Consider the following 56,430-nt stretch of genomic DNA (forward strand, 5'->3'; position numbering starts at 1 on the left):
ATGGTCAGCAGCGACATGAGCCTGTGGAATAGCCGCAAGTCGCGTCTGCGCATGATTCACCAGGGTGATCCCGAGCCGCGCTCGGTACAGATCGCCGGTGGGGACGCGCAGATGCTTGCAGCGGCGGCCCGGGCCAATGTCGAGGCTGGCGCACAGATCATCGATATCAACATGGGCTGCCCGGCAAAAAAAGTCTGCAACAAAGCTGCAGGCTCTGCTTTATTGAAAGATGAAGCCTTGGTCAGCGAGATCCTCCACGCGGTGGTTGCCGCCGTGGATGTACCGGTCACGCTGAAAATCCGCACAGGATGGGACCGGGCGAACAAAAACGGCCTGACGGTGGCAAAGATTGCCGAACAGGCCGGGATCCAGGCACTGGCAGTACATGGACGCACCCGCGCCGATCTTTACACCGGCGACGCCGAGTACGACACCATCGCGGCAATCAAGCAGGCGGTGTCGATTCCGGTTTTTGCCAACGGCGATATCACTTCGCCAGAAAAGGCCCGGGCCGTGCTTCAGGCGACCGGGGCCGACGGCCTGTTGATTGGGCGGGCTGCCCAGGGGCGGCCGTGGATCTTTCGCGAGATCGAGCATTACCTGCGCACCGGCGAACACTTGCCGGCGCTGCAGCTGCAAGAAGTGGAACGCATTCTGCTGGAGCATCTGGCCGCGCTGCACGCCTTTTATGGCGATGTGATGGGTGTACGCATCGCCCGCAAGCACGTCGGCTGGTACCTGGCAACGCTTCCGGGCGCCAGGGAGTTTCGCGCCCAGTTCAATCGTTTGGAAGATACACAAGCGCAGTGCGCCGACGTTCGCGGTTTTTTCCGCGAGCGTGAACAGAGCCTTGAGACAGAGGACGGACAAGGGGTGGCCGCATGACGATGATGACCGAGACTTTAGTGAGTGGAACAACGCCCGTGAGCGACAACGTCAACCTGAAACAGCACCTGAATACACCGAGCGAAGAGGGTCAGACCCTTCGCGGCAGTGTGGAAAAGGCGCTGCACAACTATTTCGCCCATCTTGAGGGCGCGGCCGTCACGGACGTGTACAACCTGGTGCTCTCGGAAGTCGAAGCGCCGTTGCTTGAAAGCGTGATGAATTACGTCAAGGGCAACCAGACCAAGGCCAGTGAGCTGCTCGGTCTCAACCGCGGCACCCTGCGCAAAAAGCTGAAGCAGTACGATTTGTTGTAAGCAAGCATCCAAACCAGAAAAGGCGGCTCCCATTCGATGAGGTCGCCTTTTTTGCTGACTCCACCGCGTTATGGAATCTGAAATGACCGACCAGACTACCCGCCTGCCGATCCGCCGCGCCTTGATCAGTGTCTCCGACAAGACCGGGATCCTTGAATTCGCCCGTGAGCTGGAACAGCTCGGCGTCGAGATCCTGTCCACCGGCGGCACCTTCAAGCTGCTCCAGGACAACGGCGTTGCCGCGGTGGAAGTTGCCGACTACACCGGTTTTGCCGAAATGATGGACGGCCGGGTCAAGACCCTGCACCCGAAAATCCACGGCGGCATCCTCGGCCGTCGCGGCACCGACGACGCCATCATGGCCGAACACGGGATCAAGCCGATTGATCTGGTCGCGGTCAACCTCTACCCGTTCGAGGCCACCATCTCCAAGCCTGGCTGCGACCTGCCGACCGCCATCGAGAACATCGACATCGGCGGCCCGACCATGGTTCGCTCGGCGGCCAAGAACCACAAAGACGTCGCTATCGTGGTCAACGCCAGCGATTACGCTCAGGTGCTGGAAAGCCTCAAGGCCGGCGGCCTGACCTACGCCCAGCGTTTCGACCTGATGCTCAAGGCGTTCGAGCACACTGCCGCCTACGACGGCATGATCGCCAACTACATGGGCACCGTTAACCAGGCGGCTGAAACGCTGAGCACTGAAGGCCGCAGCGAGTTCCCGCGCACCTTCAACAGCCAGTTCGTCAAGGCCCAGGAAATGCGCTACGGCGAGAACCCGCACCAGAGCGCGGCGTTCTATGTCGAAGCCAAGCCTGCCGAAGCCGGCATCGCCACTGCCGTGCAGCTGCAGGGCAAAGAACTGTCGTACAACAACGTGGCCGATACCGACGCCGCGCTGGAATGCGTGAAGAGCTTCGTCAAGCCAGCCTGCGTCATCGTCAAGCACGCCAACCCGTGCGGCGTGGCGGTCAGCCCGGACGCCGAAGGCGGCATCCGCCAGGCCTATGAACTGGCCTACGCTACCGACACCGAGTCGGCCTTCGGCGGCATCATCGCCTTCAACCGCGAACTGGATGCCGAAACCGCCAAGGCCATCGTCGAGCGCCAGTTCGTCGAAGTCATCATCGCCCCGAGCGTCAGCGACGAAGCCCGCGCCGTGGTTGCAGCCAAGGCCAATGTGCGCCTGCTGGCCTGCGGCGAGTGGTCGGCTGAACGTGCCGCTGCCTGGGACTACAAGCGTGTTACCGGTGGTCTGCTGGTACAGAGCCGTGACATCGGCATGATCAGCGCTGCAGACCTGAAAGTGGTGACCAAGCGTGCACCGACCCAGCAAGAAATCGACGACCTGATCTTCGCCTGGAAAGTGGCCAAGTTCGTCAAATCCAACGCCATCGTCTACGCCAAGGGCCGTCAGACCATCGGTGTCGGCGCCGGCCAGATGAGCCGTGTGAACTCCGCTCGTATTGCTGCAATCAAGGCCGAGCACGCTGGCCTGCAGGTACAGGGTGCGGTCATGGCCTCGGATGCGTTCTTCCCGTTCCGTGACGGTATCGATAACGCAGCTAAAGTGGGTATCACTGCGGTGATCCAGCCAGGTGGTTCGATGCGTGACGCCGAAGTCATTGCTGCCGCTGATGAAGCCGGTATCGCTATGGTCTTCACCGGCATGCGCCACTTCCGTCACTAAGTCATGCAATGCCCCCTGTGGGAGCCGGCCTTGCCGGCGATGGCATCGATAGGGTGCCAGTTGCCAGCGCGGTGCCTGGATCGCTGGCAAGGCCAGCTCCCACAGAAGCGAACCTTGCAGGGTTCCCTTTCCGAATTAGCGTCATCGAGGTTTTGACATGAAAGTTTTGATTATCGGTAGCGGCGGTCGTGAACACGCCCTGGCCTGGAAAGTCGCTCAGGACCCACGGGTCGAGAAAGTCTTCGTTGCCCCGGGCAACGCCGGTACCGCCACCGAAGCCAAGTGCGAGAACGTCGACATCGACGTCACTGCCCTGGAACAACTGGCCGACTTCGCCGAAAAAAATGTTGCCCTGACCATCGTCGGCCCTGAAGGTCCGCTGGTTGCCGGTGTCGTCGACCTGTTCCGCAGCCGCGGTCTGGACTGCTTTGGCCCAACCAAGGGCGCAGCCCAGCTGGAAGGTTCCAAAGCTTTCACCAAGGACTTCCTGGCCCGCCACAAGATCCCTACCGCCGACTACCAGAACTTCACCGAGATCGAACCGGCCCTGGCCTACCTGCGCGAAAAAGGCGCACCGATCGTGATCAAGGCAGACGGCCTGGCCGCGGGTAAAGGCGTGATCGTCGCCATGACCCTGGCCGAAGCCGAAGACGCCGTGCGTGACATGCTCGCCGGCAACGCGTTCGGCGACGCCGGCTCGCGCGTGGTGATCGAAGAATTCCTCGATGGCGAAGAAGCCAGCTTCATCGTCATGGTCGATGGCCAGAATGTACTGCCAATGGCCACCAGCCAGGACCACAAGCGTGTTGGCGACGGCGACAGCGGCCCGAACACCGGTGGCATGGGCGCCTACTCGCCGGCACCTGTGGTCACTGCCGAAGTGCACCAGCGGGTCATGGATCTGGTGATCTGGCCGACCGTGCGCGGCATGGCTGAAGAAGGCAACGTCTACACCGGTTTCCTCTATGCCGGTCTGATGATCGACAAGGCCGGTAACCCGAAAGTCATCGAGTTCAACTGCCGCTTCGGCGACCCGGAAACCCAACCGGTCATGCTGCGCCTGGAATCGAGTCTGGTGCTGCTGATCGAGGCCGCCTTTGCCAAGGCGCTGGACAAGGTTGAAGCGCAATGGGACCCACGCCCAAGCCTGGGTGTGGTGCTGGCTGCCGGCGGCTACCCTGGCGACTACAGCAAAGGCGCGGCGATCAACGGCCTGGATGCTGCCGCCAAGCTGACCGGCAAGGTGTTCCATGCCGGTACCGCACTGAAGGACGGTCAGGTGGTTGCCACCGGCGGCCGCGTACTCTGCGCCACGGCCTTGGGCGAAACCGTTGAAGCTGCACAACAGCAGGCTTATCGCCTGGCTGCCGAGATCAACTGGGAAGGCAGCTTCTACCGCAAGGACATCGGCTATCGTGCCATTGCCCGCGAACGTGGTGAGCATCAGCAGTAAAACAGCGCCCGCAAGCAGTGACGCCCTCGGCGTCCTGCTTGCGGTTCGACGTCAAGGCCCATCATGGGCCTTGCCTTCGCCTTGGCGCGCCGCGCATAGTTATCATTCGGCTCTTTGCTAAGAAAGGATCTCGTCGTGCGTTGGCTCAGGATCGCCATTGGCCTCACCGTCAGCCTGCTGACCCTACTCTGCCTGTTTCCGGCCTCAGCCGAACAAAGCGGTGGCTGGGCGGTTTTGCTCGACGAACAAGCCAACCTGCAGCTCAGCGATATACGTTCCGATCGCTACCGTAATCAATTCAGCCCGATTGAGCTGAACCAACTCGATGCCGCATCGCCTGACCAGGCGCTGTGGTTGCACTATCGCCTGGAACCCGGGCAGCACGAACAATTGCTGCGGGTCTTCGCGCCGGACCTGTCCCGTCTTGATCTTTATGCCCTGGACGGCGACCAGTTGATCAAGCACATACACAACGGCCGCCCCTCCGAAAGCGGCGACACCACCGTGCGCAGCAGCGACCACCAGCTGGCCTTGCCGGGCAGTGCGCATACGCTGGATATTTACCTGCGCCTGGTTTCCGAGCATCAACTGCGTCCGAGCATCGGCCTGGAGCCTGCCACTCAGGTTGCCGCCGATCAGCGCCAGACCCTGCTGTTCGGCCTGCTGTTCGGCTGCCTGCTGATGTTGATGCTGCACAACCTCATCCGCTTTGCCTATTCGCGCTCCAGCACCAGCCTGAGCCTTGCCGTCTATCACGGCCTGATGTTGCTCAGCGCCCTGATCCTGCTCAACCTCAGCGGGCCCTGGTGGAGCCTCTGGCACTCGGCGCAAACACCAGCCGCCTACCTGACCGCCCTGCTTGCCAGCCTGGCCGGCCTGACCTTCACCTTGCGCTTCTTCAGCCCCTGTGAGCACCCACGCCTGAGCCGCCTGCTGCAGGCAGAAATGATCCTGATCGGGGTCTTTGGCTTGCTGCTGCTGTTCGTCGATACCCTGCCGCTCAACCTAATGACCTATGCGCTGTTCGCCCTGGGCACGCTGAGCATGCTGCTGGTTGCCAGCTACCACTGGCACACGGGCTATGCGCCAGCACGGCTGTTCGCCCTGTCGATGCTGGCCTTCAACATTGGCTGCCTGGTGGTGCTTCCGGCCCTCCTCGGCCTGACCCGGACGCCGACACAATGGCTGCTGTTCATACTTCTGGGCCTCACCAGTTTCAGCGGCCTGCTGCTCAATCTGTCGGTCAGCGAGCGCCTGCGCCGGATCAGTGAAGAACGCTTCAGCGCCAGTTGTGCGCTGGCGGCCAGCAACGCCGAGATCAACGCCAAGGCCGAGTTCCTGGCCAAGATCAGCCATGAGATCCGCACGCCGATGAACGGCGTACTGGGCATGACCGAACTGCTGCTGGGCACCCCGCTGTCGGTCAAGCAGCGCGACTACGTGCAGACCATCCACAGCGCCGGCAACGAACTGCTCACCCTGATCAACGAGATTCTCGACATTTCCAAGCTTGAGTCCGGGCAGATCGAGCTGGACGATGTGCAGTTCGATCTCAACGCGCTGATCGAGGATTGCCTGAGTATTTTCCGCGCCAAGGCCGAACAGCAGAACATCGAACTGATCAGCTTTACCCAGCCGCAAGTACCGCGGGTCATCAGCGGTGACCCGACACGTCTGCGCCAGGCGCTGCTCAGCCTGCTGGAAAACGCCCTGAAGAAAACCGAGCAAGGCGAAATCCTTCTGGTGGTGGCGCTCGATCAGCGCGGCAACGCGCCACGTCTGCGCATTGCCGTGCAGGACAGTGGCGAGGCCATTTCCCCAGGCGACCGCGAAGCCCTGTTGCAGGCCGAATTGCACAGCAAGCACTTTCTTTCCAGCAACAAGCTGGGCGGGCATCTGGGCCTGGTCATCGCCAAGCAGCTGATTACCCTGATGCAGGGTGAGTTCGGGATCAAGACCAGCCACGGCATGGGCAACACCTTGTGGCTGACCCTGCCGCTCGATCCGCAGCGCCTCGAACAGCCTCCCGCCGATCTCGACGGCCCGCTGCGCGGCGCCCGGGTACTGGTGGTGGACGACAACGACACCTGCCGCAAGGTCCTGGTACAACAGTGCAGTGCCTGGGGCATGAACGTCAGCGCCGTGCCTTCGGGCAAGGAAGCCCTGGCCTTGCTGCGCACCAAGGCGCACCTGCGCGATTATTTCGATGCGGTCCTGCTCGACCAGAACATGCCCGGCATGACCGGCATGCAGCTGGCAGCCAAGATCAAAGAAGACCCGAGCCTGAACCATGACATCCTGCTGATCATGCTCACCGGCATCAGCAATGCGCCGAGCAAGGTCATCGCGCGCAATGCCGGGGTCAAGCGGATCCTGGCCAAACCGGTCGCCGGTTACACCCTCAAGACCACCCTGGCCGAAGAACTGGCGCAACGCAGCAAAGGCCAGCCGAGTATTCCGGCTCCCGTCAGCCTGAGCCCGCCGCTGAACCTGCCCAGTGACTTCCGCATTCTGGTGGCCGAAGACAACAGCATTTCGACCAAAGTCATCCGCGGCATGCTTGGCAAACTCAATCTCGAACCCGATACCGCCAGCAACGGCGAAGAAGCCCTGCAGGCGATGAAAGCCCAGCGCTATGACCTGGTGTTGATGGACTGCGAAATGCCCGTGCTCGATGGCTTCTCAGCCACCCAGCAGCTGCGCATCTGGGAACTCAGCAACCAGCGCAAGCGCACTCCAGTGGTGGCCCTGACGGCGCACATTCTTGCCGAACACAAGGAACGCGCACGCCTGGCCGGCATGGACGGTCATATGGCCAAACCGGTCGAGCTGTCACAGTTGCGCGAATTGATCGAACACTGGGTCGCCCAGCGCGAAAGCGAATCCTCTCAGGTGCCGACCCCGTAAACCGTCAGACCCCTGATACACTTGCTTCTCGTCCCCTGTCCATCGCGAGCTCAGACCATGCTCCATGAGTTGTTCAGCGTCTACCTGAAAATGCTCGTGCTCTACAGCCCGTTCTTTGTGCTCTCCTGCTTTATCAGCCTGACACGCGGCTACTCCAGCAAGGAGCGCAAACAACTGGCCTGGCGGGTGGCATTCGCAGCGTTGATCGCCAGCGTGGTGCTGTATCTGTTCGGCAGACAAATCTTCGGGGTGTTCGGCATCACCCCCGATGCCTTCCGCATCGGTGCCGGCAGCGTGCTGTTCATCTCTGCGCTAGCCATGGCTCAGGGTAAGTCCGCCGTACAGACTGATAACGTTCAGCAGGACGTCACCATCGTCCCACTGACCATTCCCCTGACCGTCGGCCCCGGTACTATCGGCGCCCTGCTGGTCATGGGTGTCGGCCAGCCTGAGTGGGACGACAAGTTACTGGCCATTATCAGTATTGCCCTGGCCAGCTTCACCGTCGGCCTGGTGCTGTACCTTTCGCACCGGATCGAACGGCTTCTCGGCGATCAGGGTTTGCAGATCGTCAGCCGGTTGATGGGGCTGTTCGTCTGTGCACTGGCGGCGCAGATCATCTTCAGCGGGATCAAGGGTTACCTGGCCTTATAAGACACACCCGCTGCTAATGGCTCATTCATAGCCTATCCCCTGGCACCGAGCGGCATGACATATTGAGATCGAAGCAGCTCCAAGCGCTTTTCCAGCAGCGCTCTGACCCCTGAAAAAACACCGGGGAACAGTTCGCCAACAAAGCTTCTGGTCACCTGATGGTTAATTTCTTCAGCCTGCAATTCCTGTGTTAACCATTGCTCATCCATGGACTGGTTGGTTTCCAGGAACAGGCTGCTCGCCACCACCCGCAAGCCTGGCAGTACCACCCGCAGCTCAAAGGCAAGACGAGTGACCGGCTTGACGCATGGATCCTGTACCCGCTCCAGCGCTTCTGTGCTCAACACCTGCAAGACGGGATGCATAGCAGGCAACGCTTGCACCTTCGCCAGTGCGTCGTTCAAGGCAGCCAGCATCTGGGCGGGCAACAACGCGCTCAACTCCTGCCCGGCAATCGCCAGAGGCGTGCCGGGCACGGGCGCCTTCACTACCTTGGTCTTCTCGGCAGAGGCACTGATAACCCAGCCCAGCCCGGTATGCCTGTCCATATAGGTGCCGTGCCACTGCTTGTTTTCACCCAGCAACAGAAATTCGGCTGAAGCGTTAAGCCAGGCAAACAATTGAGAGTCGATGGCATCGTGGCGCTCACGCTCATCAAGATCAGTGGACAGCAGCAACAGACAGTTGCCGGACAGCACTAAAGAAAATGCTTGCGTATGCATTTCATACCTCCCTGTACCAAACAGAAGCACCGGCGACCGCAGTCGCCGGTGCCCGTCATCACGAACGTTTTTTCGGCTCGATTGACAGGGTGAGCACGTCCTTTTTGCTTTTATCGCCTACACGCTCAATCAGCGTGTCTTTGACCTGGTCATACAGACCGCGGTGGAAGGACAAGGCGGCAGCGCCGGTATAGGTATCTGAATGGCTGGAGCTCCATTCGAAGACCAACACATTGGTTTTGCCCGGAGGCGACTCAGTGCTCTGCATACAGCCGACGCTCAGCATCACCTCACCATTGGCGTCCTGGGTACACACCGCCATGCTCAGCGCTGTGCCTTCTTTCTCGGCACTGGTACGTTCAAACAGCGTGGTGGCCTCAGGGCTTTTCGCCAAAGTGTCAACCGCGTCGCGGGCAACGTTCACCAGTGTGGCGACAGTCGTGGCGCCTCCGGTAGCGTAACCCAGGCCAGCCTGCACGGCCTTGACCAACAGGTTCTTGACCGACAGGTTCTGAGAACTTGCGACTTCCTTGGTGTACGAATACTTGATTGGCAGCCAACCGCAGGATTGCATGGTCTGCAGGTAGGTCTGAAACCATTGCTGGCCTTCGGTTGTCGGAAAATACTGCGCCGAAGCGGCGAGGGTACTGAACAGATGGCTGTACTTGAGTGCGTCGCTGTTTTCCTTGGACAAACCCACGAACACCAGAAGGTCGCCGTTGTTCAACTGGACATTGTTGCCAGCGCTTTGAATTTCACTCATGAGTGCTCTTCCTTGATCATTGATGGGGATGGCTTGCTGACAAGCCACCCCATCACATTGATCCGTCAGAGACACAATGGGCACAGTGAAACATGCCCTCTGGGGAGTCAGGGTTTGTGACCGTACCACCGGGGCGTATAAACCCACGGCTGCTGCCCCGGACGATCGAAGGCAACGGTAGTAGAGGAGCCGATCAGCACCATGGTGCGCATGTCCACATCCTCAGGCACCAGCGCTTGCAACTGAAGGACACGCAGCGTCTGCCCCGGCCGCCCCACATCACGGCCAAGGACTACAGGCGTTGTTCCAAGGCGGTGCTGGCGCACGATCTCCAGTGCCCGCCCCAACTGCCAGGGCCGTGAGCGCGAGATCGGGTTGTAGAACGCCAACGCCAGATCGGCCTGACAGGCGAGGTCCAGGCGCTTCTCGATAATCGACCAGGGTTTGAGGTTGTCCGATAGCGACAGCACACAGAAGTCATGCCCCAGCGGCGCGCCGGCCTGGGCGGCAGTGGCCAGCGACGCGGAAACGCCGGGCAGCACCTCGAGGTCAACCGCATGCCAGTGCGGATCAGTGGACTCGTGCAACGCCTCAAGCACCGCAGCGGCCATCGCAAATACACCCGGGTCGCCAGAGGACACCACCACCACCGAGCGCCCTTGGGCGGCCAGCTCGAAGGCATGCCGGGCGCGCTGCATTTCTTCGCGGTTGTCGGTGCAGTGCATGACCTGGTCTGCCCGAAACGGGCCAGCCATGCGCACATAGGTTTCATAACCGAGGATATCGTTGGCCCGGGCCAGCTCGGCCTTGACTGCGGGCACCATGAGCTCGGCGGCGCCTGGGCCGAGACCGATCACCGCCAGACGACCGCGGGCGCGACCAATCTGCAACGGGTCAATGGGCTGGCTCGAAACCAGAATTGCCAGACCTTCGTTCACCGGCTGCGGTGGCAGCAACTGCGGCAACGCCTGTGCCGCCAGGGCACTGGCGCTTTCGGCAGCCGGTGCGAAACGCAGCGCAACACCCAGCTCGGCCGCTGCCGCATGCAGGTCCGGATCAGCCATCAGCGAATCGCTCACCAACAGACAAGCCAAGGCGGGCTCGGCGATGCGTGCACTACGCAATGCATCACGTACCACAGTGGCCAGTTCCGGCACGACAGCCGTGACCGCCAGCATCACGCAACGCGGATAGATCACCAGCTCATGGGCCGAAACTTCCCGCGCGTCGCAGCCAACATGAATGGCCAGTTGCGCCTGATCGCTCTGCGGCAACTGGGCATCGGCGAGCCAGGGCGCCTCCCCGTCGATACGCACCGATTCGCCAGCCAACAGGTCGCTGACAAAACGCTTGCCCAGCTCCAGGTCGGCCAGGGCATAGCCACTGGGCGGGTTGAGCAGGCAGGTGCCAAAACGCAGTTCGCCACTGGTGGTGATTGCCGCTGCAACACCCAGGCCCGCGGCTATTTCCCGGGCCATGAGGTTGACCCCGGCGAGACCACCGAGCAGCGGCACCACTGCACTGCCATCCTCGGCCACAGCCAGTACCGGTGGCTCGACGCCCTTCTCCAGCAGCAGGCTGGCCAGGGTGCGGATAACGATACCGGCCGCGCACAAGGCGATGATCGGTGTGTCCTGTAGATAGAGCTGACGCACAGTGGCACCGAACTCCTGATAGCTGCGATCGACGTCTTCGACCCGGCCCTGCAGGCCATGGATCAGCGCGTCCGGATACAGCTGCTGGATCTTGCGGGCAGTGGCGAGGCTGCCGGTGCCGAGAATGACAATCGCCGGTGCTTTGCGCGTCATCACCCCTGCCACCTTTCGCCCGGAACGATGATCAGCGAGAAATACGGCGACGACTGCGGATCGACCTCATCCAGGGCAACGATCTTCTGGTTGGCCATGGTTGCCCGCTCCACGTACAGAGCACGCTCGGCCAGACCGAGTTCAGCCAGTACTTCACGGACCTTGGGGAAGTTGCGCCCAAGCTTCATGATCACTGCGGCATCGGCATCGGCCAGTCGACGTTTGAGCTCATCGTGCGGCAACACACCGGACAGCACCGACAGACTCTGGTTGCGATAGACCAGCGGCGCACCCAATACCGAAGCACCGCCAAGCATCGAGCAGACCCCCGGAATCACCTCGGCATCGTAGCGTTCGGCAAGCCGGTCATGCAGGTACATGTAGGAGCCATAGAAGAACGGATCACCTTCGCAGATCACCGCGACATCGCGCCCGGCGTCCAGATGGGCAGCCACTTCCAGCGCGGCCTCATCATAAAAATCGCTGATCACCTGTTCGTACGACAACGGTGCGGGCAGCGCTTCGGTGGTCACCGGATACACCAGCGGCAGCAGCGTCTGGGCCTCCTGCAAGTGACCTTCGATGATGCCAAAGGCGTTGCCACGCTTGCCCTTGGCGACGAAGTAGGCCACCACTGGCGATTCGCGCAGCAGGCGCAAGGCCTTGAGGGTAATCAGTTCCGGATCGCCAGGGCCCACGCCCAGGCCAAGCAAACGTCCACGAGCCTGCATCATTCGACCTCCGTGGCCAGGGCATTGACCGCAGCCGCCGCCATGGCGCTGCCGCCCAGACGGCCCTGCATGATCACAAAAGGCACGCCACGGCTGTCGGCAGCGAGCATCGCCTTGGATTCGGCAGCCCCGACAAAGCCTACCGGGAAGCCGAGAATCAACGCCGGTTTCGGTGCACCGGCATCGAGCATTTCCAGCAGGTAGAACAACGCGGTCGGCGCGTTGCCAATGACCACCACGCTGCCTTCAAGGTGCGGGCGCCAGAGTTCCAGGGCCACCGCCGAGCGGGTATTGCCCAGCTCACGGGCCAGATCCGGCACCTGTTCGTCACGCAACGTACAGATCACCGGGTTGTTGGCTGGCAGACGAGCGCGGGTGATGCCTTCGGAGACCATCCGTGCATCGCAGAGGATCGGTGCGCCGGCGGCCAGGGCATCACGCCCGGCCTTGCCGGCGCCTGGCGAAAACTGCAGGCCATCAATGGCATCGACCATGCCGCACGCATGGATCACCCGAACCGCGAGTTTTTCCAGATCGGCAGGAATACGATCGAGCCGCGCTTCCTCCCGAATGATCGCGAAGGAATTGCGATAGATCTCCTGACCATCGCGGATGTAATCAATCATCAAGGGTGCTCCGTGGGCAGGCGTCTAGCAGTGCGCCGGCTTCTTTCAGTGTGAGGTTGCGTGCGCGCAGGCTGCCGAAACCCGGCTGGGCTGCGTCACGCAGATACAAGTCGTAGTGGCCCGGGCCTTGCGCCAGCAAGGTGGCCGGAGCGACGTGGGCCATGGCACAGGAACGTGGACAGCCGCTCAGGTGCACGCTGGCCGGGGCGCCGTTGGTGAGCAATGTGGCCAGCAGCCGGGCATCGCCCTTGGTCTCGGCCTGGGCCTTGGCGCAACCGGCAGAACCGGTGCAGGCAACCAGACGAGCCAGCTGTTCATCTGCCGAGCACAGCAGGCCGAGTTGGACCAGTCCGGTCTGAACGGCGTCCACGTGGCGGTGTGGGATATTGGGCAGCAACAGGCTCTGCCAAGGCGTCATGCGCAGACTGCCGTCACCCCGTTCACGCGCCAGTTGCGCAGCGCCGCGCAGCATCGACGGGGTCAGACGGCCCAACGGTGCAGCACCGCCGACCGCGCTCAGGTCAGCTTGGTGCTGTGGATAAATCCCCAGATAGCGGCTGCCAGCCGTTGCCGGACGGCGCCACTGCAAAACAGCCGGGTCGCGACGGATCGACAAACCGAGCCCCGCGACAAAATCGTCCGGCGAATGCTCGACCAGCAACTGACGCATCCGCGCTTGCTCTGGTGTGGCCAGGTCGAGAAAGCGATGGAGCACCGCCAGCACCAGCGCATGCCCCTGAGCCAGGGGCACAGCACCCAGGGGTGAATCCTGTGCCGGGCAACCTGCCAGGCCAAACGCCAGCCATAGAGCACCGTCCAGTTGCAGGGCGCTGAGCCACAGATCATGGGGGTGTTCGAGCATCGCCAACGCTTCGCCGCCATCCAGCTGCACGGCGAACTTGGCTGAAAGCTGATGAAAGCGCGCAGTGGTTTCCAGCGCCTGCAGCAGCTGCGCCGCCAAAGGACGGGTGTCGAACAGCATCTGCGGATCGACTCCGGCTACCGGACTGAGCATCAGGTTACGGACATCGTCCCCCGCAGCATCGCGCGGGCCCAGGCCGGCAGCCAACAACAGTTCGATCAGCCCGGCCTGTTCGTTGCCGATGCCGCGGATCTGCAGGTTGCCGCGGTTGGTGGCCTCAATCTCGCCAGTGGAAAACCGTTCGGCAGCGCTAGCGACCGCGTCAGCCTGGTCTGCCGTGAGCGCACCGCCGGCCAGCTTGATCCGGCAGATCCCACCGTCTTTGGCCTGGACGATGCGCAGCAACCCCGGACAGGCCGAGGGGCGCAACGAAGCGTGGGGCTGGTGGGCCGATACAGGCTGGTTCAAAAGGTCACCCGACAATCGTGAAAAGGCACTTCAGTGTAGAAGGCGCGGTATTATGCCTGCTTTGTCCGAAGGCATGAAAAGCCTGCCGGTCGGATTGCTGGGTATTGAGGAAAACGCATGTCGCCGTGGCTGACTGTAGTAGGTATCGGTGAAGACGGCTTCAGTGGCCTGGGCAAGAATGCCCGGCGTGCACTGTTGGCTGCTTCACGGGTGTTTGGCGGCCAGCGCCAGCTGGATTTGCTGCCGCGCTGCATCCGCGGCGAACGCCTGTTGTGGCCCAGTCCCTTCTCCCTGGCGCCAGTGCTGGCCCTGCGCGGCAAACCGGTGTGCGTGCTGGCCAGCGGTGACCCGATGTTCTTCGGGGTGGGCGCCAGCCTCGCCCGCCAGCTCGACGCCGATGAGATGAACGTGTTGCCGATGCCCTCCTCTTGCGCCCTGGCTGCCGCGCGTCTGGGCTGGCCATTGCAGGAGGTGACGACACTGTCGGTGGTGGCCCGGCCACTCAGTGCCCTCAATGCCCATCTGTACAGCGGTGTGCGCCTGTTGGTGCTGAGCAACGATGGCAGCAGCCCGGCGGCAATTGCCGCGTTGCTGCGTGAGCGCGGCTTCGGGCCGAGCCGTATACAGGTCTTCGAGCACCTTGGCGGCAGCGCCGAACGCTGTCTCGAAGGCACTGCCGGACACTGGCCGCACAGCGACATCGCCGACTTGAACCTGGTTGCCATCGAATGCCTGGCCGCGCCCGATGCACCGCGCCTGTCGCCCCTGGCAGGACTGCCTGACGCCGCCTTCGAGCACGACGGTCAACTGACCAAACGTGACGTACGCGCCATCACCCTCGCCCGCCTGGCGCCACAACCGGGTGAGTTGCTGTGGGATGTCGGCGCTGGCAGCGGCTCGATCGGCATCGAGTGGATGCGCGCCCATCCCAGTTGCCGGGCACTGGCGATTGAGTCCGATGAGGGTCGCCAACAACTGATCGAGCACAACCGCGATGCCCTTGGCGTCCCTGGCCTGCAATTGATCCGTGGCCGTGCTCCGCAGGCGCTGGAGGGGCTGGAACGCCCGGATGCGATCTTCATCGGTGGCGGCGTCACCCGTGAAGGCGTGCTGCAACATTGCTGGGCGCAACTGCGCCCGGGTGGCCGCCTGGTGGCCAATGCAGTGACCCTGCAAAGCGAGCTGACCCTGGTCAACTGGCGTGAACAACATGGCGGCGAACTGACCCGCATCCATATCGCCCAGGCACAACCCTTGGGCGAGTTCGACACCTGGCGCCAAGCCTTGCCGATCATCCTGCTAGAAGCGATCAAGCCCGTTGATGCGTGACGAGACCCAGGAACAACCCGCGCCCCTGCGCAGCGGCCTGACCACCGGCAGCTGCGCCACTGCCACCAGTCTTGCCGCAGCACGCCTGCTGCTGACCGGTGCCCAGAGCGACGCCGTGCAGATCACCTTGCCCAAGGGCAAGCAGGTGCAGATGCGCCTGGAGTTCTGTCGCCTGCATGCGGACGGTGCCGAAGCCGGCACCCTCAAGGATGCCGGTGACGACCCGGATGTCACCCATGGTGCCCTGCTCTACAGTCGCGTGCGCCTGCAGGCTGAACCCGGCGTGCGCTTTGTCGCCGGCACAGGCGTGGGTACCGTGACCCGTCCCGGTCTGGTCCTGGCGGTGGGCGAACCGGCAATCAACCCGGTGCCACGGCGGATGATGACCGAACACCTGCAGCAGCTTGCCGAAGCGTGTGCGTACAACGGCGGTTTTGAAGTCACGGTAAATGTGCAGGACGGCGAAAGCCTGGCGCTGAAAACCATGAACCCGCGCCTGGGCATTCTGGGTGGCCTGTCGATTCTTGGCACCAGTGGCATCGTTCGGCCGTTCTCCTGTTCGGCCTATATCGCCTCGATCCACCAAGGTATCGATGTGGCGAAAACCAATGGCTACCTGCACATCGCCGCCTGCACCGGCAACGCCAGCGAAGACACCATGCGCCGGGTCTACAACCTGCCGGAAATCGCCCTGATCGAAATGGGCGACTTCGTCGGCGCAGTACTCAAACACCTGCGTAAAGTGCCTGTGGATAAACTCAGTCTGTGCGGCGGCTTCGGCAAGATCAGCAAACTCGCCGCCGGGCACATGGACCTGCACAGCCGCCACTCCAGCATCGACTTGCCGCAACTGGCCGAGTGGGCCGCAGCCATAGGTGCCGACAGTGACTTGCAAGCGGCGATTCGCCAGGCCAACACCAGCCAGCAGGCCCTGGCCATGGCCAGCGCTGCGGGTATCGCCCTGGGTGATGCGGTGTGCGCCCACGCCCTGGCCTTTGCCCGCAGCGTAGTGCCTGCCCAGGTGCAGGTAGAAGTGTTTGCCATTGATCGGCAAGGCGGCATCGTCGGCCATGCGGGAGCCTTTGCATGAAACGGATTCTGCTACTTGGTGGCGTCACCGAGGCATTGGCCATTGCCCGTACCCTGGGCCCGGAGCATGTCTACAGCCTGGCTGGGATTGGCCGGGTACCCAGTGACTTGAATTGTCAGGTGCGGGTTGGCGGTTTTGGTGGGGCCGAGGGCTTGGCCGCTTATCTGCTCGCGGAAAACATCGGCCTGTTGATCGACGCCACCCATCCCTATGCTGCGCAGATCAGCGCCAACGCAGCCCGCGCCGCACAGCTAACCGGCATCCCCTGCTGGGCCCTGCGACGGCCGGCCTGGCAGGCGCAAGCCGGAGATGACTGGCGCGAAGTGGCTGACTGGACTGAGTTGATCAAAGCGCTGCGACCGTTCCGGCGTCCACTGTTCACCCTTGGCCGCGAGCCCTTGCAACATCTCGACGAAATCCCGGAGCAGCAGTTCTGGACCTTGCGTGCTCTGGAAGCCTGTCCGGGTAATGAGCGCTGCGAAGTGATCGGCGCACGCGGACCGTTTCACCTCGAAGACGAACGTGCGTTGTTCGAGCGTCGGCAGATTGATGTGCTGATCAGCAAGAACAGTGGCAGCGGTGCTACGGAGCCCAAACTCGAAGTTGCGCGGGAGCGTGGTTTGCCGGTGCTGGTTTTGAAGCGACCTGAGTTGCCGGTGGTGGATCGGGAGTTATTTGGTGTTGGTGAGATGATCGCTGCACTCAAACAGCAATGTATATCCCGTTGACATATACCTGACTCAGCATAAACTCGGACATACATTCAGACTTTCCAAGGAGGCCCTCCATGGATCAAGGTGCCGTCTTCAAAAGCAACCGCAGCCAGGCCATCCGCTTGCCTAAATCCGTCGCCTTACCTGAAGACATCACACGTGTGGATGTTGTCGCCATCGGTCGCACCCGAATCATCTCTCCTGCGGGTGAGGCGTGGGACAACTGGTTCGAGGGTGAGTGCGTCAGTCCGGATTTCATGGCCTCGCGAGAGCAGCCAGCTGATCAGGAACGCGAAGGGTTCTGATGCTCAAGTTCATGCTCGACACCAACATCTGCATCTTCACCCTCAAGAACAAGCCTGAGGAGATACGTGAAGCGTTCAATCGTCATCACGGCCAACTGTGCATCAGCACCATCACATTGATGGAGTTGATCTACGGGGCAGAGAAGTCAGCTGTGCCTGAACGCAATCTGTCCGTGATCGAAGGGTTTGCCGCACGCCTCGAAGTCCTCAATTACGATAGTCATGCCGCAGCTCACAGCGGCCAGCTGCGCGCAGAACTGGCCAGAGCCGGCACACCGGTCGGCCCCTATGACCAGATGATCGCCGGGCACGCACGTTCTCTCGGGCTTGTGCTGGTGAGCAATAATCTGCGCGAGTTTCAGCGGGTTCCGGGGTTGCGTGTGGAAGACTGGTTGACCCCGGTTAATTAGCGAGGCCGCAGGACAAGCCCGCGCCCACAGGCCCTGCATCGCTCCTCAGGGCATTCCTACGACCAAGCCTATTGCTGCTTCAGATTCATCCGATAGCCCACCATCACTCCCCTGCCTTACACTACGCCCTCCCCCTGGAAGAATTCGCCCATATGGAAATGCAATGGTGGATCTGGCTGGTGTTCGGTTTCGGCCTGGTTGTGCTCGAACTCGTGCTGCCGACCTTCTTCATTCTCTGGTTCGGCATCGGCGCTGTGCTGGTGTCGCTCATCGCCTACCTGGCCCCGAGCCTGCAGCTCGACATGCAGGTGCTGCTCTGGGTAGCGCTCTCGTCCATCACCACGCTGCTGTGGTTCAAGGTGTTTCGCAAGAAGAAGCCGGACACCCGCTGGACCGCCGACAACGTGATCGGCGAAGTCGGCCTGCTCACCGCCACGGTCTCCGAGTTCACCAAGGGTCGTGTGCGCTTCCAGAAGCCTATCCTCGGCAACGAGGAATGGATCTGCGTCGCCGATGCCGAGATCCCGTCGGGCGAGCGCGTACGTATCACTGCCATCGAAGGCAATACTGCCCGGGTTACCCGGGCCTGATCAGCAAAAGGAAAGCTTGATTCATGACCAGCCTTATCGTCGCCGCTACTATCGCCGCGTTCGTCATCATCACTTTGTTCAAAGGGGTGCGCATCGTGCCTCAGGGCGAGGAGTGGATCGTCGAGCGCCTGGGTCGCTACCACGCCACCCTCAAGCCCGGCCTGAACATCGTCATTCCCTACATGGACGTGGTCGCCTACCGCCTGCCGACCAAGGACATCATCCTCGACGTGCAGCAACAGGAAATCATCACCCGCGACAACGCCGTCATCGTCGCCAACGCACTGTGCTTCGCCAAGGTCGTCGATCCGCAGAAAGCCGCCTACGGGGTGCAGGATTTCACCTATGCCGTCACCAGCCTGACCATGACCTCGCTGCGTGCCATTGTCGGTGCGATGGATCTGGACGAAGCACTCTCCAGCCGCGAACAGATCAAGGCGCGCCTGCGCGAAGCGATGTCGGAGCAGACCGAAGACTGGGGTGTGACCGTCCGTTCGGTCGAGATCCAGGACATCAAACCCTCGGAAAACATGCAGTCGGCCATGGAACGCCAGGCCGCTGCCGAGCGTGAACGTAAAGCCGACGTCACCCGTGCCGAAGGTGCCAAGCAGGCCGCCATTCTCGAAGCTGAAGCCCGCCTGCAATCGGCCAAGCTCGATGCCGAAGCGCAGATCAACCTGGCCGAAGCCTCGGCCCGCTCGATCACCCTGGTCAGGGACGCGGTTGGCAGCGAGATCACCCCGGCGATGTACTTGCTGGGCGAGCGCTACATCGGTGCGATGGAAAACCTGGCCGGCAGCGACAACGCCAAAGTCGTGGTGCTCCCGGCCGACCTGCAGGAAACCGTGCGTGGCTTGATGGGCCGCAACAAGGCTGTTTGACCCTCAGCTACCCTCTAAAAGCCGGGCCCGTGCGACACTTCATCGCATGCCCGGCTTTTTTACATATACTTTCAACTCTGGCTAAATAGCCACCATTCGATTCCTGACCGGATCTCTCCATGCCATCACATCGGCTTGCCCATGCCTGGATCGCCTGCTTTGCAGTGCTGTTCAATCTGCTGGCCATGCCGTTGTCCGCTGCCGCGCCAAAAAGCCAGAGCGAACAATTGCTCTGGGGCGCGTTCTGCTCCACTGGCGGCACCAAGCTGATCGCCATTTCTCTAGGCTCGCCGGACGGCAGCCAACAGAACGATGACCACTCGACCATGCAGCATTGCTGGTGCTGTTCCGGGGCTGCGCCACTGTTGGCACTACCAGGGCATCCGCCACGCTTGCTGCTGCCTGTCCAGGACTTTGCACCTCCCAGGATCCTGCTCGCCGCCAATCAGCCGACCCCGCGTCAGCTGTGGCCGGCGCTGAATCCGCGCGCCTCCCCTCTGGCCTGATTTCACTACGCTCACTGCTGCGAACCTGAATCGACTGGAGAATCACCATGTTCAAGAACGCCCTGCTGCTGGCCGCCCTGTTGCTGCCGGCAACCTTTGCCACTGCCCACGAATACACCAAGGGTGATCTGCATATCGCCCATCCGTGGTCGCAGGAACTGCCGCCCAACGCCCCTAACGTCGCCGCCTACTTCGTCGTCCACAACAACGGTACTGCCGCCGATACGCTGCTCAGTGTCGACAGCCCGATCAGCGACGATGCCCAGCTGCATGAGCATGTGCACAAAGATGGCCTGATGAAAATGCAGCAGGTACAGAGCGTCGAAGTGGCCCCAGGCAAAGACCTGGTATTCGCCCCCGGTGCCTACCACGTGATGCTGATGCAACCCAAGGACCGCAGCCTGCTGACTGACGGCAAGCGCTTCCCGTTGACCCTGCATTTCAAGAATGCTGGCGACATCACCGTCGAAGTCGCGGTGCAGAAGCAAGCGCCCGAAGGCGAAGCACACAGCCACTGATCGCTGAACGCTGCTCGCCATGAGCATCGCCCGCAGCAGCCTCGCCCGTCCCGCGCGCCCTGACTCCAGAAAGGTTCGCGGCAGCTGGCTGAGCCTGTTCGCCATGTTGATGATCTTTATCGGCCCACTGGTTTCCCAGTCGATGCCGATGGATCACCGTGCCATGTCGAAAGACATGGGCATGAACATGGCCATGAGCATGGACAGCAGCGCTGATTGCCATGGCGACAGCCATCACAACAGCAGTCCATCGCTGCAGGTGATCTGGGAGAAGTGCGGCTACTGCAGCCTGTTCTTCCACTGCCCGGCACTGCCGCAGGCCCTGAGCCTGCTCAATACCGAAGCGGCGCCTGCCAGCAGCACCCTGATCGTCCAGCCCCGCCAGGGCCATGCCCGGCAGACTGTTTTCCCCGGGGCCCGAACCCGCGCGCCACCGTCCTTCATCGCCGTCTGAAAACACGTTCCGCACTCAAGGCTCCGGCACCTTGCCGCTGACCTTGCGCGCCTTCATGACTGATCGATGTTGGAATCACTATGTCCGGCTGTACTGCTGTCTTTCGTTTGTCCCTGCGCGGGACCCTCGCCGTGATCTGCGGCACCCTGCTCAGCCCGTTCGCCCTGGCCGCCAGCCAGCCGCTTGACGAGCACACTCACGACGCCCCCGAACTGAGCCCGACGGTAATCACCGCCGTCGCCCCCAGCTCGCCGCTGACCATCGTCACCAACCCCAAGGACCCACGCCAACCGGTGCCGGCCAGCGATGGCGCCGACTACCTGAAAACCATCCCCGGCTTTTCCGCGATCCGCGCCGGCGGCACCAATGGCGACCCGGTACTGCGCGGCATGTTCGGCTCGCGCCTGAACATCCTCACCAACGGCGGCGTGATGCTCGGCGCCTGCCCCAACCGGATGGACGCCCCCACCTCTTACATCTCGCCGGAAACCTATGACCGCCTGACCGTGATCAAAGGCCCGCAAAGCGTGATCTGGGGCCCAGGCGCATCGGCCGGAACCATCCTCTTTGACCGTGACCCGGAGAAATTCGGTGAGCTGGGCAGCCGGGTCAACGCCAGCCTGCTGGCCGGCTCCAACGGCCGCTTCGACAAAGTCGTCGACACCGCTGCGGGCAACGCGCTTGGCTACGTACGCTTTGTCGGCAACCAGTCGCACTCGGATGACTACGAAGACGGCAATGGCGACACCGTGCCTTCGCGCTGGGACAAGTGGAATGGCGATGTGGCCCTGGGCTGGACACCCGATGCCGACACCCTGGTGGAGCTCACGGCCGGCAAGGGCGACGGCGAAGCCCGTTACGCCGGGCGCGGCATGGACGGCTCGCAGTTCAAGCGTGAAAGCCTCGGCCTGCGCTTTGAGAAATCCAACATTGGCGAGGTCTGGGACAAGCTTGAAGCCCAGGTTTATTACAACTACGCCGACCACGTGATGGACAACTACACCCTGCGCACGCCCTCGGGCACGGGGATGATGGGTATGCCGATGGTCAGCAACGTCGACCGCCGCACCATGGGCGGCCGAATCAAGGGCACCTGGCGCTGGAGCGAGCTGCAATTGATCGCCGGCGTCGATGCGCAGACCAACGAACACCGCCAGCGCGGCGGCATGGGTATTGACGTGCACAAGGAGATGCCCTGGACCAAAGACGCCGACTTCCACAACTACGGCGCGTTCGGCGAACTGACCTGGTATGCCGCCGAGCAGGACCGCGTGATCACCGGCGCGCGCCTGGACCGTGCCTCGGCCAAGGACTACCGGGAAACCAGCGCGACCAACGGCGATACCCGCGCCGACACCCTGCCCAGCGGTTTTGTCCGCTACGAGCATGACCTCGTCGAGATCCCTGCCACCACCTACGTTGGCCTCGGCCACGCCGAGCGCTTCCCCGACTACTGGGAGCTGTTCTCGCCCAAATCGGGGCCGGCCGGTTCGGTCAATGCCTTCGACAGCATCAAACCGGAGAAAACCACCCAGCTGGACTTCGGCATCCAGTACCAGACTGAAGACCTGCAGGCCTGGGCCTCGGGTTATGTCGGGCAGATCCGCGACTACATCCTGTTCTACTACCCCACCGACATGATGGGCAAGTCCAGCTCCCAGGCGCAGAACATCGACGCGCGGATCATGGGTGGCGAACTCGGGGCTGCGTATATGTTGACCTCCAACTGGAAAGCCGACGCCACCCTGGCCTACGCTTGGGGCAAGAACAGCAGTGATGGCACAGCGCTGCCACAAATGCCACCACTGGAGAGTCGTCTGGGGCTGACCTACAGCCGCGACGACTGGAGCGCCGGGGCGTTGTGGCGGCTTGTCGCCGCGCAGAACCGCGTCGCCGAGGACTACGGCAACGTGGTCGGCAAGGACTATGAAAAAAGCGCGGGTTTCGGCGTGTTTTCGCTCAATGGCAGCTACAAGGTCAGCAAGCACCTGAAGCTCAGTGCGGGGGTCGACAACCTGTTCGACAAGGCTTACGCCGAACACCTGAACCTGGCGGGTAATGCCGGCTTTGGTTATCCCGCGAGCGACCCACAGGCCATCAATGAGCCGGGGCGCACGCTCTGGACCAAGGTCGACCTGAGTTTCTGATCCATCACCGGGGCGCGATCATTGATCGCGCCTTCTCTGCACAACATGGGAGCACACCATGAGCAAACCGCCGATTAGTTTTTACAACCTGGCCTGGCGTTGGCACTTTTATGCCGGGCTGTTCGTCGCCCCGTTCATGATCCTGCTGGCGATCACCGGGATCATCTATCTGTTCAAACCGCAACTTGATCCGTTGCTGTACCGCGACTTGATGGTGGTCGAGGCCGGGCACCACACACAAAGCGCCGACAGCTTGCTGCAGCAAGTGCACCAGGCTTACCCCAAGGGCCAGGTCAGCCAGTACCTGCCAGCGGTGGCCGCCGATCGTAGCGCGCAGTTTGTGCTTCAGGATACAGGTCGTGAACTGAACGTGTTCATCAACCCCTACGACGGCAACGTGCTGGGCGAGCAGGACGCGAAAAGCAACCTGCAAGCGGTCGCCCGTGCCCTGCATGGCGAGCTGATGATCGGCACCGTCGGCGATCGTCTGGTGGAGCTGGCCGCAGGCTGGGGCATCGTCCTGGTGGTGTCCGGTCTGTACCTCTGGTGGCCGCGCGGCAAGCGTAGCGCCGGCGTGCTCTGGCCACGCCTGAATGCCCGCGGACGCCTGCTATGGCGCGACCTGCACGCGGTCACCGGGTTCTGGGGGTCGGCCCTGCTGCTGTTGATGCTGCTCAGCGGCATGACCTGGACCGGATTCTGGGGCAAGCACTACGCCGATGTCTGGAACACCTTCCCGGCAGCGATGTGGAACGATGTGCCCAAGTCCGATCAACAGGCTCGCGAGCTCAACAGCGCAACGCGCCAGACCGTACCCTGGGCCATGGAAAACACACCCATGCCGCAATCCGGCGCCCATGCCGAACATGCCGGGCACAGCATGGGGGCAAGTGCACCGGCAGCCCCGCAGGTCAGCCTGCAGCAAGTCCAGGACCTGGCCAGCACCCGCGCGGTCGAACCTGGCTACAGCATCACCCTGCCCACCAGCGCCGACGGCGTATACACCATTGCGGTATTCGCCGACGACCCACGCAACGACGCCACCCTGCATGTCGACCAGTACACCGGCAAGGTCCTGGTGGATGTGCGCTGGCAGGATTACAACAACGTTGCCCGCGCCACCGAGCTTGGGGTGATGCTACATGAGGGCAAGATGTTCGGCCCGCTCAATCAGATCATCATTCTGCTGGTGTGCCTGATGATCCTGCTCGGTTCGGTCAGCGGACTGGTGATGTGGTGGAAGCGGCGTCCCGAGGGTGGTCTTGGCGTACCGCCACTGCGTCATGACCTGCCGCGCTGGAAGACTGCAACCGTGATCATGCTGTTGCTCGGCGCTGCGTTTCCGCTGGTGGGCGGCTCGATGTTGCTGGTGTGGCTGGTGGATCGCTATGCGCAACCGCTGGCCCGGACAAATCCGCTAACATAGGCGCCCGTTTTCGCAACGGATCTGCCGGCATTGGCCCGGGCAGGTCCGCAGGACCTTAATGAGTACCCTGAGTATCAGCGACCTGCACTGGTCGCCCCTGGGCCACGGCCATTGTCATCACCAGTTCCAGCTGCGCGCGGTCGATCTGCAGGTCAGGGCGGGAGAGTTCGTCGGCCTGATCGGGCCTAATGGCAGTGGCAAGACCAGCCTGCTGCGCTGTGCTTATCGCTTCAACAAGCCCGAGCGTGGCCAGGTGCGTCTGGATCAACACGACCTGTGGCGACAATCGCCGCGCTGGTGTGCGCAACGGATTGCCGTGGTCCTGCAGGAATTTCCCGATGCCTTCGGCCTCAACGTCGAGGAAGTCGTCGCCATGGGTCGCACGCCGCACAAGGGCCTGTTCGACGGCGACAACGACGAAGACCGCCGTTTGGTCAAATCCGCACTGCAGGCGGTCGGTCTGGAGGGTTTCGACGACCACAGTTTTGCCAGCCTGTCGGGCGGTGAAAAGCAGCGGGTAATCCTCGCCCGCGCGCTGGTTCAACAACCGCAGCTGTTGATTCTCGACGAGCCGACCAACCACCTCGATCCGCGTTATCAGCTGGAGCTGTTGCAACAGGTGCGGCGCCTGGGGATCGGTACCCTGGCGAGCATCCATGACCTGAACCTGGCCGCCGCTTTCTGTGATCGCCTGTATGTGCTGGACCACGGGCGCATCGTCGCCAGCGGCACGCCAAGCGAAGTGCTCACCACCGAGTTGCTGCACGAGGTCTTCGGGGTACAGGCACTGATCGACCGCCACCCCCTCGCCGACCACCCACGCCTTACCTGGATAACCCAGCGATGATTCGAACCACCCTGTTTCTGCTGCTGGGCCTTTTAGCCAGCACCAGCGCCTTCGCCCAGGCGACCCAGTACCCGTTGACCATCCAGAGCTGCAACCGCCAGGTGACCTTCAACAAGGCCCCGACGCATGCCCTGAGCCATGACATCAACATGACCCAGATGATGCTTGCCCTCGGCTTGCGCCAGCGCATGGTCGGCTACAGCGGTGTCAGCGGCTGGAAGGCAGTCACCCCTGAGCTGCGCAAAGAACTCGAGGGCCTGCCGGAGCTGGCCAGCAAGTACCCGTCGGTGGAAACCCTGCTCAACGCCAATGTCGACTTCTTCTTCGCCGGCTGGGACTACGGCATGCGCGTCGGCGGTGACCTGACCCCGCAGACCCTGGCGCCGCTGGACATCCCGGTGTATGAGTTGACCGAGTCCTGTGCCTTCGTCATGAAGCGCCCGGCGGCCAGCCTTGACGACACCTACAACGACCTGCGCAACCTGGGCCGGATCTTCGATGTGCAGGACCGCGCCGAGCAGTTGATCGGCCAGATGCAACAGCGCATCGCCGTCGTACAGCAACAACTGCCCGCGCAGCGCCCACGGGTGTTCCTGTATGACAGCGGTGAAGACCGGGCCATGACCTCCGGGCGCCTGGGCATGCCGCAAGCGCTGATCGACGCTGCCGGTGGCCGCAACGTACTGGACGATATCGAGGCCAGCTGGACGCGGGTGAACTGGGAGAGCGTGGTCGAGCGCAACCCTGAAGTGATTGTCATCGTCGACTATGGCGAAATCAGCGCCGCGCAGAAGCAGGCATTCCTCGAACAGCACCCGGCCCTGCAATCGGTGGCGGCAATCCGCAACAAGCGCTTCGTGGTGATTCCCTACGTCGGTGCCACGCCGAGCCTGGAAAACGTCGAGGCCATCGAAGCCATCGCCGCCGGCCTGCACGACACATGAGCCGCTATCGCCTGCTGTTGCTCGGGCTGATTGGCCTGCTGCTGGTGTCCTGCGTGGTGTCGCTGGGTTTTGGCGCCGCGCCGGTGCCGGTCGAGGTGGTATGGCGGGTGCTGCTGTTCAAGGTCTTCGGCATTGCCCCCGAAGCCCCCGCCTGGAGCACCGGCCAGGAACATATCGTCTGGCTTATCCGCGTACCGCGCATGCTCCTCGCGGCACTGGTCGGTGGTGGCCTGGCGATGATCGGTGCGGTGTTGCAGGCGACGACGCGCAACCCTTTGGCCGACCCGCACCTGCTCGGTGTGACCTCCGGCGCCACGCTCGGTGCGGTGCTGGTGGTGCTGCATATCGGTGAAGTACTCGGTGTGCTGACCTTGCCGCTGGCAGCCTTTGTCGGCGCCCTGTGCAGCATGCTGCTGGTGCTGGCGATTGCCAGCCGCCATGGCCGTCTGGACAGCGACCGCCTGCTGCTGTGCGGGGTGGCGGTGGCCTTTGTGATGATGGCCATCGCCAACCTGTTGCTGTTTCTCGGCGACCACCGCGCCAGCTCCGCGGTGATGTTCTGGATGCTCGGCGGCCTGGGCCTGGCGCGCTGGGAGCTGCTGCCGATCCCGGCCATCAGCGTGCTGCTGGGGCTGACCCTGTTGCTGGGCATGGCCCGCGCGCTGAATGCGCTGATGGCTGGCGAACAGACGGCGGTGACCCTCGGTTTGAATGCGCGCTCGGTGCGCCTGGTGGCGTTCCTGATCTGTTCGCTGCTGACCGGGGTGCTGGTGGCGATCAGTGGTTCCATCGGCTTTGTCGGCCTGATGGTGCCGCACATTGCCCGACGCCTGGTCGGTGCCGAACACACGCGCCTGCTGCCAGTGTGCCTGCTGCTCGGCAGCCTGTTCCTGATCTGGGTCGATGTGGCCGCGCGCACGCTGATTTCGCCGGAGGACCTGCCCATCGGTATCGCCACCGCAGCCATCGGCGGTCTGTTCTTCATTGGCTTGATGCGCAAGCGTTGATCACCGTCAACCACGCTTTGGTCTTGAGACGTATTGTCGCGGTTGCGCCAGGAAGGCGCGTGTTAGCCTAGCGCGCACAAGAGAACTGTACTGAACGGAATGCCGAGCCTATGACCGCGAACCTGTCCCCGCAACACCCCACGCCTGACGAACACGAACACCTCGAACGCAGCCTCTCCAACCGCCATATCCAGCTGATCGCCATCGGTGGCGCCATCGGTACCGGGCTGTTCATGGGCTCGGGCAAGACCATCAGCCTCGCCGGCCCGTCGATCATCTTCGTCTACATGATCATCGGCTTCATGCTGTTCTTCGTCATGCGCGCCATGGGCGAACTGCTGCTGTCGAACCTGGAATACAAGTCGTTCATCGACTTCTCCGCCGACCTGCTCGGTCCCTGGGCGGGCTATTTCACCGGCTGGACCTACTGGTTCTGCTGGATCATCACCGGTATCGCCGACGTCATTGCCATCTCCGCCTACTCACAGTTCTGGTTTCCCGACCTGCCCCAGTGGGCACCGGCGCTGGCCTGCGTCGGCCTGCTGCTGTCGCTGAACCTGATCACGGTGAAGATGTTCGGCGAGATCGAGTTCTGGTTCGCCATGATCAAGATCGTCGCGATTCTCGCCCTGGTCGGCACCGGCCTGTACATGGTCCTGGTTGGCTTCGAATCGCCCGCCGGACGTACCGCCAACCTGGCCAACCTGTGGAACGATGACGGCATGTTCCCCCATGGCCTGATGGGCTTCTTCGCCGGTTTCCAGATTGCCGTGTTTGCCTTCGTCGGTATCGAGCTGGTGGGTACCACTGCCGCCGAAGCGAAGAACCCCGAGCGCACCCTGCCGCGCGCGATCAACTCGATTCCGGTGCGGATCATCATCTTCTACGTGCTGGCGCTGATCACCATCATGGTGGTGACGCCATGGCGTGACGTGGTACCGGGCAAGAGCCCGTTCGTTGAACTGTTCGTGCTGGCGGGCCTGCCTGCGGCGGCGAGCATCATCAACTTCGTGGTGCTGACCTCGGCCGCCTCTTCGGCCAACAGCGGTGTGTTCTCCACCAGCCGCATGCTGTTCGGCCTGGCCCAGCAAGGCGATGCCCCACGCAGCTTCGAGCACCTGTCCAGCCGCAAGGTACCGGCCAACGGCCTGTACTTCTCCTGCACCTGCCTGTTGCTCGGCGCGGCGCTGATGTACGTGATTCCGGACCTGATCGAAGCCTTCACCCTGGTGACCACGGTGTCGGCGATCCTGTTCATGTTCGTCTGGACCCTGATCCTGCTGTCGTACCTGAGCTTCCGCAAAAACCGCCCGGCCCTGCATCAGGCGTCGAAGTACAAGATGCCCGGTGGACGCTTGATGTGCTACGTGTGCCTGACTTTCTTCGCCTTCATCCTGGTGCTGCTGAGCCTGGAGAGCGACACCCGTCAGGCATTGATCGTCACGCCGCTGTGGTTCCTGTTGCTGGCCGTGACCTATCAGTTCGTGCGGCGCAATCGCCAAGCGTTGGCGACCCAGCAGAACTGACCCCCAGCCGGTTGCGCACCAGCGCGGCGCAACCGGCTGCACCGCCTCCCCCGTTCAGCCCCAGGCCGGTGCAAGTATTCGTCTCCCCGCCCCTCAATGCCCGTGCCAGAGCCCTCGACGGTTCCGGCACAGCCCTTGCTAAAGCTCTCTCCCGAAGTCGCCATCTGCCTTACCCGCACATTCGAACTCAACGGAGAGAGCACTATGAAGCGTCGCAGTCTGATCAAGGCCTTCACCCTCAGCGCGTCCATCGCGGCGATGGGCCTTAGCTGGAGTATCCAGGCCGCCGAGACCATCAAGGTCGGCATCCTGCATTCGCTGTCCGGGACCATGGCGATTTCCGAGACCTCGCTCAAGGACATGGCCTTGATGACCATCGAGCAGATCAACGCCAAAGGCGGCGTCAACGGCAAACTGCTGGAGCCGGTAGTGGTCGATCCGGCGTCGAACTGGCCGCTGTTCGCCGAGAAAGGCCGCCAGCTGCTGACCCAGGACAAGGTCGCAGTGGTGTTCGGTTGCTGGACCTCGGTGTCACGCAAATCGGTGCTGCCGGTGTTCGAGGAGCTCAACGGCCTGCTGTTCTACCCGGTGCAGTACGAAGGCGAAGAAATGTCGCCGAACGTGTTCTACACCGGCGCCGCGCCGAACCAGCAGGCGATCCCGGCGGTGGAATACCTGATGAGCGAAGAAGGCGGCGCGGCCAGGCGATACTTCCTGCTCGGCACCGACTATGTCTATCCACGCACCACCAACAAGATCCTGCGCGCCTTCCTGCACAGCAAGGGCGTGGCCGACAAGGACATCGAGGAGGTCTACACGCCGTTTGGCCACAGCGACTATCAAACCATCGTCGCCAACATCAAGAAGTTCTCCGCAGGCGGCAAGACGGCGGTGATCTCCACGGTCAACGGCGACTCCAACGTGCCGTTCTACAAGGAACTGGCCAACCAGGGCCTGAAAGCCACCGACGTGCCGGTGGTGGCCTTCTCCGTGGGTGAAGAAGAGCTGCGCGGGATCGATACCAAGCCGTTGGTGGGGCACCTGGCAGCATGGAACTACTTCGAGTCGGTGGACAACCCGGTCAACAGCCAGTTCGTCACCGACTGGAAAGCCTACGCCAAAGCCAAGAACCTGCCGGGCGCCGACAAGGCGGTGACCAACGATCCGATGGAAGCCACCTACGTCGGTATCCATATGTGGGCCCAGGCAGTCGAGAAGGCTGGCACCACCGATGTCGACAAGGTCCGCGAAGCCCTGGCCGGGCAGACGTTCAAAGCACCCTCGGGCTACACCCTGACCATGGACAAGACCAACCACCACCTGCACAAGCCGGTGATGATCGGCGAGATCCAGGATGACGGGCAGTTCAATGTGGTCTGGGAGACCGAGCAGCCGCTGCGGGCACAGCCGTGGAGCCCGTTCATTCCGGGCAATGACAAGCGGCCGGATTATGCGGTGAAAGGTAACTGAGAAGCGGGGCCGCTGTGCGCCCCATCGCCGGCAAAGCCAGCTCCCACAATGTTCGGTGCATACAGTACCTGTGGGAGCTGGCATTGCCGGCGATGAGGCCAACAAGAACACCACAAGGAAACCCTCATGCCCAAGGCTCTCCTGCGCCTTTTCCTCGGCCTCCTGCTATTGCTGCCCCTGGCCGCCCAGTCCAGCGACGCCGACTACTTCATTGCCGCCAAGACCAACGAGCAGGCGCGCCTGCTTCAGGACTGGGCAGCACAACCCGACCCGGCCCGCCTCGAACTGCTGACTTCCCTGCAGCAAGGCCGCCTCAGCGCCAGCGACAACCGCAAACTGCGCCTGAACAATCGCTTACGCGGGCTTGTGGACAATGCCCTGGCCAGCCATCAGTTGCTCAGCGACGACACCAAGATGCGCCTGGCCGCTGCTCAGCAACTGCAAAAAAGCGCCCAGCCGGCGCAAGTCGCCTTCCTCGACCGGCGCTTCGCCAGCGAAACCGATGCCGCCGTGCATGCGGCCCTCGGCCTGGCTCTGGCCAACCTGCAACTGGCAGCCAGCGACCCGGCGGTACGCCTGGCCGCCGTACGTCTGCTCGGTGAAACCGGCGACCCGATGGCCCGCACCCGCCTCGAATCGCTGCTTGAACCCGGCGTGGAAACCGACGCCAGTGTCCGCACCGCCGCCGAAACCAGCCTGGCCCAAGTCAAGCGCAAGCTGCTGGTCGGTGAACTGCTCGGCCAGGCCTTCAGCGGCCTGTCGCTGGGCTCGATCCTGCTGTTGGCCGCCCTGGGCCTGGCGATCACCTTCGGCCTGCTCGGGGTGATCAACATGGCCCACGGCGAGATGCTGATGCTCGGCGCTTACGCCACCTATGTGGTGCAGGTGCTGATCCAGCGCTACGCACCAAGCGCCATCGAGTTCTATCCGCTGATTGCCCTGCCGGTGGCGTTCGCCGTCAGTGCCGGGGTCGGCATGCTGCTGGAACGCACGGTGATCCGTCACTTGTACGGCCGCCCGCTGGAAACCCTGCTGGCGACCTGGGGCATCAGCCTGATCCTGATCCAGGCCATCCGCTTGCTGTTTGGCGCGCAGAACGTTGAAGTGGCCAATCCCGGCTGGCTCTCCGGCGGCATTCAGGTGCTGCCGAACCTGGTCCTGCCCTACAGCCGCATAGTGATCATCGGCTTCGCCCTGTTCGTGGTGTTGCTGACCTGGCTACTGCTCAACCGCACACGCCTGGGCCTGAACGTGCGCGCCGTCACCCAGAACCGCAACATGGCCGCCTGCTGCGGCGTGCCCACCGGGCGCGTGGACATGCTCGCCTTTGGCCTCGGGTCGGGCATCGCCGGGCTCGGCGGCGTGGCCCTGAGCCAGATCGGCAACGTCGGCCCGGACCTGGGCCAGAGCTACATCATCGATTCCTTCCTGGTGGTGGTACTCGGTGGCGTCGGGCAACTGGCCGGCAGCCTCTGGGCCGCCTTCGGCTTAGGGATAGCCAACAAACTGCTGGAGCCGCAGATCGGTGCGGTGCTCGGCAAGATCCTCATCCTTGCGCTGATCATTCTGTTCATCCAGAAGCGCCCGCAAGGCCTCTTCGCCCTCAAGGGACGGGTAATCGACTGATGAACCAGCCTCTGCTTGTTACCGCCAGCCAGAAGGCCGGCCCGCGCTGGACTGTGGCCATTGCTGCTGTTGTCCTGCTGGTGCTGCTGGCCCTGCCCTTGCTGTCGTTGCTGCCCGACGGGCACGGCCTGCAGGTCTCGGCCTATACCCTGACCCTGGTCGGCAAGATCCTCTGCTACGCCATTGTCGCCCTGGCGCTGGATCTGGTCTGGGGCTATGCCGGATTGCTGTCGCTGGGCCACGGGCTATTCTTCGCCCTCGGCGGCTATGCCATGGGCATGTACCTGATGCGCGAGGCGGCGGGCGATGGCCTGCCGGCGTTCATGACCTTCCTGTCGTGGACCGATCTGCCCTGGTACTGGGCCGGCACCCAGCACTTCGCCTGGGCCCTGTGCCTGGTGGTGCTGGCGCCCGGATTGCTGGCCTTGGTGTTCGGCTTCTTCGCCTTCCGCTCACGGATCAAGGGCGTGTATTTCTCGATCATGACCCAGGCCCTGACCTTCGCCGGCATGCTCTTGTTCTTTCGCAACGAGACCGGGTTTGGCGGCAACAACGGCTTCACCAACTTTCGCAGCATCCTCGGTTTTCCGATCACTGCGCCAAGCACCCGCGCAGTGCTGTTCCTGCTGACCGTCGCGCTGCTGGTGGTCAGCCTGTACCTCGGCTGGCGCCTGGCCCGGAGCAAGTTCGGCCGGGTCCTGACCGCGCTGCGCGATGCCGAGAACCGGCTGATGTTCTGTGGCTACGACCCACGGGGTTTCAAGCTGTTCGTCTGGGTGCTCAGCGCCGTGCTCTGCGGCCTGGCTGGCGCGCTCTACGTACCGCAGGTGGGCATCATCAACCCCAGTGAAATGTCGCCGACCAACTCCATCGAAGCCGCCGTGTGGGTGGCCCTCGGCGGGCGCGGCACCCTGATCGGCCCGTTGCTCGGCGCCGGTCTGGTCAATGGCATGAAGAGCTGGTTCACCGTGGCGTTTCCCGAGTACTGGCTGTTCTGCCTGGGGGCGCTGTTCATTGTGGTCACCTTGTACCTGCCCAAAGGCGTGGTCGGCCTGCTGAAGAAAAAGGGGGAGCAATGAGAGCCATACCACTGCCACCGGTGCACCCGGAATTCATGCTCGAACCGATCCTCGACGCCGGCAGCGGCCGCGATGCCATCGGCCTTGGCCAGGTGCGCGGCGCAGGCCTGGATGCCCGTCACGGCACAGTCCTGACACTGGAGGACATCAGCGTCAGCTTCGACGGCTTCAAGGCACTCAATGCGTTGAATCTGTACATCGGCGTCGGCGAATTGCGCTGCATCATCGGCCCTAACGGCGCGGGTAAAACCACCCTCATGGATGTGATCACCGGCAAGACCCGCCCCAGCAGCGGCAAGGCCTGGTTCGGCGATACCCTCGACCTGACGCGCATGAGCGAAGTACAGATCGCCCAGGCCGGCATCGGGCGCAAGTTCCAGAAGCCGACGGTGTTCGAGGCCTTGAGTGTGTTCGAGAACCTGGAACTGGCGCAGAAGACCGACAAGTCGGTACTCGCCAGCCTGGTTGCACGTTTGAGTGGCGAACAAAGGGACCGTATCGACGAAATCCTCCAGACCATTCGCCTGACCGCCTCTGCTCAACGCCCGGCGGGGTTGCTCTCGCACGGCCAGAAGCAGTTCCTCGAGATCGGCATGCTGCTGATGCAAGACCCGCAATTGCTGCTGCTCGACGAGCCGGTGGCAGGCATGACCGACGCTGAAACCGAGTTCACCGCCGAACTGTTCAAGGGCCTGGCCGGCAAGCATTCGCTGATGGTCGTCGAGCACGACATGGGCTTTGTCGGCAGCATTGCCGACCATGTCACCGTGCTGCACCAGGGCAGCGTGTTGGCCGAAGGTTCGCTGGAGCAGGTGCAGGCTGACGATCGGGTCATTGAAGTTTACCTGGGGCGGTGACCGCATCGCCGGCAAGGCCGGCTCCCACAGGGGCCAGCTCTCCAATCTGTGGGAGCTGGCCTTGCCAGCGATGAGGCCAGTACAGACAACAAACGGACAACAGACATGCTGAAAATCGACTCACTGCACCAATACTACGGCGGCAGCCACATCCTGCGCGGTCTGTCTTTCGAGGCCAGGGTCGGCGAAGTGACCTGCCTGCTGGGCCGCAACGGCGTCGGCAAGACCACCCTGCTGCGCTGCCTGATGGGCCTGCTGCCCACCCGCGAAGGCAGCGTGCACTGGGAGGGCCAGGCCATCACCGCACTCAAGCCGCATCAACGGGTGCAAGCCGGTATCGCCTACGTACCCCAGGGCCGGGAGATCTTCCCGCGCCTGAGCGTCGAAGAAAACCTGCTGATGGGCCTGTCGCGCTTCAGCGCCAGCCAGGCCAGAAGCGTCCCGCCGTTCATCTACGAACTCTTCCCGGTACTGCTGCAGATGAAACACCGCCGTGGCGGTGACCTCTCCGGTGGCCAGCAACAGCAACTGGCGATCGGCCGCGCCCTGGCCAGCCAGCCACGCCTGCTGATCCTCGATGAGCCAACCGAAGGCATCCAGCCCTCGGTGATCAAGGAAATTGGCGCGGTCATCAGCAAACTGGCCGCCCGTGGCGACATGGCCATCCTTCTGGTCGAGCAGTTCTACGACTTTGCCGCCGAACTTGCCGACCAGTACCTGGTGATGTCGCGCGGCGAAATCGTCCAGGCCGGACGCGGTGGAAACATGGAAGCCGAAGGTGTGCGCGGGCTGGTAACCATTTAACCTGACAACACTTCGTAGACGTTCGAGAAGCTGCCATGACTTACCTGATTCGTGATGCCGTAACTGCCGATCTGCCGGGCATTCGCGACATCTACAACGACGCCGTGCTCAACACCACGGCGATCTGGAATGAACAACCCGTTGATCTAGCCAATCGCCAGGCCTGGTTCGACGCCCGCCAGGCCCAGCGCTACCCGATCCTGGTAGCCGTGGACGCAGCCGCAGGCGACGACGTGCTTGGCTATGCTTCATTCGGCGACTGGCGGCCCTTCGAAGGCTTTCGCCATACCGTCGAGCACTCGGTGTACATCCGCAGCGACCAGCGCGGCAACGGTCTGGGCCCGAAACTGATGGCGGCCTTGATCGAGCGCGCACGCGCCTGTGACAAGCATGTCCTGGTCGCTGCCATCGAAAGCGGCAATGCCGCCTCGATCCGTTTGCACGAGCGTCTGGGTTTCACCCTCAACGGGCAGATGCCCCAGGTCGGGGTGAAGTTCGGTCGCTGGCTCGACCTGACATTTATGCAGTTGATCCTCAACCCCGGCGCGCCCCCACGCTCAACGGAGTGAAGTTCCATGAATGCAGCGCAACTCAATCGTGTCACCGCTGAAGGCTTTGCCTACTACCGCGACGGCCTGATGGCGCTGTTGCTGGATGCCGTCGCGCACGACGCTTCGGTGGGCTTTCTGGCGGACCTCGATACACAGCAGGCCAACAGCTATCTCGATGAAGTGAAACAGCGCCTGGTCAGCGGCGAGCTGCTGCTGTGGGTGGTCGGCAAAGACAAGGAAGTGCTGGGCAGTGTGCAGTTGGGGCTGTGCCAGAAGCTCAACGGCTTGAAACGCGCCGAAGTGCAGAAACTGCTGGTGCACAGCGCAGCGCGCCACCGGGGTCTGGGGCTGCAACTGATGCAGGCCCTGGAAGCGGCGGCGCGGCAGAAACAGCGCAGTACCTTGTATCTGGATACCGAGGCGGGGTCGGGGGCAGAGGCGTTCTATCAGTCGCTGGGGTATATCAAGGCGGGAGAAATTCCGGAATACGCCTGTGGGCCGGATGGCACTTATCGGCCGACGGCGTTGTATTACAAATTGCTGTAAGGCTTGGGGGCCAATCGCCGGCAAGGCCGGCTCCCACAAGGAGGGTGCTTGCCCTGTGGGAGCTGGCCTTGCCAGCGATCGAGCTCGAAGCGCTCGCAGTGACTCAACCCTGCAAAAACCTGCCCAAGCGCTGCCTGAGCATACTGTTCTCACTACGCAGTTGCTGAACCTCCTCCAGCAACTCCAGGGCCAGCGCCACCCCTTCCCACTCCAGGTGCAAATCGTGATGCAGCTTGGCCGCGCGCTTGGCCAGCACCGGCGCCTGATCGTCAAACAGCCAGTCTTCCGGTGTTCGCCCGGAAGGCTCGACAATGCCGTGTTCGACGATTTCGATCACGTAGGCCGCCGGCAGATCGGCTTCCTGACAGAGGGTCTGCATGTCCAGTTGAACGATCAGGGTACTGCTCATGGTCAGCTACTCCATTGTGTCCTCGGATTGAACGCGGCCTGCTCCGACAGCTTGGTCCACAGCTCGCGGGCGGCGGCATCGGACTGGCTCGGCATCACCACTTTCAACTGTGCGTACAGGTCGCCACGCTGGCCCTGCTTGTTGCTCAGGCCCATGCCTTTGATGCGCAGGCGTTGGCCGTTCTGACTGTCCGGACGGATGGTCAGGTTGACCTTGCCGGTCAGGGTCGGCATCGCCACCTTGGTACCCAGCGCGGCTTCCCAGGGCGCCAGCGGCACGGTGATGATCAGGTCATGACCTTCGACATCGAACAGCGGATGCGGTGCCATGCGAATGGTCAGGAACAGGTCGCCGTTGGCGCCACCGCCGATCCCCGGTGCTCCCTGGCCCTTGAGGCGGATCTTCTCGCCATCGCTGACCCCGGCCGGGATCTTCACGTTCAGGGTTTTGGTGGTGAAGCCGGTACGCTGGCCATTGGCGTTGTGCTGCGGGACCTGGAAGCTGATCTGCTTCGATTCCGCAGACAGGGTTTCCTCAAGGAAAATCGCCAGTTCCATTTCCACGTCCTGCCCTCGCCGACCGCTGCTGCGTTGCTGGCCGCGGCCAAAAGGGTTGCCGTTGCCACCACGTGCACCGAAGATCGAGCTGAAGAAGTCGGAAAAATCGCCGCCTTCGAAACCGCCGGAACTGCGGCTTTCCCAGCCAGGCGGGCCCTGGAAGGGCCGGCCGTGCTGGCCGTATTTGCGCAGTTCGTCGTATTCAGCGCGTTTTTCCGGGCTGCTCAAGGCCTCGTAGGCTTCATTGGCCTCTTTGAATTTTTCCTCGGCGTCGCGCTCTTTGCTGACGTCGGGGTGATACTTGCGCGCAAGCTTGCGGTAGGCGGTCTTGATCGCCTTGTCGTCCGCAGTCGGCTCTACGCCCAGTATCTTGTAATAGTCTTTGAAGTCCATCTAAGGAATCACCGTAAAGTTGTTCAATGCTTCTGAAGATTGGGGTCAAGCATAGCCTTTCAAGGTGCCCTTGGGTTTGCTGTAAAGCAGATAATCGGTCTTGATTCTGCTGGCCACTGGCATAAACTGCGCGGCCGTTTTTCCCCCGGAAGTACAACCCATGAGTGACGCATCCCCGGCCCGTGCCTGCGGCATCGACTTCGGCACCTCCAACTCCACCGTCGGCTGGCATCGCCCGGGCGTGGAGTCGTTGATCGCCCTGGAAGACGGCAAGATCACCCTGCCGTCGGTGGTGTTCTTCAACATCGAGGAGCGCCGCCCGGTCTACGGCCGGCTGGCCCTGCACGAATACCTCGAAGGTTACGAAGGCCGGCTGATGCGCTCGCTCAAGAGCCTGCTGGGTTCCAAGCTGATCAAGCACGACACCAGCGTGCTCGGCACCGCCCTGCCGTTCAAGGACCTGCTGGGCATGTTCATCGGCGAGCTGAAGAAACGCGCCGAAGCCAATGCCGGCAGGGCCTTCGATGAAGTGGTGCTGGGTCGCCCGGTGCATTTCGTCGATGACGACCAGGCCGCCGACCAGGAAGCCGAAGACACCCTGGCCGAAGTGGCCCGCAAAATCGGCTTCAAGGAAGTCTCCTTCCAGTACGAGCCGATTGCCGCGGCCTTCGACTACGAGTCAAACATTCAGGGCGAAGAGCTGGTACTGATCGTCGACATCGGCGGCGGTACCTCGGACTTCTCCCTGGTACGCCTGGCGCCTGAACGGCACATGCTCGATGACCGCCATGCCGACATTCTCGCCACCGGCGGTGTGCACATCGGCGGTACCGACTTCGACAAGCAATTGAGCCTGCAGGGCGTGATGCCGCTGTTCGGCTATGGCAGCCGGATGAAAAGCGGCGCCTTCATGCCGACCAGCCACCACATGAACCTGGCCACCTGGCACACGATCAACTCGGTGTACTCGCAAAAATCCCAGCTGGCCCTGGGCAGCATGCGCTACGACATCGAAGACACCGACGGCATCGACCGTTTGTTCAAACTGATCGAACAGCGCGCCGGTCACTGGCTGGCGATGGAAGTGGAAGAAACCAAGATCGAACTGACCCACAACGAGCGTCGCCTGGTCGATCTCAAGCGGGTTGAGTCGGGGCTGAGCGTCGAGCTGACCCGGGCGCTGTTCGAAGAGTCGATCGACAACCTGCTCGAACGCGTGCGTGGCAGTGTCAGCGAGCTGTTGAACAAGGCCGGTGTCGGCGTTGCCCAGGTTGATACGGTGTTCTTTACCGGCGGTTCCAGCGGCATTCCGGCGCTGCGCCAGAGCGTGGCGGCGATGCTGCCGAATGCGCGGCATGTCGAAGGCAACATCTTCGGCAGTATCGGCAGTGGTTTGGCGATCGAAGCCCGCAAGCGTTACGGTTGAGGTTTCCGGGGTCGCGATGCGGCCCTTTCGCCGGCAACGCCGGCTCCCACAATAGACCTGTATCGACCAGACCTGTGGGAGCCGGCCTTGCCGGCGATAAGCCTCACACCAGCTCAGCCTGGCGCAGCTCGCTCTTCAGGTAGGCATAGTAGATCGGCCCCGCCACCACCCCCGGCAACCCGAACGCCGCCTCACACACCAGCATCGCCAACAACAGTTCCCAGGACTTGGCGCTGATCTGCCCGCCGACAATCCGCGCGTTGAGGAAGTACTCGACCTTGTGGATAACAATCAGATAGCCCAGCGCCGCCATCGCCACCCAGATCGACAGCGACAGCCCGACGATGGTGATCAGGGTGTTGGACATCAGGTTGCCGATCACCGGCAACAGGCCCAGCAGGAAGGTCAGCACGATCAGGGTCTTGGTCAGCGGCAGGTGCACGCCGAACATCGGCAACACCACGGCCAGGAAGATCCCGGTGAAAAAGGTGTTGAGCAGGGAAATCTTGATCTGCGCGAAGACGATGTTGCGAAATGCCTGGACCAGCAGTGCCAGGCGATTGAACAGCGCCGCGGCCAACGGCTTGCGCCGGGAAATATCCGGGATGCGCTGCAAGGCGACGATGGCCCCGAGGATCATCCCGATCAGCAGGGTGACGAACATGTGCGCCGCTCCCTTGCCGACCAGTTGCAGTTCACCCAGATGGGTCTTCAGCCACTCGCCAATGGCGACCTTGAACTCCGCCGCGCTGGCCGGCAGGTAGGCATCGACGAACGGCGGTAACTGGCCACGGGCCTGATCGACCAGGAGCATGAACTTGTCCAGCGAGGCGCCGGGATTCTCGGCTTCGTGCAGGAGAAAACTGATCGCACCGGCAAACAACAAGGTCAAGGTGCTGACCACCAGGGTGCCGAGCAATGCCACCGCCAGCCAGCGCGCGCGCTCGCCGGCGATCAGGTGCTGCAGTTTGGGGGTAAGCATGTTGACCAGTTCGAACACCAGCAGGCCTGCCAGCAGGCTCGGCAACAGCTTGAGCGGCAACGCCAGCAACAGGCCGGCGAAGACGATGATCCAACTGGCCATTTTGATCTGGCGCGGGGTAAAGGTCATACAACCTCAAGGGCAACTGCAGGAAAAAACGCAGTCTGCCAGCCTTCACCGGACAGGCATAGTGGCAGTGCGGGCCTGACGCCGATATTGCTCAGGCGTGCAGTGGGCATGACGCTGAAACATGGCGATAAACGCCGAGGGGCTGCTGTAGCCAAGGTCGAAGGCAATCTGCTGGATCGGCAGGTTCTGCTCCAGCGCATCGATGGCCCGCAGAAAGCGCAGGCGCAGGCGCCACTCACCAAAGCTGATGCCCAGCTCGCGCAGAAACTGCCGGGCCAGGGTGCGCTCACTGACATGCACGCTCGCCGCCCATTCGGCCAACGGCCGGTTGTCCCCGGGCTCAGCGTGCAAGGCCTGCAATACGCCATCCAGGCCGGCGCTGCGGGCATAGGGCAGAAAGCAGGTCTGGGTCGGGGCCAGGCGCAGCTGGTCGATCAGCACCTGAGCCAGGCGGCGGTCGGCTTCATCCTCGGGAACCTTCACGTCGCGCCGGGCAAAGTCGCCGAGGATGGCCTTGAGAATCTCACTGATCACCAGCGTGCAGGGTTGCGTCGGTAATCCCTGGCACAAGGCGCGGTCCAGATAGACCGAGCGGTAGACGATGGCCTGAGGGTTGTAGCAGCTGTGTTCGGTGTCCGGCGGCACCCACACCGCGTAGTGCGGCGGCGAGACAAAGCGCTGGCCGGCGATCTCCAGGTGCATGATGCCGTGGGCCGCATAGTTGAGCTGGCCCCAGGCATGGCTGTGCGCGGCACTGTGCGTGTCGGCCCCGAACTCGTCGTAACGAAAGTACACCGGCGCCGGCAAGGCTGCGAATTGCGGGATGTTGAGGTATTTGCGCTGCATGCTGTCTGGATCGATGGGCAGGTTGTCTGGATGCAAGTATAGCTAGCAAGACAGACAGTGGATAATAGTGCCCTGTACCTACACGAGTTCCTGCGTCATGAATTATGCGTTTCCTTTGCTGGCCATCCTGATCTGGGCCGGCAACACGGTAGTCACCAAGATGTCGGCCGGGGCGATTTTTCCCGCCGAGATCGGTTTCTACCGCTGGCTGCTGGCCGGTCTGTTGTTCACCCCGTTCCTGCTGCGGCCGATGCTGCGCAACTGGGCCGAAATCCGCCGCAACCTGGGCAAGATCTTCATCCTCGGCGTGCTGGGCATGGCGGTGTACCAGAGCCTGGCCTACTTCGCCGCCGCCATCACCAGCGCGACCAACATGGGCATCATTCTGTCGCTGATGCCGTTGATGTCGCTGGCTCTGGCGATCATCAGCCTGGGCCAGCGCCTGACCTTCGGCGCGCTGATCGGTGCCGTGGTGTCCTTTGTCGGGGTGCTGGTGGTGGTGTCGGCCGGCGACCTCGGTGCCTTGCTGCATCATGGCGTCAATGGTGGCGACGCCATGATGCTGATCGCCACCCTGGCCTATGCGCTGTACAGCACCTTGCTGAAAAAGTGGCAACTGCGCCTGCCTCCCCTGCTCCTGCTTTATCTGCAGGTGCTGGTGGCGATTGTTGTGCTATTCCCGTTATTCCTGTTCTCGGACAGGACCGGCCTTGGCCCGGGCAATATCGGCCTGGTGCTGTACGCCTGCGTACTGGCCTCGATGGTCGCGCCGCTGGCCTGGATGCAGGCCGTCAGCCGCCTGGGGCCAAGCCGTACCACGCTGTTTTTCAACCTGTTGCCTGCGATCACCGCAGTGATCGCAGCCGTGGTGCTCGATGAACAGTTGGCGCGCTATCACCTGTTCGGCGGTCTGTTGACCCTGGCCGGGGTGATTCTCGCCGAACGCTGGAAAACGCCCATCCGCCCGACCCCGGTTACAGCCCCGCAGCCTTGAGCCGCGCCGCATGCTCGGTGAACAGGCGCACCGGGTCGGCGCCCTTGCCCACCGCACCGAGTGACTGATTGACGATGTCCAGGTGGTCGAGCGGATAGTCATCGCCGATCACCTGGCCCAGGTGCGAGCTGTAGCGACCGACCATGCCGTCGCACTGCCCGGCCTCATGGACGAAGGTCCGGGCAAACAGGCGGCAGAAGCGATTGCTGCCGTCCAGGCGGTTCAGGCCCTTGTCGGTCAGCCCCGGCTGCAAGGTGCCGGACCAGGAGTAGTAACGCACGCTGTTGACCTCGGCGGGCCCCTCCCCGCCCCAGGTGCTGGGCAGGCCCTGTGGATAAGCCTGATTGAACAAGGCCACGCCAGCGCGGGTCAGCGAATGGTGCGAGGCATGCACGTCAATCGGCAGCTTTGGCCCGCGCCAGCCGGTTTCCAGCCAGCCCATCAACACCCCCAGGCCATGCAGCAGGGCCTTGAGCAAGCGCCCACGGGCAGAATCGGCGGGGTAATGCTCAAGCAGGTAATCCGCCAGCTCCGAGCCGTGATTGGGCCCGGCGATCGAAGTCACCGACGCCACCCACTCCGGGCGCCTGGCCGCCGCATAGCGTGCTGTCAGCGCACCCTGGCTGTGGCCGAGCAGGTTGACCTTGTCGGCACCTGTGCGCTGGCGGATGTCGGCGATGATCTGCAACAACTGCTCGCCACGCACTTCAGTGGCATTGAGTGGCGACACCTGAATGGCAAAAACCCTGGCCCCGCCCCGGCGCAAGGCCGAGACAATGCCGAACCAGTAGGGATAGAGCAGCAGGCGGACAAAGCCGAGCATGCCCGGCACCAGTACCAGTGGATAACGCGTGGCAAGCGTTTGGGCCATGGCTGCATTCTCCGTTCCGTGGACAGTCGGCCCACCCTACAGGTACTTCCGTTGCAATCGCAATCGAACTCCCGACGCGCGCCGCGGTTCCAACCCTGTACAACCTGTCAGCCGGGAGATGAGCATGAACACCGTTGCACTGACCGATGTGAAAACCCTGCGTGAACGCGCTCGTCAGCATGTCGAGCAAGGCGCCGTGACCGAGGGTTACAACGCCGACCGGGAGAAGATTCTGCGTCTGCTCAACGAGTCGCTGGCCACCGAGTGGGTCTGCGCCCTGCGCTACAAACGCCACTACTACATGGCCAGCGGGATAAAGGCCAGTGTCGCTGCCGAGGAGTTTCTGGAGCACGCCACCCAGGAACTGGAGCATGCCGACAAGCTGGCCGAACGCATCGTGCAGCTGGGCGGTGAGCCGGACCTGAACCCGGACAACCTGAGCAAGAACTCCCACGCCCAATACGTGGCCGGCAAGAACCTCAAGGAAATGGTGCTCGAAGACCTGGTTGCCGAACGGATCGCCATCGACAGCTACCGCGAGATCATCCAGTACATCGGCGAAGCAGACCCAACGACCCGGCGCATCTTCGAAGACATTCTGGCCCAGGAAGAAGAGCACGCCGACGATATGGCGGATTTACTCAAGGGGCTTTGAGACTGATCGCGGGGCAAGCCCGCTCCCACAGGTTTTAGATCTGCCAGTGGGAGCGGGCTTGCCCCGCGATGCTTTTAACCAGCCTTCACCGTCCGCGGCGCCTTCCCGGCCTTCATCTGCTCAAGCAGCGGCGTGCACTGATTCGGCACATCACCGCCAGGTGCCACCAACGCCAGCAGGCCCGCCGCCGGGCCAACCACCACCCCCAACGCGACCATACCCGCCCCCCGCAAGGCCAGCGGCACCGCCTGTACGCCGGCGCTGGGCTTGGCAAACGGACCACGCACATACAAAGGCGAACGCAGCGAGAACAAGCGCAGGCCCTTGGACTCGGGATTGATCTTCAGGTCCAGCTGCTCACTGGCGAAGTTGGCGGTGCCATTGATGTAGATGATCGCGTTCTCGGTGTCGAAGACGAACAGGCGAGTGGTCGCCAGACCCTCCTTGATAGCGAAATCAGCGGCCGCACAGTTGATCTTCACTTCCTTGTCACCGAACAACTGGCCCACCACATAGTTGCCCACGTTCAGCCCGGCGATTTCCATCAGACCACGGCTGATGGCGCCATCGTTGATCAACATCTTCAGGTCGCCATTGGCAGTGGCCAGCAACGCCGCCACCGAATTACCGCGGCCACTGAGGTCGGCGTCGCCATTGAGCTGACCGAAGCTGGTTTTCATCGGCTCGAAGGTCGGGAACAGCTGCTTGAGCTTGAAACCACGCGCGCTGAGCTGGGCGCGGCCTTGCAGCGGCGCCGTGCGGCCATCCAGGCGAATCTGAGCATCAAGGGTGCCACCGGCCACGCCAAAACGCAGCGGCGCCAGGCGCAGCACGCCATCATCGAGGACAAAGTGACTGGAGAGGTCGTTGAACGGCAACGCCTGGTTGTGCACGATGCGTTTGCCACTGAAGGTCACGTCGGCGTCCATGGTCCGCCAGCGCTCGGTGCGAAATTCCTCGACCGGCAGGACCTTGCCTGCCGGTTGCTTGCTGGCGCCGCCGCGGGCTTTCTGTTCGGCGTTGGAGTCGGCACCGATCAGCGGCGCGAGGTCTTTGAACAGCAACTGATTGGACACCAGGTTGCCACTGAGCTTGGGCCGCGGCTGGCTGGAGACGAACGTCAGATCGCCATGGATATCACTGTCACCGATCTTGCCGTTGAAGCCCTCGTAGCGAAACAGTGCACCACCGGGCTCATGCAGCTTGGCCACCAGGTGCCCGTCGGTGGAATACGCCGGCGAATCCGGCAGGGTCACCCCCGTCAACGGATACAGGTTGCCCAGGCTCGCGCCCGAGAGCCGCAGGCGCAGATCGAGGGCGCCCAGGTTGCGCGGATCGGTCAGGGTGCCGGCCAGCGCGATACGGGTATCGGCGATCTGCATGTCGGCCTGCAACGGGAACGGCAGGCTTGCATCCTGCAGCGCCAGCAGGCCGCCGATCTTGCCGTTGCCGGAGAGCGGCTGGCCTTTGTAGCGCCCTTTGACCTTGAGGGCAAAGGCATAATCCTGGGCGGTAGTGCTTTTCTGCGCCGTGGCCTTGCCGACAATATCGGCGAATGGGATCGGCTTGCCCAACGGATCGATAACGATATCCAGGCTGGTTTTCAACGTCTGGTCGTCAAGGCTGACCTGGCCTTTGTCGAAACCGATGGCACCGATATCCAGCACCCATCCGGAAGGCTCGGCCTGCTCATCCTGGGCAGCGAAATCGAAGGTCCAGTTGGCCCGCCCATCGGCCAGGCGCTTGAGCGTGGCGGTGGGCTGATTGAGATCGATGCGCGGAATGACAATTTGCTGAAACAGCAGCGGCAGGGGTGCCAGGCGAAACTCGACACGCTTGAGAGCAGCCATCTGCGGCTCCTTGAGCCAGTCCGGGTTGCCCAGGGTCAGGTCTTCGGCGATGAAGCGCGGCCAGGGAAGCCAGGCCCGCCAACCACCCTGCTGCGGCTCGCGTTGCCAAACCACGGCGAGGTTACCGTTGATAGCGAAGGGCCGCTGCAGCGCTTCGGAGACTTTGGCATTGAGGGTCGGTTTGACCCGGTTCCAGTCGAACGTCGCGATGACGATTACCAGTAAGGTCACGATCAGCAACAGGCTGGCGAGGGTCCAGGTGAGGATTCTGGCGGGACGCGTCATTGCATGATTCTCCTGACGCCCATAAAGCACTGATGGGCGTATTGATGGCACTTAGTCATCGGACTGCTGAAAAGCCGAGGGGTTTAACTGGCGATGGGTGTTTTCGCTTTTTTCCTGACTTTTTTCTCGGTTTTCCATCAATCAGGCTTGCCGGTCCTTGCCTTGAAAAGCGCTGCCGCCGCCCTTTCACCTGGCTACAAAGTGCAGGCTAGAGGCTTCGCGCCAAAGCATCAATTCCATCGATTGTCACCATTATCTTTATGAACTTTTATCTGGCGCCCCCGAGCGTAGCATTGGCTCCGTACCCACTTTCCAGCCCCTCCAAGGAGCACCGAACCATGAAACGCCAATTGCTGCTGAGCCTGTCCCTGTCCATCCTGGCCGCCAATGCCTTCGCCATTCCAGCCAGCGAACAAAGCCTGACCGCCGAGTCCCGTTCAAGCTCCACCGTGATCTCGCAACCGCTGAACACCCTGGCCGAAGGTGGCTCGGATCGCCTGCAAGAACGCAATCGCGTAGCTGAAGGTGGTTCGGATCGTCTGCTGGAACGCAACAACCGTGTAGCCGAAGGCGGTTCGGATCGTCTGCTGGAACGCAACAACCGTGTAGCCGAAGGCGGTTCGGATCGTCTGCTGGAACGCAACAACCGTGTAGCCGAAGGCGGCTCGGATCGTCTGCTGGAACGTAACATCCGCGTAGCCGAAGGTGGTTCTGACCGGCTGATCGAAAAGAACCAACGCGTGAGCTGAAACCTATGCCAGACAACAAGAGATCCCAGCCTTGCAACGGTTCCCCTCCAAGCCCGGTCAATTGACCGGGCTTTGTTTTTCCTGGCGCAGGCTATTAGAGTGCAGGGCTGTTTCACTGCCAACCGATACTCGCCATGCTGCCGCGCGCCGAACAAAAGCAACAGACCCGCCAAGCCCTGCTGGATGCCGCCCGCCACCTGATGGAAAGTGGCCGAGGCTTCGGCAGCATCAGCCTGCGTGAAGTGAGCAAATGCGCGGGTATCGTACCCACCGGGTTCTACCGGCATTTTTCCGATATGGACCAGCTCGGCCTGGCCCTGGTCAATGAAGTCGGCGAAACCTTTCGCCAGACCATTCGCCTGGTCCGCCACAATGAACTCGAACTCGGCGGCATTACCGACGCCTCGGTGCGTATCTTCCTCGACGTGGTCGCGGCCAATCGCCCGCAGTTTCTGTTTCTCGCGCGCGAGCAATACGGTGGCTCGCAACCGGTACGGCAGGCGATTGCCACCCTGCGCCAGGGCATCAGTTCGGACCTGGCCACCGACCTTGAGCGCATGCCGCGCTGGCAGCACCTGGATAACGCCGCCCTCTCGGTGATCGCCGACCTGGTGGTAAAAACCGTGTTCGCCACCCTGCCGGAACTGATCGACGAGCCGGCCGACGATGCCGGACAAACACTGAGCGCCCAGGACAAGATCACCCAACAATTGCGCTTCATCTTCGTCGGCGCCAAGCATTGGCAGGGGCTCAGTACCCTGTAATAGCGCCGTTTCCTGCTACCATGCGCGCAAACGCACCGATCGCGACGATTCTTCTCCATGCCCGACCTTCGTACTGCCCAGCCTGAACTGCCTGCCCTGCTCGAACAGGTACAGACGCACTTTACCCAGCGCATCGTGCCGCTCTGGCAAGGACCGGGCTGGAATGCAGAAATGGCCCTGCCTTACGAAGCGCTGAATGCACAGCAGCAGCCGCTACCTGCAGAGCGCTACCGGGCCATGGCCTGTGCCCGTCAGCTGTACCTGTTCAGCAGCCGCATCGAGCAACCTGGCGCCCGTGAACGCGCAGCGGCGCTATTCCGCTCGTTGCAACGGCACTTCCACGATGCCGAGCATGGCGGCTGGTTCTACAGCATCGATGCCCAGGGCAAGCCGCTGGATCGGCGCAAGGACCTCTACACCCACGCCTTCATCATCTTTGCCTGCGCTCACTACTGGGGACAGGTTCGCGAGCAGCTGGTCGAGTCCACCCTCAATGCAGCACTGAGTGTGGTCGCCGAACGTTTCGCCCGGGATGACGGTTTGTATGAAGCCAGCCTCGATGAAGACTGGTCGGACCTTGGTAGCGGCCCTTTGCAGAATCCGCTGATGCATTTGGCTGAAGCGTTCCTCGCGACCCTCTCGGTACGCGATGACCAAGCAGTAGAAAATGCCCTGCAGACGCTGGCCAAAGCCATGCAGGAGCACTTCATCGATGCCGAACACGGGGTGATGCTGGAGAAACCACGCGGCGCTGTGGATAACTGGTTCGAACCGGGCCATCAGTTCGAGTGGTTCTTCCTGCTGGAGTCTTCAGCGTTGCTGCGCGGTAGCGAGCTGCACACGTCCCTCGACCGGGCGTTCGCCTATGCCGAGCAATGCGGAGTGAAAGAGAGCGCGGTGTTGGCCATGCTCGACGCCGACGGCAAGGTTCGCGATGCCACCCAGCGCATCTGGGCCCAGGCCGAGTACTTGCGCGCCCTGGCCTTGCGCCCGGGCGGCGCCGGCAAGGTCCTCACCCAGCTGCAGGCGCTGCAGCAGCATTTTCTGCATGCCGGAGGCTGGTACGAATGCCGTGACGCCAGTGGCGCGGTCAGCCGCAGCGATATGCCGTCGACCACGCCTTATCATCTGGCGACCTGCCTGGAAGGGTTGCAGCGCCAGATCTGACGTCAATCGCCGGCAAGGCCGGCTCCCACAGGGGTTCACTGAAAAACCTGTGGGAGCCGGCCTTGCCGGCGATTGGCCCTCAAGCCTTGCCAGAACGATCGATCGAAAACCCGGCCCACGCCTGGCTCACCGGCATCAGCTCCAGGCTGTTGATATTGATATGCGCCGGCTGGTTCATGATCCAGAAAATGGTCTCGGCAATGTCCTGCGGCTGGATGGCCTCAGCGCCTGCGTAGGTAGCGTCATAACGCGCCTGGTCACCACCAAAGCGCACCAGGGAAAACTCGCTTTCACACAAGCCTGGCTCGATGTTGCTGACACGCACACCGGTGCCTTGCAGGTCGCAGCGCAAGCTCAAGGAAAACTGGCCGACAAAGGCCTTGGTACCGCCATACACATGGCTGCCCGGATACGGATAGTTACCCGCCACCGAACCCACGTTGAGAATGGTTGCGCCGCGACCATGGGCAATCAACCGTGGCAACAACAGGCGGGTGCTGTACATCAGGCCTTTGATGTTGGTGTCGACCATGGTTTCCCAGTCATCCAGGTCGCACTTGGGGGCCGGGTCGGCGCCCAGGGCCAGGCCGGCGTTGTTGATCAGCCCGCGCAACTTGGCGAACGACGGCGGCAGGTTGGCAATCGCCGCTTCCATGGCCTTGCGGTCACGCACATCGACTACCAGACCGTGCACTTCAGTCTGCTTCGACAACTCTGCACATAGCGCGTCCAGGCGCTCCTGACGGCGACCGGTCAGCACCAGCGACCAGCCAGCTTCGGCAAATCGACGGGCACAGGCTTCGCCGAAGCCAGAGGTCGCGCCAGTGATGAAAACGGTGGAAGTCATCGGGTACTCCTTGCAAGGTCGAGATCACGGATCAGCAGAATGCCCGCCGATAACCCTGCCAGCAAGCATGCATGCACTGTACAAAAAACGACCAAACGCGCCAACCCCTTGATCCATATGGCCTGGAGCAAGCTTTGCTCACCTTATCCACAGGCTCTTGCACAAAGAATGGGGGCAACTCCACGCCGCGCAATCCGACTGTTTCAGCGGTATCGACAAGTATTTTCCTTGACCACAGACGCGCAGATTGACCTCAGGGCTACCCGAAGCATGGGGGCGATAATTTCCGTGATGGCTCAAGGCCTTCGGCGACGGCGCTTACAGCGTTCTTTCCAATGCTTGCCCACAGACTTATCCACAGCCTTCTCCCCGGGTTTTCAGGCAAGTTGCACTGGCTACAAAAGACTTGACAACGGCCGCTGAAAATCTTTCCTGAACACTTGATCAAAAAACAACCACGCGACTGAAAGCCTTGTAATAAAAGGCTTTCAGCAAGGTGCCACCAAGTTACCCACAGCCGCTTCCACACCAATGGTGGACAACTCGAATGCACGTAAAAACATCCGCTTGCAGCGACTTTGTGTCGCGCCCCAAAGGAAGTGCTCGTAAGGTTTTCCACAAAGCTGTGGACAAAAAAAAAGCCCTGCAATGCAGGGCCTTTTTGCCAGCTCGGATCAGTGCCCGCCCAGGTAAGCGTTACGCACCTCCTCGTTGACCAACAGTTCCTGCCCGCTGCCGGTCATGCGGATCTGGCCGTTGACCATCACATAGGCGCGGTCTGAGAGCTTGAGCGCATGGTTGGCGTTCTGCTCCACCAGGAAGATGGTCATGCCGGTCTGTGCCAATTCACGCAGGGTGGCGAAGATCTGTTTGACCACAATCGGCGCCAGCCCCAGGGACGGCTCGTCGAGCAACAACAGCTTGGGCCTGCTCATCAACGCCCGGGCGATGGCGAGCATTTGCTGCTCACCACCGGACATGGTCATGGCGCGCTGATTACGCCGTTCCTTGAGCCGTGGAAACAGCTCGAACATGCGCTGCATGTCTTCGTTGGCGAATTTGTCCCCGATGGGGATGGTGCCCATCATCAGGTTCTCTTCCACCGACATGTCCGGGAACACCCGACGCCCTTCCGGTGACTGGGCGATACCGTTGGAGGCAATGTAGTGAGAGGACTTGTGGGTAATGTCAGTACCGCGATAGACAATCTGCCCGCTCGCCGCCCGCGGCTGCCCGAAGATCGACATCAGCAGGGTCGATTTGCCGGCACCGTTGGAGCCGATCAGGCTCACCGTTTCGCCTTCGTTGATGTGCAGCGAGACTTTCTTCAGGGCCTGGATCGGCCCGTAGAACACATCGATCTCTTTCATTTCGAGGATCGCTGAACTCATACCAGTTCCTCTTCATCGGCGCCCAGATAAGCCGCAATCACCGTCGGGTTATGACGGATGTCCTGCGGTGCGCCTTCGGCGATCACGTTGCCGTGGTCCAGGACCACGATATGGTCGGAGATGCTCATGACCATGCCCATGTCGTGCTCGATCAGCACCACGGTGATGTCGTGCTCGTCCCGCAGCACGCGGATCATCTTGCTCAGCGCTTCGGTTTCCTGCGGGTTGAGGCCTGCCGCCGGTTCATCCAGGCAGATGATCTGTGGCCGGGTGCACATGGCCCGGGCAATCTCCAGGCGGCGTTGCTGGCCGTAGGACAACTCGCCAGCCAGACGGTTGGCACAGTCGACCAGGTCGACCACTTCCAGCCAGTAGAAGGCATGGTCCAGGGCATCGCTTTCGGCTTTGCGGTACGCCTTGGTGTTGAGCACACCCGACAGCAGATTGCGGTTGACCCACATGTGCTGGGCCACCAGCAGGTTTTCCACCACCGACATTTCCCGGAACAGGCGAATGTTCTGGAAGGTCCGCGCCAGACCTGCGCGGTTGACCAGGTGGGTACCGCCGAACATCTTGTAGTGCAGGCGGTTGATGAAGCGCTTGGGCGAGACGAAGTCGCCCAGCTGGAAGCGCTCGCCAAGCAGCTGGATCACGTTGGTGCGGGTACCGCGCATGTTCAGTTCGATCTTGCCGCCACTGGCTTTGTAGAAGCCGGTCAGGCAGTTGAACACCGTGGTCTTGCCCGCGCCGTTAGGGCCGATCAAGGCGAAGATCGAGTTGCGCCGGACCTTGAGGCTGACATCGCTGAGCGCCTTGATCCCGCCAAACTGCATCATCAGGTTGTCGACCGAGAGAATCACGTCATCGCTCATGGCGCTACTCCTTTACGCGGAACTACACCGGTACGGCTGATGCGAATCAGCCCGCGCGGTCGCCAGATCATCATCAACACCATGAGTACGCCGAACAGCAGCACCCGGTACTCGGAGAAGCTGCGCAAAAGCTCCGGGGCCACGGTCAGGACAAACGCGGCGATCACCACACCGACCGTCGAACCCATGCCACCGAGGACCACGATGGCGAGGATCAGCGCCGACTCGAAGAAGGTGAATGAGGACGGGTTGACGAAGCCCTGGTAACTGGCAAAGAACACCCCGGCCAGGCCCGCCGTCGAAGCACCGATGGTGAACGCCGAGAGTTTGACCAGTACGTGGTTCAGGCCCATCGAACGACAGGCGATTTCGTCTTCGCGCAGCGCTTCCCAGGCGCGGCCGACCGGCATGCGGGTCAGCCGGTGCTTGATGTACAGCACCGCCAGCACCACCAGGAACAGCACGATGTAGATGAACAGGAATTTCAGGTTGGGGTTGTAGTCGATGCCGAAGAACTCGTGGAACGGCACCCCGCCATCCTTGGCCCGACGCCCGAATTCCAGGCCCATGAAGGTTGGCGATGGCACCGGCATGCCGTTCGGACCGCCGGTGAACGACAGCCAGTTGTTGAGTATCAGGCGAATGATTTCACCGAAGCCCAGGGTCACGATGGCCAGGTAGTCACCGTGCATTCGCAGGACCGGGAAGCCCAATATGCACCCGGCCAGCGCGGCAGCAAGGGCGGCCAGCGGCAACACGGTCCAGAAGCCCAGGCCCAGGTACTGGTAGCCCAGCGCCAGACCGTAAGCACCGATGGCGTAGAAGGCCACGTAACCGAGGTCGAGCAGGCCGGCCAGGCCTACCACGATGTTCAGGCCAAGCCCGAGCAACACGTAGATCAGGCCGAGGATGACCACCGTCAGCAGGTACTTGTTGGCAAAGAACGGGAAGACAATGGCGATCACGATCAGGCCCGGAATGATCCAGCGCAGCCGCGATTTGTAGTCCGGCGCCAGCACGTGCACGCCGGAGCCGCTGCCCTCGAAACCTTGCAGGATCGCCTGGCCTTTGGGGGTCTGCAGGAACAGGCTGAGGACGAAACGTCCGACCATGACCCCGGCCACCAGCCAGGCCACGCGGGTCGGCTCCATGTTGAAGCTGTAGCCATCGAGCACCACACCAACGATGGGCCCGAAGACAATCAGGGAAATCAGCCCGGCGAGAATTGCGTCAATCAGGCTGCGTTTTAGATCGAATGAAGCGGATTTGGCAGCAGACATACTTACACCTTCGCCACGAGTGGGCGACCCAGCAGGCCTTGGGGACGGAAGATCAGAATCAGCACCAGCAAGGAGAAACTGAACACGTCTTTGTAGTCGGAGTTGATCAACCCGGAGAACAGCGACTCGGAGATGCCGAGGATGATCCCGCCGAGCATGGCGCCCGGCAGCGAGCCGATGCCACCCAGTACCGCTGCGGTGAAGGCCTTGATGCCGATGATGAAGCCGGCATAGAAGTCGAAGGTGCCGTAGTTCATGGTGATCAGCACGCCCGCCAACGCGGCCATTACCGCACCGATGACGAACACGTAGGAGATCACCCGGTCAGTGTTGATACCGAGGATCGAGGCCATCTTGCGATCCTGTTGGGTCGCTCGGCACATGCGCCCCAGCTTGGTGAACTTGATGATGTAGGTCAGCGCGGCCATGCCGACGAACGCGGCAACCAGGATAAAGATCTTGGTGTAGGTCAGCTGGACGAAGCCGGTGCCCACTTCCAGGCGCCAGGCGCCTTCGAGCAGGGTAGGAATGCCTTGCTGACGTGCACCCTGGCTGATCTGTGCGTAGTTCTGCAGGATCAGCGAGATACCGATGGCACTGATCAGCGGCGCCAGACGGGTGGAGTTACGCAGGGGTTTGTAGGCGATGCGTTCGATGGTCCAGCCATAAACGCCCGTTACCACGACAGTGAAGATCAGCGTCCCGAGCATCAGCAGCGGGAAGGATTCGATACCGAAGTACGCCAGCAATGCCAGACTGATCGCCGCCAGGTAAGCGGAGATCATATACACCTCGCCGTGCGCGAAGTTGATCATGCCGATAATGCCATAGACCATTGTGTAGCCGATGGCGATCAGGCCATAGACAGACCCGAGGGTCAGCCCGTTGACCAGTTGCTGCAGAAAAATACCATCCATAACGCAATCTCACGTATTTGAGATTGCACAAGCGCCGACTACGGTGAGCCCCGGATGAAGCGGCCCTCGCAGCGCAGGGTTGTGCAGATCTACGAGAAAAGACAGGTACGGCGCAAAACCGGGTAGCGACCCGGGCACAGGCCCGGGTCGGATACCGTTGTTATTTTTGTTTTTCCAGTTGGTGGTACTTGCCGTCCTTGTCCCACTGATAGACCACGTAGTCAGAGACTTTCAGGTCGCCCTTGCTGTCCCAGGTCTTCTCACCCATCACGGTTTTCACCGGATTGGCCTTGAGCCACTTGGCAGCGTCCTCGCCCTTGTTCGACTTGGCGCCGTTGAAGCCTGCGGCCAGGGCCTGCAGCGATGCATAGGCGTACAGGGTGTAGCCCTCAGGTTCATAGCCGGTCTTGCGGAAGGCATCCACTACCGCCTTGCTGTCAGGCAGCAGGCGTGGGTCGGCGCCGAAGGTCATGTACACGCCATCGACGTACTGTGCGCCACCGGCGGTGGTGACCAGCTCGTCAGTGACGATGCCGTCATCGGACATGAACTTGACGTCCTTCAGACCCGCCTCACGCAATTGACGGACCAGTGGACCTGCTTCCGGATGCAGCCCACCGAAGTAGACGACGTCGGCACCCGCTCCGCGGATCTTGGTGACCACGGCGCTGAAGTCCTTCTCGCCACGGGTCAGACCTTCATACAGCACCGGGGTTACGCCACGCTTGGCCAGCTGGGCTTTGGTTGCATCCGCCAGGCCCTGGCCGTAGGTGTCCTTGTCGTGCAGCACCACGACTTTCTTGCCCTTGAGCACGTCGACGATGTAGTCGCCGGCGACGATGCCTTGCTGGTCGTCACGCCCGCACATACGGAACATGGCGGTCAAGCCGCGCTCGGTAACTTGCGGGTTGGTCGAGCCTGGGGTGATAGCAATGATCCCGGCTTCGTCATAGACCTCTGAAGCCGGAATGGTGTTGGACGAGCAGAAGTGCCCGACCACCCCGGCGACCTTTTCCTGGTCAACCAGACGGTTGGCTACGGCCACGGCTTGCTTCGGTTCACAGGCATCGTCACCTGCCACCAGAACAATCTTCTCGCCGTTGACACCGCCCGCGGCATTGATGGCATCCGCCGCCGCCTGTGCACCTTTCATGTACTGCTCGCCAAACGCTGCGCTGGGACCGGTCATCGGCCCTGCTACGCCGATCTTGATGTCGGCCTGAACATACGAAGAAACACCCAGCGCCGTAGCCACGGCAAGGGCCAGAAAGCCTTTCTTGTAAAACGTCTGCGACATGAGGTGGTGCTCCTTGGAGTTTTTTTGATTGGCACTACAACTTTCAGCAATTGCTCTGAGCAAGGGCCGTGCCATTGGATTTTTATTCTGGAAAAACGCGTGAAGAAGTTGCCAGGGCCTGGGCCGCGTCCTTTTTTTACTGGCTGTGCAACCGTCTGCGGCAAGCTAAGCGCCACCGCACCAGGAGAAGAAGAGCAACCACCAAGTGCCATCATTGCAACCCCGGCAAGTGTTTACGTGCAACCAGCCTGTAACAGGATGCGTAACCGAACTGCACATCCTTGGTGCGCGACTGCTACAGCGGGCACCACTACAGGCTAGCCGCTGACTCGGGAAAGCGCCGCTACCTGTAGGCTGCTACCGATGTACCCGAGGCGTGCCTGCCCACCTACGGAAAAAGGCTGGCACAATGGCGAGGTCTGTGCGTCGTTGCTGGCAATTGATGGCGCGCGCCCCTTACGGAGCCCCTTATGAGCGAGAGCGCCTTCGCCGATCGCATCGTGCAGAACCTGCTCGACACGGATTTCTACAAGCTGAGCATGATGCAGGCCGTGCTGCACAACTATCCCAACGTCGACGTCGAATGGGAGTTTCGCTGCCGCAACGGCGAAGACCTGCGCCCCTATCTGGCGCAGATACGCGAACAGATCGACAAGCTGTGCGAACTGAGTCTGGCCAATGGCCAATTGGGTTTTCTCGAACAGATCAGCTTCATAAAGCCGGACTTCCTGCGTTTTCTCGGCCTGTTTCGCTTCAATTTGCGCTACCTGCAATTGGGCATCGAAAACGATGAGCTGTACCTGCGTCTGCGTGGCCCGTGGCTGCACGTGATCCTCTTCGAGGTGCCGCTGCTGGCGATCATCAGCGAAGTGCGCAACCGCCAGCGCTATCCCCAGGTCAAACTCAGCGAAGCGCGCGACCAGCTCTACCGCAAGTTCGACTGGCTCAAGGCCCACGCCAGCAGCGATGAGCTGGCTGAATTGCAAGTGGCCGACTTCGGCACCCGCCGACGCTTCTCCTACAAGGTCCAGGAAGAGGTCGTGCGGGTGCTCAAGGAAGATTTCCCCGCGCGCTTCGTCGGCACCAGTAACGTGCACCTGGCACGAAAGCTGGATATCAAGCCCTTGGGGACCATGGCCCACGAGTGGATCATGGCCCACCAGCAGCTGGGACCACGCTTGATCGACAGCCAGATCGCCGCCCTCGACTGCTGGGTCCGCGAGTACCGCGGCCTGCTCGGCATCGCCTTGACCGACTGCATCACCATGGATGCCTTCCTCGGCGATTTCGACCTGTTCTTCGCCAAGCTGTTCGACGGCCTGCGCCATGACTCGGGCGACCCGGTGCGCTGGGCGGAAAAAGCCATCGCCCACTACCGCAAGCTCGGCATCGACCCGATGACCAAGACCCTGGTGTTCTCCGATGGCCTGAACCTGACCAAGTCACTGGAGATCTTCCGTGCCCTGCGCGGACGGATCAACGTCAGCTTCGGCATTGGCACCAACCTGACCTGTGACATCCCGGGGGTGGCGCCGATGAACATCGTGCTTAAAATGACCGACTGCAACGGCCAGCCTGTCGCCAAGATTTCCGACGAGGCAGCCAAGACCCAATGCCGCGACGAAAACTTCGTCGCCTACCTGCGCCACGTCTTCAAAGTGCCCAAGGAGTAATTCATGCAAGCTGTCCAGCGAGAGATTGCGCAAGCGCTCAAGGTCCAGCCGCCGTTCGCCGACCGCGCCGCGCTCGATGCCGAAGTGACCCGGCGCGTGGCCTTCATCAAGCAGTGCCTGAACAATGCCCGCCTGAAAACCCTGGTGCTGGGTATCAGTGGCGGTGTCGATTCGCTGACCGCTGCCCTGCTGGCGCAACGGGCGATCAATGAGCTGCGTAGCGAGACCGGTGATGAGCAGTACCGCTTCATCGCCGTGCGCCTGCCCTACCACGTCCAGCAGGATGAGCATGACGCCCAGGCTTGTCTGGAAGTGATCAAGCCGGATGAACTGCACACGGTGAACATTGCCCCGGCGGTACAGGCGCTGGCCAAAGAGGTGCAGGCGCTCGAGAACGGTCAGCCGGCGATGGTCGATTTCGTCGTCGGCAATACCAAGGCACGCATGCGCATGGTCGCTCAATACACCATCGCCGGCGCTCGCCAGGGCCTGGTGATCGGCACCGACCACGCCGCCGAAGCGGTGATGGGCTTCTTTACCAAGTTCGGTGATGGTTCCTGCGAC

The 56,430-nt window shown here is 62.1% G+C and carries 55 protein-coding genes (2 of these 55 running past the window's edge); 37 read left to right on the forward strand and 18 right to left on the reverse strand.

Features of this window, described 5'->3' with window-relative positions; translation table 11 throughout:
* From dusB to AC07OF_RS18370, 6 genes are all read left to right on the forward strand, one after another.
* Positions 1–885: the 3' portion of a tRNA dihydrouridine synthase DusB gene (dusB, locus tag AC07OF_RS18345; RefSeq protein WP_038615079.1), read on the forward strand. The gene continues 129 nt to the left of window position 1, outside the view; 885 of the gene's 1,014 nt are visible here — the last part of the coding sequence; its start codon lies beyond the left edge, outside the window; it ends in the stop codon at positions 883–885.
* Positions 882–1,202, forward strand: a complete 321-nt coding sequence (fis, locus tag AC07OF_RS18350; protein WP_003186237.1) for a DNA-binding transcriptional regulator Fis — start codon at positions 882–884, stop codon at positions 1,200–1,202. The genes dusB and fis overlap by 4 nt, the downstream gene beginning before the upstream one ends.
* Positions 1,203–1,284: 82 nt before the next feature.
* On the forward strand, positions 1,285–2,892 hold the full coding sequence (purH, locus tag AC07OF_RS18355) for a bifunctional phosphoribosylaminoimidazolecarboxamide formyltransferase/IMP cyclohydrolase (protein WP_157194373.1): 1,608 nt from the start codon (positions 1,285–1,287) through the stop codon (positions 2,890–2,892).
* Between the two features lie 157 nt (positions 2,893–3,049).
* Positions 3,050–4,345, forward strand: coding sequence for a phosphoribosylamine--glycine ligase (purD, locus tag AC07OF_RS18360; protein ID WP_157194374.1), 1,296 nt, complete (start codon positions 3,050–3,052; stop codon positions 4,343–4,345).
* A gap of 135 nt (positions 4,346–4,480) precedes the next feature.
* Positions 4,481–7,252 carry a hybrid sensor histidine kinase/response regulator gene (locus AC07OF_RS18365; protein WP_495073300.1) on the forward strand — a complete coding sequence of 924 codons (2,772 nt, stop codon included), beginning with the start codon at positions 4,481–4,483 and terminating at the stop codon, positions 7,250–7,252.
* 57 nt (positions 7,253–7,309) lie between these two features.
* On the forward strand, positions 7,310–7,906 hold the full coding sequence (locus AC07OF_RS18370) for a MarC family protein (RefSeq protein ID WP_038615090.1): 597 nt from the start codon (positions 7,310–7,312) through the stop codon (positions 7,904–7,906).
* 32 nt (positions 7,907–7,938) lie between these two features.
* On the opposite strand, the gene AC07OF_RS18375 is transcribed toward AC07OF_RS18370, so the two are convergent.
* The 6 genes from AC07OF_RS18375 to cobG form a co-directional block, all read right to left on the reverse strand.
* Positions 7,939–8,628, reverse strand: a complete 690-nt coding sequence (locus AC07OF_RS18375) for a hypothetical protein (RefSeq protein ID WP_157194376.1) — start codon at positions 8,626–8,628, stop codon at positions 7,939–7,941.
* Between the two features lie 58 nt (positions 8,629–8,686).
* Entirely contained in the window at positions 8,687–9,391 is a 705-nt protein-coding gene (locus tag AC07OF_RS18380) for a hypothetical protein (RefSeq protein ID WP_157194377.1), read from the reverse strand.
* 107 nt (positions 9,392–9,498) lie between these two features.
* Positions 9,499–11,199 (reverse strand): precorrin-3B C(17)-methyltransferase, encoded by a 1,701-nt coding sequence (gene cobJ / locus AC07OF_RS18385; protein WP_157194378.1) that lies wholly within the window; start codon positions 11,197–11,199, stop codon positions 9,499–9,501.
* Entirely contained in the window at positions 11,199–11,933 is a 735-nt protein-coding gene (locus tag AC07OF_RS18390; protein WP_174446950.1) for a precorrin-2 C(20)-methyltransferase, read from the reverse strand. Before AC07OF_RS18390 ends, cobJ begins: the two co-directional genes overlap by 1 nt.
* Complete coding sequence (locus tag AC07OF_RS18395; RefSeq protein WP_038615097.1) at positions 11,930–12,556, reverse strand: precorrin-8X methylmutase; 627 nt, start codon at positions 12,554–12,556, stop codon at positions 11,930–11,932. The genes AC07OF_RS18390 and AC07OF_RS18395 overlap by 4 nt, the downstream gene beginning before the upstream one ends.
* Complete coding sequence (gene cobG, locus AC07OF_RS18400; protein WP_332836046.1) at positions 12,549–13,886, reverse strand: precorrin-3B synthase; 1,338 nt, start codon at positions 13,884–13,886, stop codon at positions 12,549–12,551. The genes AC07OF_RS18395 and cobG overlap by 8 nt, the downstream gene beginning before the upstream one ends.
* 117 nt (positions 13,887–14,003) lie before the next feature.
* Between cobG and cbiE the strand changes: the two genes are divergently transcribed.
* From cbiE to AC07OF_RS18515, 23 genes are all read left to right on the forward strand, one after another.
* Positions 14,004–15,215, forward strand: coding sequence for a precorrin-6y C5,15-methyltransferase (decarboxylating) subunit CbiE (cbiE, locus tag AC07OF_RS18405; RefSeq protein ID WP_495073301.1), 1,212 nt, complete (start codon positions 14,004–14,006; stop codon positions 15,213–15,215).
* On the forward strand, positions 15,208–16,305 hold the full coding sequence (locus tag AC07OF_RS18410) for a cobalt-precorrin-5B (C(1))-methyltransferase (RefSeq protein ID WP_157194381.1): 1,098 nt from the start codon (positions 15,208–15,210) through the stop codon (positions 16,303–16,305). Before cbiE ends, AC07OF_RS18410 begins: the two co-directional genes overlap by 8 nt.
* The gene (locus AC07OF_RS18415) at positions 16,302–17,033 is read left to right on the forward strand and encodes a cobalt-precorrin-6A reductase (RefSeq protein WP_157194382.1); all 732 of its coding nucleotides are present in this window, start codon (positions 16,302–16,304) and stop codon (positions 17,031–17,033) included. Before AC07OF_RS18410 ends, AC07OF_RS18415 begins: the two co-directional genes overlap by 4 nt.
* Before the next feature lie 59 nt (positions 17,034–17,092).
* On the forward strand, positions 17,093–17,323 hold the full coding sequence (gene vapB, locus AC07OF_RS18420; protein WP_157194383.1) for a type II toxin-antitoxin system VapB family antitoxin: 231 nt from the start codon (positions 17,093–17,095) through the stop codon (positions 17,321–17,323).
* Positions 17,323–17,733, forward strand: a complete 411-nt coding sequence (vapC, locus tag AC07OF_RS18425) for a type II toxin-antitoxin system tRNA(fMet)-specific endonuclease VapC (RefSeq protein WP_157194384.1) — start codon at positions 17,323–17,325, stop codon at positions 17,731–17,733. Before vapB ends, vapC begins: the two co-directional genes overlap by 1 nt.
* Before the next feature lie 152 nt (positions 17,734–17,885).
* Positions 17,886–18,323, forward strand: a complete 438-nt coding sequence (locus tag AC07OF_RS18430) for an NfeD family protein (protein ID WP_157194385.1) — start codon at positions 17,886–17,888, stop codon at positions 18,321–18,323.
* Between the two features lie 23 nt (positions 18,324–18,346).
* On the forward strand, positions 18,347–19,204 hold the full coding sequence (locus AC07OF_RS18435) for an SPFH domain-containing protein (protein WP_038615104.1): 858 nt from the start codon (positions 18,347–18,349) through the stop codon (positions 19,202–19,204).
* Between the two features lie 119 nt (positions 19,205–19,323).
* Positions 19,324–19,710, forward strand: a complete 387-nt coding sequence (locus AC07OF_RS18440) for a DUF2946 domain-containing protein (protein ID WP_157194386.1) — start codon at positions 19,324–19,326, stop codon at positions 19,708–19,710.
* A 47-nt stretch (positions 19,711–19,757) separates the two neighbouring features.
* Entirely contained in the window at positions 19,758–20,228 is a 471-nt protein-coding gene (locus AC07OF_RS18445; protein WP_157194387.1) for a copper chaperone PCu(A)C, read from the forward strand.
* A 19-nt stretch (positions 20,229–20,247) separates the two neighbouring features.
* Positions 20,248–20,682 (forward strand): DUF2946 domain-containing protein, encoded by a 435-nt coding sequence (locus tag AC07OF_RS18450; protein ID WP_191830752.1) that lies wholly within the window; start codon positions 20,248–20,250, stop codon positions 20,680–20,682.
* Positions 20,683–20,762: 80 nt separating this feature from the next.
* Positions 20,763–22,829 carry a TonB-dependent copper receptor gene (locus AC07OF_RS18455; protein WP_157194389.1) on the forward strand — a complete coding sequence of 689 codons (2,067 nt, stop codon included), beginning with the start codon at positions 20,763–20,765 and terminating at the stop codon, positions 22,827–22,829.
* A 58-nt stretch (positions 22,830–22,887) separates the two neighbouring features.
* A complete protein-coding gene (locus tag AC07OF_RS18460) occupies positions 22,888–24,255 on the forward strand; it encodes a PepSY-associated TM helix domain-containing protein (protein ID WP_495073302.1) in 1,368 nt (455 codons plus the stop codon).
* Between the two features lie 58 nt (positions 24,256–24,313).
* Positions 24,314–25,102, forward strand: coding sequence for an ABC transporter ATP-binding protein (locus tag AC07OF_RS18465; RefSeq protein WP_157194391.1), 789 nt, complete (start codon positions 24,314–24,316; stop codon positions 25,100–25,102).
* Positions 25,099–26,046, forward strand: a complete 948-nt coding sequence (locus AC07OF_RS18470) for an ABC transporter substrate-binding protein (protein WP_495073303.1) — start codon at positions 25,099–25,101, stop codon at positions 26,044–26,046. Before AC07OF_RS18465 ends, AC07OF_RS18470 begins: the two co-directional genes overlap by 4 nt.
* A complete protein-coding gene (locus AC07OF_RS18475) occupies positions 26,043–27,053 on the forward strand; it encodes a FecCD family ABC transporter permease (RefSeq protein WP_038615119.1) in 1,011 nt (336 codons plus the stop codon). Before AC07OF_RS18470 ends, AC07OF_RS18475 begins: the two co-directional genes overlap by 4 nt.
* A 110-nt stretch (positions 27,054–27,163) precedes the next feature.
* Positions 27,164–28,579, forward strand: a complete 1,416-nt coding sequence (gene cycA, locus AC07OF_RS18480; RefSeq protein WP_096335690.1) for a D-serine/D-alanine/glycine transporter — start codon at positions 27,164–27,166, stop codon at positions 28,577–28,579.
* A 204-nt stretch (positions 28,580–28,783) separates the two neighbouring features.
* Positions 28,784–30,049 carry an urea ABC transporter substrate-binding protein gene (gene urtA / locus AC07OF_RS18485; RefSeq protein WP_495073304.1) on the forward strand — a complete coding sequence of 422 codons (1,266 nt, stop codon included), beginning with the start codon at positions 28,784–28,786 and terminating at the stop codon, positions 30,047–30,049.
* A gap of 126 nt (positions 30,050–30,175) precedes the next feature.
* Entirely contained in the window at positions 30,176–31,675 is a 1,500-nt protein-coding gene (gene urtB / locus AC07OF_RS18490; RefSeq protein WP_157194396.1) for an urea ABC transporter permease subunit UrtB, read from the forward strand.
* Positions 31,675–32,754 carry an urea ABC transporter permease subunit UrtC gene (gene urtC / locus AC07OF_RS18495; RefSeq protein ID WP_157194397.1) on the forward strand — a complete coding sequence of 360 codons (1,080 nt, stop codon included), beginning with the start codon at positions 31,675–31,677 and terminating at the stop codon, positions 32,752–32,754. The genes urtB and urtC overlap by 1 nt, the downstream gene beginning before the upstream one ends.
* Positions 32,755–32,789: 35 nt before the next feature.
* Positions 32,790–33,611: an urea ABC transporter ATP-binding protein UrtD gene (urtD, locus tag AC07OF_RS18500; protein WP_157194812.1), complete on the forward strand. Its 822-nt coding sequence runs from the start codon at positions 32,790–32,792 to the stop codon at positions 33,609–33,611.
* A 105-nt stretch (positions 33,612–33,716) separates the two neighbouring features.
* A complete protein-coding gene (urtE, locus tag AC07OF_RS18505) occupies positions 33,717–34,415 on the forward strand; it encodes an urea ABC transporter ATP-binding subunit UrtE (RefSeq protein ID WP_495073305.1) in 699 nt (232 codons plus the stop codon).
* A 35-nt stretch (positions 34,416–34,450) separates the two neighbouring features.
* Positions 34,451–34,984, forward strand: a complete 534-nt coding sequence (locus tag AC07OF_RS18510) for a GNAT family N-acetyltransferase (protein WP_157194398.1) — start codon at positions 34,451–34,453, stop codon at positions 34,982–34,984.
* A 6-nt stretch (positions 34,985–34,990) separates the two neighbouring features.
* The gene (locus AC07OF_RS18515; protein ID WP_495073306.1) at positions 34,991–35,512 is read left to right on the forward strand and encodes a GNAT family N-acetyltransferase; all 522 of its coding nucleotides are present in this window, start codon (positions 34,991–34,993) and stop codon (positions 35,510–35,512) included.
* A gap of 103 nt (positions 35,513–35,615) precedes the next feature.
* Here the strand turns inward: AC07OF_RS18515 and AC07OF_RS18520 are convergent, their stop codons facing one another.
* Both AC07OF_RS18520 and cbpA read right to left on the reverse strand, forming a co-directional pair.
* On the reverse strand, positions 35,616–35,921 hold the full coding sequence (locus tag AC07OF_RS18520) for a chaperone modulator CbpM (RefSeq protein ID WP_157194400.1): 306 nt from the start codon (positions 35,919–35,921) through the stop codon (positions 35,616–35,618).
* Positions 35,922–35,923: 2 nt separating this feature from the next.
* On the reverse strand, positions 35,924–36,871 hold the full coding sequence (cbpA, locus tag AC07OF_RS18525; RefSeq protein ID WP_038615139.1) for a curved DNA-binding protein: 948 nt from the start codon (positions 36,869–36,871) through the stop codon (positions 35,924–35,926).
* A 160-nt stretch (positions 36,872–37,031) separates the two neighbouring features.
* Here cbpA and AC07OF_RS18530 point away from each other — a divergent pair, with 160 nt between their 5' ends.
* Positions 37,032–38,297 carry an Hsp70 family protein gene (locus AC07OF_RS18530; protein WP_038615141.1) on the forward strand — a complete coding sequence of 422 codons (1,266 nt, stop codon included), beginning with the start codon at positions 37,032–37,034 and terminating at the stop codon, positions 38,295–38,297.
* Positions 38,298–38,400: 103 nt separating this feature from the next.
* Here AC07OF_RS18530 and AC07OF_RS18535 read toward each other — a convergent pair whose 3' ends face one another.
* Together AC07OF_RS18535 and AC07OF_RS18540 are read right to left on the reverse strand one after the other, a co-directional pair.
* Positions 38,401–39,408 (reverse strand): AI-2E family transporter, encoded by a 1,008-nt coding sequence (locus AC07OF_RS18535; protein WP_157194401.1) that lies wholly within the window; start codon positions 39,406–39,408, stop codon positions 38,401–38,403.
* Positions 39,409–39,453: 45 nt separating this feature from the next.
* A complete protein-coding gene (locus AC07OF_RS18540) occupies positions 39,454–40,254 on the reverse strand; it encodes an AraC family transcriptional regulator (RefSeq protein WP_157194402.1) in 801 nt (266 codons plus the stop codon).
* Positions 40,255–40,351: 97 nt separating this feature from the next.
* Here AC07OF_RS18540 and AC07OF_RS18545 point away from each other — a divergent pair, with 97 nt between their 5' ends.
* Positions 40,352–41,248, forward strand: a complete 897-nt coding sequence (locus tag AC07OF_RS18545; RefSeq protein WP_157194403.1) for a DMT family transporter — start codon at positions 40,352–40,354, stop codon at positions 41,246–41,248.
* Here AC07OF_RS18545 and AC07OF_RS18550 read toward each other — a convergent pair.
* Positions 41,229–42,119 carry a lipase family alpha/beta hydrolase gene (locus AC07OF_RS18550; protein ID WP_157194404.1) on the reverse strand — a complete coding sequence of 297 codons (891 nt, stop codon included), beginning with the start codon at positions 42,117–42,119 and terminating at the stop codon, positions 41,229–41,231. The genes AC07OF_RS18545 and AC07OF_RS18550 overlap by 20 nt on opposite strands.
* A 124-nt stretch (positions 42,120–42,243) precedes the next feature.
* On the opposite strand from AC07OF_RS18550, the gene AC07OF_RS18555 reads away from it, so the two are divergent.
* Positions 42,244–42,774: a ferritin-like domain-containing protein gene (locus tag AC07OF_RS18555; protein WP_157194405.1), complete on the forward strand. Its 531-nt coding sequence runs from the start codon at positions 42,244–42,246 to the stop codon at positions 42,772–42,774.
* A 74-nt stretch (positions 42,775–42,848) separates the two neighbouring features.
* Here the strand turns inward: AC07OF_RS18555 and AC07OF_RS18560 are convergent, their stop codons facing one another.
* A complete protein-coding gene (locus tag AC07OF_RS18560) occupies positions 42,849–44,909 on the reverse strand; it encodes an AsmA family protein (RefSeq protein ID WP_495073307.1) in 2,061 nt (686 codons plus the stop codon).
* Between the two features lie 338 nt (positions 44,910–45,247).
* On the opposite strand from AC07OF_RS18560, the gene AC07OF_RS18565 reads away from it, so the two are divergent.
* The 3 genes from AC07OF_RS18565 to AC07OF_RS18575 all read left to right on the forward strand — a co-directional run bounded on the left by AC07OF_RS18565 (position 45,248) and on the right by AC07OF_RS18575 (position 47,589).
* The gene (locus tag AC07OF_RS18565) at positions 45,248–45,658 is read left to right on the forward strand and encodes a phage infection protein (RefSeq protein WP_495073308.1); all 411 of its coding nucleotides are present in this window, start codon (positions 45,248–45,250) and stop codon (positions 45,656–45,658) included.
* A 134-nt stretch (positions 45,659–45,792) separates the two neighbouring features.
* Positions 45,793–46,422: a TetR family transcriptional regulator gene (locus AC07OF_RS18570; RefSeq protein ID WP_038615156.1), complete on the forward strand. Its 630-nt coding sequence runs from the start codon at positions 45,793–45,795 to the stop codon at positions 46,420–46,422.
* A gap of 57 nt (positions 46,423–46,479) precedes the next feature.
* Positions 46,480–47,589 (forward strand): AGE family epimerase/isomerase, encoded by a 1,110-nt coding sequence (locus tag AC07OF_RS18575; RefSeq protein WP_157194408.1) that lies wholly within the window; start codon positions 46,480–46,482, stop codon positions 47,587–47,589.
* Between the two features lie 79 nt (positions 47,590–47,668).
* Here the strand turns inward: AC07OF_RS18575 and AC07OF_RS18580 are convergent, their stop codons facing one another.
* The 6 genes from AC07OF_RS18580 to AC07OF_RS18605 form a co-directional block, all read right to left on the reverse strand.
* Positions 47,669–48,436 (reverse strand): SDR family oxidoreductase, encoded by a 768-nt coding sequence (locus tag AC07OF_RS18580; protein ID WP_038615160.1) that lies wholly within the window; start codon positions 48,434–48,436, stop codon positions 47,669–47,671.
* A gap of 674 nt (positions 48,437–49,110) precedes the next feature.
* Positions 49,111–49,827, reverse strand: coding sequence for an ABC transporter ATP-binding protein (locus AC07OF_RS18585; RefSeq protein WP_157194409.1), 717 nt, complete (start codon positions 49,825–49,827; stop codon positions 49,111–49,113).
* Positions 49,824–50,699: an ABC transporter ATP-binding protein gene (locus AC07OF_RS18590; RefSeq protein WP_157194410.1), complete on the reverse strand. Its 876-nt coding sequence runs from the start codon at positions 50,697–50,699 to the stop codon at positions 49,824–49,826. Before AC07OF_RS18590 ends, AC07OF_RS18585 begins: the two co-directional genes overlap by 4 nt.
* Positions 50,696–51,979 (reverse strand): high-affinity branched-chain amino acid ABC transporter permease LivM, encoded by a 1,284-nt coding sequence (gene livM, locus AC07OF_RS18595; protein WP_191830728.1) that lies wholly within the window; start codon positions 51,977–51,979, stop codon positions 50,696–50,698. Before livM ends, AC07OF_RS18590 begins: the two co-directional genes overlap by 4 nt.
* A gap of 2 nt (positions 51,980–51,981) precedes the next feature.
* Complete coding sequence (locus AC07OF_RS18600; protein ID WP_038615169.1) at positions 51,982–52,896, reverse strand: ABC transporter permease subunit; 915 nt, start codon at positions 52,894–52,896, stop codon at positions 51,982–51,984.
* A 160-nt stretch (positions 52,897–53,056) separates the two neighbouring features.
* Positions 53,057–54,193 (reverse strand): ABC transporter substrate-binding protein, encoded by a 1,137-nt coding sequence (locus AC07OF_RS18605; protein WP_157194412.1) that lies wholly within the window; start codon positions 54,191–54,193, stop codon positions 53,057–53,059.
* Between the two features lie 470 nt (positions 54,194–54,663).
* On the opposite strand from AC07OF_RS18605, the gene pncB reads away from it, so the two are divergent.
* Positions 54,664–55,866 (forward strand): nicotinate phosphoribosyltransferase, encoded by a 1,203-nt coding sequence (gene pncB / locus AC07OF_RS18610; protein WP_038615173.1) that lies wholly within the window; start codon positions 54,664–54,666, stop codon positions 55,864–55,866.
* 3 nt (positions 55,867–55,869) lie between these two features.
* A protein-coding gene (gene nadE, locus AC07OF_RS18615) for an NAD(+) synthase (RefSeq protein WP_157194413.1) crosses the window boundary here: on the forward strand, positions 55,870–56,430 show its 5' portion. 267 nt of this gene lie beyond the right edge of the window; only the first 561 of its 828 coding nucleotides appear in the window; it begins with the start codon at positions 55,870–55,872; its stop codon lies off the right edge, out of view.

This window comes from Pseudomonas sp. GW821-FHT10B02 (genome assembly GCF_059415665.1).

Bases quoted from the DNA above. Each gene is read 5' to 3' on its own strand.
- AC07OF_RS18380 (WP_157194377.1), bottom strand. From the start codon at position 9,391: ATGAGTGAAATTCAAAGCGCTGGCAACAATGTCCAGTTGAACAACGGC.
- AC07OF_RS18375 (WP_157194376.1), bottom strand. From the start codon at position 8,628: ATGCATACGCAAGCATTTTCTTTAGTGCTGTCCGGCAACTGTCTGTTG.
- urtB (WP_157194396.1), top strand. From the start codon at position 30,176: ATGCCCAAGGCTCTCCTGCGCCTTTTCCTCGGCCTCCTGCTATTGCTG.
- AC07OF_RS18605 (WP_157194412.1), bottom strand. From the start codon at position 54,193: ATGTCGCAGACGTTTTACAAGAAAGGCTTTCTGGCCCTTGCCGTGGCT.
- AC07OF_RS18430 (WP_157194385.1), top strand. From the start codon at position 17,886: ATGGAAATGCAATGGTGGATCTGGCTGGTGTTCGGTTTCGGCCTGGTT.
- vapB (WP_157194383.1), top strand. From the start codon at position 17,093: ATGGATCAAGGTGCCGTCTTCAAAAGCAACCGCAGCCAGGCCATCCGC.
- AC07OF_RS18395 (WP_038615097.1), bottom strand. From the start codon at position 12,556: ATGATTGATTACATCCGCGATGGTCAGGAGATCTATCGCAATTCCTTC.
- AC07OF_RS18515 (WP_495073306.1), top strand. From the start codon at position 34,991: ATGAATGCAGCGCAACTCAATCGTGTCACCGCTGAAGGCTTTGCCTAC.
- cycA (WP_096335690.1), top strand. From the start codon at position 27,164: ATGACCGCGAACCTGTCCCCGCAACACCCCACGCCTGACGAACACGAA.
- AC07OF_RS18450 (WP_191830752.1), top strand. From the start codon at position 20,248: ATGAGCATCGCCCGCAGCAGCCTCGCCCGTCCCGCGCGCCCTGACTCC.
- AC07OF_RS18560 (WP_495073307.1), bottom strand. From the start codon at position 44,909: ATGACGCGTCCCGCCAGAATCCTCACCTGGACCCTCGCCAGCCTGTTG.
- urtD (WP_157194812.1), top strand. From the start codon at position 32,790: ATGCTCGAACCGATCCTCGACGCCGGCAGCGGCCGCGATGCCATCGGC.
- purH (WP_157194373.1), top strand. From the start codon at position 1,285: ATGACCGACCAGACTACCCGCCTGCCGATCCGCCGCGCCTTGATCAGT.
- pncB (WP_038615173.1), top strand. From the start codon at position 54,664: ATGAGCGAGAGCGCCTTCGCCGATCGCATCGTGCAGAACCTGCTCGAC.
- AC07OF_RS18575 (WP_157194408.1), top strand. From the start codon at position 46,480: ATGCCCGACCTTCGTACTGCCCAGCCTGAACTGCCTGCCCTGCTCGAA.
- fis (WP_003186237.1), top strand. From the start codon at position 882: ATGACGATGATGACCGAGACTTTAGTGAGTGGAACAACGCCCGTGAGC.
- cbpA (WP_038615139.1), bottom strand. From the start codon at position 36,871: ATGGACTTCAAAGACTATTACAAGATACTGGGCGTAGAGCCGACTGCG.
- urtE (WP_495073305.1), top strand. From the start codon at position 33,717: ATGCTGAAAATCGACTCACTGCACCAATACTACGGCGGCAGCCACATC.
- urtC (WP_157194397.1), top strand. From the start codon at position 31,675: ATGAACCAGCCTCTGCTTGTTACCGCCAGCCAGAAGGCCGGCCCGCGC.
- purD (WP_157194374.1), top strand. From the start codon at position 3,050: ATGAAAGTTTTGATTATCGGTAGCGGCGGTCGTGAACACGCCCTGGCC.
- AC07OF_RS18440 (WP_157194386.1), top strand. From the start codon at position 19,324: ATGCCATCACATCGGCTTGCCCATGCCTGGATCGCCTGCTTTGCAGTG.
- AC07OF_RS18580 (WP_038615160.1), bottom strand. From the start codon at position 48,436: ATGACTTCCACCGTTTTCATCACTGGCGCGACCTCTGGCTTCGGCGAA.
- AC07OF_RS18530 (WP_038615141.1), top strand. From the start codon at position 37,032: ATGAGTGACGCATCCCCGGCCCGTGCCTGCGGCATCGACTTCGGCACC.
- AC07OF_RS18445 (WP_157194387.1), top strand. From the start codon at position 19,758: ATGTTCAAGAACGCCCTGCTGCTGGCCGCCCTGTTGCTGCCGGCAACC.
- AC07OF_RS18455 (WP_157194389.1), top strand. From the start codon at position 20,763: ATGTCCGGCTGTACTGCTGTCTTTCGTTTGTCCCTGCGCGGGACCCTC.
- AC07OF_RS18435 (WP_038615104.1), top strand. From the start codon at position 18,347: ATGACCAGCCTTATCGTCGCCGCTACTATCGCCGCGTTCGTCATCATC.
- AC07OF_RS18415 (WP_157194382.1), top strand. From the start codon at position 16,302: ATGAAACGGATTCTGCTACTTGGTGGCGTCACCGAGGCATTGGCCATT.
- AC07OF_RS18470 (WP_495073303.1), top strand. From the start codon at position 25,099: ATGATTCGAACCACCCTGTTTCTGCTGCTGGGCCTTTTAGCCAGCACC.
- AC07OF_RS18540 (WP_157194402.1), bottom strand. From the start codon at position 40,254: ATGCAGCGCAAATACCTCAACATCCCGCAATTCGCAGCCTTGCCGGCG.
- AC07OF_RS18565 (WP_495073308.1), top strand. From the start codon at position 45,248: ATGAAACGCCAATTGCTGCTGAGCCTGTCCCTGTCCATCCTGGCCGCC.
- AC07OF_RS18585 (WP_157194409.1), bottom strand. From the start codon at position 49,827: ATGAGTTCAGCGATCCTCGAAATGAAAGAGATCGATGTGTTCTACGGG.
- AC07OF_RS18520 (WP_157194400.1), bottom strand. From the start codon at position 35,921: ATGAGCAGTACCCTGATCGTTCAACTGGACATGCAGACCCTCTGTCAG.
- AC07OF_RS18510 (WP_157194398.1), top strand. From the start codon at position 34,451: ATGACTTACCTGATTCGTGATGCCGTAACTGCCGATCTGCCGGGCATT.
- AC07OF_RS18465 (WP_157194391.1), top strand. From the start codon at position 24,314: ATGAGTACCCTGAGTATCAGCGACCTGCACTGGTCGCCCCTGGGCCAC.
- AC07OF_RS18370 (WP_038615090.1), top strand. From the start codon at position 7,310: ATGCTCCATGAGTTGTTCAGCGTCTACCTGAAAATGCTCGTGCTCTAC.
- AC07OF_RS18570 (WP_038615156.1), top strand. From the start codon at position 45,793: ATGCTGCCGCGCGCCGAACAAAAGCAACAGACCCGCCAAGCCCTGCTG.
- livM (WP_191830728.1), bottom strand. From the start codon at position 51,979: ATGTCTGCTGCCAAATCCGCTTCATTCGATCTAAAACGCAGCCTGATT.
- AC07OF_RS18460 (WP_495073302.1), top strand. From the start codon at position 22,888: ATGAGCAAACCGCCGATTAGTTTTTACAACCTGGCCTGGCGTTGGCAC.
- AC07OF_RS18475 (WP_038615119.1), top strand. From the start codon at position 26,043: ATGAGCCGCTATCGCCTGCTGTTGCTCGGGCTGATTGGCCTGCTGCTG.
- AC07OF_RS18535 (WP_157194401.1), bottom strand. From the start codon at position 39,408: ATGACCTTTACCCCGCGCCAGATCAAAATGGCCAGTTGGATCATCGTC.
- cobJ (WP_157194378.1), bottom strand. From the start codon at position 11,199: ATGACGCGCAAAGCACCGGCGATTGTCATTCTCGGCACCGGCAGCCTC.
- vapC (WP_157194384.1), top strand. From the start codon at position 17,323: ATGCTCAAGTTCATGCTCGACACCAACATCTGCATCTTCACCCTCAAG.
- urtA (WP_495073304.1), top strand. From the start codon at position 28,784: ATGAAGCGTCGCAGTCTGATCAAGGCCTTCACCCTCAGCGCGTCCATC.
- AC07OF_RS18555 (WP_157194405.1), top strand. From the start codon at position 42,244: ATGAACACCGTTGCACTGACCGATGTGAAAACCCTGCGTGAACGCGCT.
- cbiE (WP_495073301.1), top strand. From the start codon at position 14,004: ATGTCGCCGTGGCTGACTGTAGTAGGTATCGGTGAAGACGGCTTCAGT.
- AC07OF_RS18545 (WP_157194403.1), top strand. From the start codon at position 40,352: ATGAATTATGCGTTTCCTTTGCTGGCCATCCTGATCTGGGCCGGCAAC.
- AC07OF_RS18600 (WP_038615169.1), bottom strand. From the start codon at position 52,896: ATGGATGGTATTTTTCTGCAGCAACTGGTCAACGGGCTGACCCTCGGG.
- AC07OF_RS18550 (WP_157194404.1), bottom strand. From the start codon at position 42,119: ATGGCCCAAACGCTTGCCACGCGTTATCCACTGGTACTGGTGCCGGGC.
- AC07OF_RS18590 (WP_157194410.1), bottom strand. From the start codon at position 50,699: ATGAGCGATGACGTGATTCTCTCGGTCGACAACCTGATGATGCAGTTT.
- AC07OF_RS18390 (WP_174446950.1), bottom strand. From the start codon at position 11,933: ATGATGCAGGCTCGTGGACGTTTGCTTGGCCTGGGCGTGGGCCCTGGC.
- AC07OF_RS18410 (WP_157194381.1), top strand. From the start codon at position 15,208: ATGCGTGACGAGACCCAGGAACAACCCGCGCCCCTGCGCAGCGGCCTG.